Origin of the sequence: Streptomyces sp. NBC_01244 (genome assembly GCF_035987325.1) — a bacterium.
Lineage (GTDB): Bacteria > Actinomycetota > Actinomycetes > Streptomycetales > Streptomycetaceae > Streptomyces.
The window spans coordinates 7711782-7769452 of the sequence record NZ_CP108488.1 but is presented as its reverse complement, the minus strand read 5'-3'; the positions used below and the strand labels follow the sequence as shown (position 1 = coordinate 7769452).

Here is a 57671-nt window from a genome sequence, read left to right as displayed (position 1 = left end):
GGCTGCCTGCCGCATGAGCACCGCCGGCTTCCTCGCCCACTCTGCCCTGAAGGCCGCACGCGACCTCGAACACACCGAAGCCGAGATCGCCACCCACCGAGAGATGGTCAGAGAGCTGTTCGCGCTGCGCCGGGCCCTCGGCCAGATCGGCAACAACCTGAACCAGGTCGCCACCGTCCTGAACTCCGGCGCCGACGCCCCGCACGCCAAGGCGGTCCTCGACGCCGTCCAGCGGACCGCCGAGCGCGTGGACGACTTCACCCAGCGCTACCTAGAGACGGAGACTCCCGCCGGATGATCCCCCGCGTCCACAAGATGGGCAGCCGCACCATCGGCCTGATCCGCTACCTCTACGGCCCCGGCACCCACGAGGAACACACCGACCCGCACCTCGTGGCGGCCTGGGACAGCCTCGTCCCCGACCCCGGACGTGACCCGAAAGCCACTTACGCGGACCTGCAAAGGCTCCTCGACCAGCCCGTCGAAGCCCTGCCCAAGTCGCGGCGTCCCACCGAGCACGTGTGGCACCTGTCCATACGTGCCGCGCCCGAGGACCCGATCCTCAGCGACGAGCAGTGGGGCGACATCGCCCGCCGCATGGTTGCCGCCACCGGCATAGCCCCCGAGGGAGACGCCGCCGCCTGCCGCTGGGCAGCCGTCCGCCACGCCGACGACCACATCCACATCATCGCCACGCCCGTCCGCGAGGACGGCCGCCGGCCCCGCCGCCACAACGAAGCCAAGCGCTCCCAGGCCGAAGCCCGTCTCATCGAAGCCGACTACGGCCTGCGCCGCCTCACCACCGGTGACGGAACCGCAGCCCAGCGCCCCACCAGCGCCGAGCGCCACAAAGCCGACCGCCACCAGCGGGAACGCACCCCAAGGGAGGAACTGCGCGAGAGCGTCCGACGCGCGGCGGCCGGTGCCCGGAGCGAGGAGGAGTTCTTCGGCCGCCTCACCCATGCCGGTCTCCTCGTCAAGCGGCGTGTGGCGCCGTCCGGGGACCTCCTCGGCTACACCGTGGCCCTGCCCGACGACCGCAACAAGAACGGCGAACCAGTCTTCTACTCGGGATCCAAGCTCGCCCCCGACCTCTCCCTGCCCCGCGTCCGCGAACGCTGGACCCCGCCGGCAGAACCCTCCTCCGACGAAGTCGTCTCACCGGAGCAGCCCGCTCTCCCGCCGGTGACCGGCCCGGCGTACGCCCGCCGCCGCGCGACCACGGCGACCTGGCAGGCGCTGCTGCTCATCGAGCACAGTGACGACGGCACGACAGCAGCCCGGATCGCCGCAGCCGGCGAGGTCCTCGACGCGCTCGCCGAGACCTCCGCCGCCCATACCCGACGAGAACTCCGGGATGCAGCATTCGCGTTCGAACGGGCCTCCCGCTCCCACGTCCGCGCCGTACACGGGCACGACCGCGCCCTGCGCCAGGCCGCGCACGACCTCGCCCACAGCGGATCAGCCCTCGGCATCGGAGAGGACGGCGCCACCACCGCCATGCTCATCGACACCGCGTTCTTCCTCGTCACCGCGGCGGCGAACTGGCACGCCAAGAAGAAGCACGCCCAGCAAGCCGAAGCCGCGTACCAAGCCGCCGAACACCTGCGCGCCGCCTACGAGATCGCTGCCGCCCAGCCGATGTCCGTGCTCCACCAGCGAGGCCGCTCCCTGTCACTGCAGCGACGACAGGCAGCCGTCCTACGCCAGGCGCTGCCCGAGATCGCCGAACAAGTTCTGGCCGAGCCGGGCTGGCCCGCCCTGGCGGCCACCCTCGCCGATACCCGGGCCGCAGGCCACAACCCGGCCCGCCTCCTCGCAGAAGCCACGCGGCACCGGGAGCTGGACAGCGCCACCTCCGTCAGCGACGTCCTCGTCTGGCGTCTCCGCCGTCTCGCGCACCTGCCTGCCGATCCCGCAGCATCGCTCCCCCGGCGCGCGGTGACCACACAACCCGCTCCGAAGGCCGCGAGCAACGCCTCCCGCCGCCGCTGACGGCAGAACGTATCCGTCCGTACATAGCCGACGATCCCCGGTCAGCCAAACCGGGGTTTCTCCGGAGCATTGAAAACATCACCACCGGACCCATCCCGTAAGGAACCCCCGCATGCCCGAAACCGAACTGCGCATCGAAGTCATTGCCCTGCTGTTGGACGCGGACTTCAAGCTCCGACCCGACACCAACACCTGGTCCCACAGTGACGGGCGCCCCTTCACCCAGGCCGAACAGACGACCGCCTTCCAGGCCACGCGCGCCGAACTCGAAGCCGTGGCAGCACTGACCGCCCGCAACGCCGCGGCCGCCCTCGAACAGGACAAGGCCGTGCAGGCCCTCACCAAGCTCGTGCTCTCCTACTTCGCCCGGCACCCCGAAGCCCGCATGGTCATGGACGTACTCCCGCACATGACCGAGGAAGACCGCGCCGAGTACGAGCGCCTGTGCGTCATCGCCGCTCCGGATGGCGGCATATACCTCCCCTACGAAGACTGACGGATCCGGAACAGCACCCTGCGGCCGGTGACCGGGTACCTCCCGGTCACCGGTCGCAGGCATTCGCGATGTGAAAGGCCGGCAGGCCTTACCCACTGGCAGTCGCAAAATCAGTGGTGGGCGGCCCCTGCCGGCAGCAACGGAGCCAGGAGGTCAACGGCTTCCTCCCAGCGGAAGCGGTCGGCGCCGCCGCCGGACTTCGGGCGGTGCGGCTCGTAGCTGCCGACCAGAACACCCATCTCGCGCAGCTCGGCGAGGCTGCGCCGGTACGCGCGGTGGGCGGCGAGCGCGGTGTTCACGTAGGGCAGGACGACGGTGGGAATGCCCATGCCGGGAGCCTCGCAGAGGATGCCGAGGGCGAGGTTGTCCGCGAAGCCGGCCGCCCACTTGTTGACCGTGTTGAAGGTGGCCGGGGCTACGGCGATCGCATCGGCGGGTGGGAAGGACCGTGCGTCGCCGGTCGCACGCCAGGCGGACCGCACCGGGTTATCGGTCCGCTCTTCGATCGCGGAGACGTCGAGGAAGGGAAGCCCCTGCGGGGTGGCGACGACGCCGACGTCCCAGCTCCGCTCGTGCGCGGCGTCGATGAGCTTGCCGACGTCGCCCGCGATCCCGGCCGCGCAGACGACGACGTACAGGAAGGGCTTGGGCTGCGGCTCGGTCACGCGGGTACTCCCAGTCGGCGGCTGAAGTGGTGGAGCTCTGGCAGCGTACGCCGACGGTCGCGCGCTGCCATGTCGGCGACCAGGTCCCGGACGGCTGGGCGTCGTACGTCCTGAGCTGCGCAGGTCTCCGCGATCCGCAGCGCCTGGTAGCCGTCGGCGAGGCGGCCCTGCTGTGCGTAGGCACGGGCGGCTTCCACCCATAGGGCGGCTCGGCGCTCGGGAACCGGGATGTGGCGGCGCATGAGCGGACGGGCGATGTCGATGGCGACGCCCGCGTCGCCGAAGGACACGGCCGCGCTGACCTCGTGGAGGGCCACGTTGGTGGGGCTGAAGTTGGCCCAGGCGTCGGGGTGGTCCAGGGCGACGTACTTCGCCACCTCCTTGGCCTCGGCCAGGAACTCTGCGGTGGCGGCGCGGTCCCCGGCTCTGCTGGCAGCCGTGACTCCGCGCAGTAGCAGCAACCCGAGCACGGAGAGGTGGTGGTGGGGCTGCCGGTCGTACGCACCGGCGAGTTGTGAAGCTGTGTGCTTGATCAGTGTGACGGCCTGGCCGGCGTGCTGTTCGCGTACCAGGACGTGCGCGTGGAGGCGAACGCTGGCGGCGAGGACGAGCGGATCACCTGAGCGTTCGGCCTCGGCCATCGCTCGCCCGACGGCGAGCCACGCCGTGCCGGGGTCTCCCTGCTTGAGCAGGAGGCTGGCCGAGGTCTGGTAGGCCGTGGCCAGGAAGCGGGGAAGCTCCTCGGCATGCGGGGAGTCGGCGATGCAGTGGCGAAGATCGGCGATCAGGCCGGGAAGGGTCCGCTCCAACTCCGCGTAGTCGCAAGTGCTCCAGAGGCGCCGGATGGCCGTGGCCCGGTTTCGCAGTTGCCCGGACTCCGGTGCTTCCGCCGTCGGAGTCGTCGGCATCCCCGGCAGGAGCGCCTGGACGAGCGCGGGGTGCGCAGCAGTCGGCGCGACCGAGGCTGTGAGCGCGGTGACGCTGGCGGCAAGGAGGGTACGGCGGCGCAGCATTTCTTCTGTCTCCGGGTCGTGGGGATCGGCTTCCGGGGCGGCCTCCGCCAGACCGAGTCTGGCCGGGGGAATGCGCAGGATGCGGGCGACGTCGCGCAGGACGCGGATGTCGTCCGTTCCGCGTCCGCCCTCCAGTCGGCTGATCTTCGACTGGTGATAACCCAGCTCGCCGGCCACGTCCGCTTGTGAGCGGCCCTGTAAGACCCGAGCCCGGCGGATCAGTTCACCGATCCGGTGCACCTCGCCCTGCGTGTCGACCATCTCCGCCACGGCCCCTTCCGCCGAGACCGATACTGCCTGCTCAACCGAGCCTAGCTGCAAGGAACTTGTCCGCCATGCACAACGTGCATGAACGATGCAGGGACTGCGCGGCACATCGCGCAGCCGCCTCCTGACCCGCTTGCCTGGTGGAACCGCACCCCTCCAGGAGGCTGCTCATGGAAGTGCACGAGGTCACGCTGACCGTCACGAGTACGCCCGAGGGCGCCGCTCGTGCCCGGCACCAGGTGATGAACGAGATCAGGGGCTGGCGCTCGGCCATCGGCACCGACGGCATGTGCGTGGCAGAGGTCGTGGCCGGCGAACTGCTGGCGAACGCCGTTCAGCACACGGGAAACGAAGCTGCTTCCGTAACCGCTCGCCTGCTCGGGAGCCGGCTGCGCTTCGAGGTCCGCGACCGCAGTTCCGTCCTCCCCCACGCACGCCCATCCCGTACGGACGCCGAGGACGGCCGCGGGCTGCTGATCATCGACGCCCTCGCCGACCGGCACGGCGTCGACCACAGCGCCGGCGGCAAGTCCTGCTGGGCCGAGCTCGATCTGTCCGTACCCACCTCGGTCACGCCGTCCATCACGCAACCTCCCTTGCAAAGGAGTTGAACGCATGGCACCCCATCGAGCTCTTGCGACGAGCGCGGAGGTCATCGCCGTACGTCCGGGGAGTCCCCTCTCCGGTTCGGTCAGCGTCGACGGCTCCAAGAACGCCGCCCTGCCGCTGCTGGCCGCCGCAGCAGCCGTGCGCCGGACCATCCAGCTGGAGAACGTCCCCGCCAGCGCCGACGTCCACTGGATGCTCACCTTGATCCAAGGGGCGGGCTGGCACGTCGCCCGGGCCGTGGGACGGCCCGACAGCGTGGTGATCATGCCCCCTGACGTCGTACCCGCGGAACCCGACCTGGCCCCTGCCGCACGCATCCGCGCGTCGTACTACCTGGTGCCCGCGCTCCTCGCCCTGCAGGGGAACGCCCGGCTGCCCTGGCCCGGGGGATGCCGGATCGGGGAGCGCGGCATGGACCTGCACTTCAAGGTGTACGAGGCGTTCGGTGACCGTGTCGCCGTCCATGACGAGGGCTATGACGTCGCGGCCGGTCGACCCGCGACCGGAACGGTTTCCCACGCGCTCCCATTCCGGTCGCGCGGTGCGACGGTCGTCGCCGTCCTGCGTGCGGTCGTCGCGGGCCGTGCGCTGCGCCTCGGTCGGCCGAACCTGTCGCCGGAAGTCCTCACCGTGCTGGACGCCCTGCGCTCGGCGGGATGGGAGGCCCGAGCCGGCGAACAGGTCCTGGACCTGAGCCCGGCAGCGGCTTCACCGGCCGAGATGCCGGCTTGGCGCGTTCCGGGCGACAAGATCGAGGCAGGCACCCTGGCCTGCGCCGTCGCCGCCACCGGTGGGAGCGTGCGCATCGAGGGCGTCCAAGGTCGGGATGTGGTGCCGTTGCAGGCAGCCCTGCAACGGCTGGGCATCCCCACCGCGGTACGGGAGGACGTCCTCCTGGTCGACGGGAGCGCCGTCCGGCCGACGGGCCGTCCCCTTCGCGCCATCGCCACGCTCGCCACCGGCGGCCTGGACGCCGACTTCGAACCTCCCCTGATGGCACTGGCTCTCGGCCAGCCCGGCACACACCTGTTCGCCGACTCCATCAACCCCGGCCGCCACGGGAACCTGCTGCCCCAGCTGGCCCGGCTCGGCGCGAAGATCGAGGAGCTCTCCCCCACCGAATGCCGACTGACCGGCCCGCAACGCCTCACCGGAGCCGGGGTAGAGGCCACCGACATCCGCACCGGCTCCGCGCTCATGGTGGCCGCGCTGACCGCCCGCGGAATCACCACCCTCGGCGGAGTCGACCAGCTCCGCCGCGGCCACGCCGACCTGCCCGGCAAGCTCCTCCACCTCGGCGCCGACATCTGCGAGGTCGCACCATGACCACGGCCCGTTCCCTACGACAAATCATGGCCACCACCGACGTCCACTCCGCCCTCGGCGCCAACGGCCCGCTGCTCGGGCACCTCCACCGGGCACGCACGGACAGCCTGCTGGTGGACTGCGGCGATTTCTTCGAGGGCACCGGGTACTACCGCCTCGGCCGGGGCGCGCTCGAACGGGACATTCTGCTCGCCCTGTACGACGTCGTCGCTCCCGGAAACCACGGCTGGCCGCACTACTTCGAGACTGGCCTCCGCCAGCGGACCGTATGCGCCAACGTCGTCGACGACTCCACCGGCAACGCGCTCTTCCGACGTCTGCGCATCGTGGACATCGCGGGCCGAAGGACGGCCGTCACGGCCGTGATCGGCCTGCAGGCGTTCAACTCGATCCCGGCCGGGCAGCGGTCCGCCCACCGCGTCGCCGACCCCGTCCAGACTCTGCGCGAACTGATGCTCGCGCACCACCACGAGGTCGACTCCTGCGTCCTCCTCAGCCATTCCGGCTTCGAGCAGGACCTCCAGCTCGCCGAGGCGTGCCCCTTCCTCGACGTGGTCTTCGCCGGCCACTGCCACAGTGAACACACCGGACCCGAACGGGTCGGCAGGACCCTCGTGCTCAAGGGCCAGGAACTCGCCGTCGGCTACGCGGTCGCCGAGCGCTCCCCCGAAGGCTGGGTCGGACGGACCGCCCGTTTCCCCGACACCTCGGGATCCGTCCTACCGACCGAGTTGGCCTCCGTCCGTCAACAGATCGCCTCCATCGACGCACAGCTGGCCGAGCCGCTGGGACGTCTCGTCGCGCCCTATCGGAACAAGCCGCTCGACCGCCACGCCCTGCTCCGCGAACTGGCCGACCGGCTGCGCAGCGGACTGGGCAGCGAGGCCGTCGTCCTCAACGAGACCGCCGTGCGCACGACGCTGCTCGGCGAAGTCCTCACCGCCGGAGATCTGCTGGCCATCGAGCCGTTCGACAACAACCTGGTCGAGGCCCAGGTTGCGCCGGCCTTCCGGGACGACCCCGCTGCCCTGCTCACTCACCTCACCGAGCAGGCAGGACCCGTGATTGCCTCCCCCGATCCGCTTCCCGCCGGCCTGGCGAGCGTGCTGACCACCGACTACCTCGCCGACACCTGTCTCGGCAGCCGAGCCCAGCCCTCGGGCCTCAGCCTCGGCTCGGCGATCCGGAGCATCCTGACCAACGGAGACGACCAGTGATCCTCACCGGACCCGAGATCGCCTCCGCCTCGAGGGACGGACGGCTGCGCATCTCCCCCTTCATGCCGACCCAGGTCAACCCGAACAGCTACAACGTCCGCCTGGGCGGGACCCTCCTCACCTACACCAACGAGGTACTCGACGCCCACCGGCCGAACCCCACCCGCCGCACAGAGATCGGCGACGACGGCCACGTCCTGCAGCCCGGCGAGCTGTACCTCGGCCACACCCTGGAGGAGGTGGGATCCGACCTCTTCGTCCCCCTGCTCTTCGGCCGCTCCTCCGTCGGCCGACTGGGGCTGTTCGTCGAGATCACCGCGCCCATCGGTGACATCGGCTTCCACGGCCAGTGGACGCTGATGCTCACCCCGACCCGCCCCGTGCGCGTCTACGCCGGGATGAAGATCGCGCAGATCATGTTCTTCGTCTCCGAGGGCGCCATCGACCTGTACGAGGGCAAGTACCAGGCGGCCTCCGGGCCCCAGCCGTCCACGTACTGGCGTGACCTCGACGCCACGACGGTGACCTCGTGATCCTCACCGGACCAGCCATAGCCGCCGCCCGCGAGGCGGGCCGCATCACCATCGACCCGTACGACCCGGACCGCCTGTCCCCCAACGCGTACGACTGGCGCCTGGGCAGCACGCTCCGCGTCTGCGAGGGCGACCTCGACGCCGCCAGTCCCACCGCCTTCTCCGAGCTCACCCTCCCCGACCACGGCTACGTCCTGGCGCCGGGCCACCTCTACCTCGGCCACACCCTGGAGCGGACCGGCTCCGAGACGTACGCCCAGCTCCTCAACGGCGACCGGACCACCGGATCTCTCGGCATCTGGGTCCACGTCTCCGCGCCGCTCGGGCACCAAGGCCACGCGATCCGCTGGACCTTGGAGATCCGAGCCACCCGCCCCGTACGCGTCCGGCCCGGCATGACCTTCGGCAAGCTCGTCTTCCTCCGCACCCACGGCTCCCCCGCCAGCTACCAGCAGCACGGCCTCAAGTACCGCACCAGCGAGGGCATCGAGACGTCCCGCCTCTACGAAGAGAACCCCGGAGGTCGCCGGTGAACCGCGTCGTCGCCACCGCCCTCGACCTGCCGTTCCCCAGTCCCGGCGGAAGCGTCGAACTGTTCCTCGACCTCTACGCCGGCACCCAGCCCGCAATCCCCGCCCGCGCCTTCATGCTCGCCCCCGACGGCCCCCGATCCCGCACCCCAGCCGGCATCGACCTGCTGCACGCCGCCGGCAAATGCCTCGACGGTCACGCCTTCAGCCGGTACGTCACCAACCTGCGCCTCGCCATGACGGCCGCCATCGACCCGCGCCAGATCAGCGTGCTGCACCTGCACCACCTGGCCTTCGGCGCCACCCCCGCCCTCCTGCGGGCCCTACCCGCCCACCCCCGGATCGCCTTCGTCCACGGCACCGACCTCCTTCACGCCGAGAACCACACCACGCAGCTGCGCGTTCTCCGCGAGACCGCCTCCGCTGCCGACGCGATCGTCGTCCCCACCGGCGCCATGGCCGACCGCCTGCTCAAGCTCGCCCCCAAGACGGACAGGCGCAAGATCGAGAAGATCCCCTGGGGCATCCCCAACCGCCTCCTGACCAGCCCACCGCCCCGGCCCGCCCGACGTCCCACCAGCCACCTGCGGATCCTCTTCGCAGGCCGCCTCAGTTCCGAGAAGGGCCTCGAACCCCTCCTCCAAGCCGTCGCGGCCACACGCTCGGTCGAGCTGAGCATCGCCGCTCCGCGCGCCCAGTTCCTCGACCTCGCCCCGGTCATCCGCCAGCTCGGCGTCCACGTCCGCTACCTCGGCTGGTTCCGCCGCTCTCAACTCTGGAAGACCTTCGCCGACCACGACGTGCTCGCCGTGCCCTCCACCACCCTGGAGGCCATGGGCCTCGTCGCCCTCGAAGCCCAGGCCTGCGGACTCCCCGTCCTCTACCAACCCGTCCCCGGACTCAGCGAAGCCCTCTCCGGCACCGGCCTGGCCACCGACTTCACCAACCCCACCACCGCCGCCCACGACCTCCACCGCCTGCGCACCACCCCCGGCCTCCTGGAGATGCTCCGGGCATCCGGCCGCACCAACGCCGCCCGCTTCCCCCTCAGTGCCACCGCCACGGCCATCACCGACCTCGGCCGGCGGCTTGCCTGACACCACCCGTGGCGCAGCCGACACCACCCCGACCGCATCACTAACCTGGCCAGCGGACCACCCGCGGCCCACGACGATCGGGAGACCATGACCCACCCCACCGACCGGATCGAAGACCTCCTCCAGACCGGCGTACGCGACGAGGTCTACCCCGGCGCAGTGTGGGCGGTCGGGAACGCCGACGGCATCGAGGCCAGCGGAGCCGTCGGCCTCCTCGACCCCGACCACCCGAACGAGCCCATGCGGCTGGACACCGTCTTCGACGTGGCCAGCCTCACCAAGATCCTCGCCGTCTGGTCCACGATCGGCACCCTGGTCGAAGAGGGCAAGCTCCAGCTACACACTCCGCTGGGAACCCTCTGGGACGAAGTCGCAGGCCACCCCCTAGCCCGGGCCACGGCCCACCACCTACTCACGCACACCGCCGGCCTGCCGCTGCGCGCCAACCTGAAGAACCTCTACGGCACCGACCCCCAGGACATCCGCGACGGCGTCCTCCACGAGGCCCTCCACCACCCGCCCGGCGAAGCCGTCGAGTACACCGACCGAGCCGCCCTCGTCCTCGGCTACCTCGCCGAACACCTCTCCGGCCAGACCCTGGACCAACTCGCCACCGACCGCATCTGGCGCCCCCTGGGCATGACGCAGACCCGCTTCGGCCCCCTTCCCGACGCCGAGGCGGCCCGCTGCGCCCCCACCGAGTACGACGAGACCACCGACACCCACCTCAAGGGCACCGCCCACGACTTCTCCGCCCGCCTCCTCGACGGCGTCTGCGGTATCGCCGGCACCTTCTCGGTCCTCGACGACCTAACCCGCTTCCTCCGCCACATGCTCGCCCCCACCCAAGCCGCCTTCGGTCCGGCCTGGATCAAGGAGTCCCTCCGCGTCCAAACTGGCGACCTCACCCCCGCCCGCGGCCTCTTCTGGCACCCCGCCCCCGGCACCGACCCCACCGAGGACATCTGGGTCCACTACGGCTTCACCGGCACCGGCATGTGGATCAGCCCAACCCAGGGCCGTTGGGCCGTCCTCCTCACCAACAAGCTCCGCTTCAACCGAGACCGCGAACCCCTCACCGAGATCCGCAACGCGTACCGTGCCTCCGCCTTCTCGTAGAAGGTCCTCGCCTAGCCCACCGCCAATGCGGTCCGAGCCCTTCATCTTCAACAACCAGTGCCAGACCTTCTACAGAGGCATCTCTCCGGAGACAGCAGTCTCTTCCCCGTCGATATCAGCGTCCTCGACTGATGAAGTGGCCGACGCTCCGACCGCGTTCAAAAGCTCCGTGATGGTGTTTCTGTACCTCTCCGCGAGTTCGGCAAGCAGTCCGATGACGGGCGTCGTACCGGATCCGCCTGCAGCAACATCGACGTCTGTAGAAGTCCCCGCCTCTTCTGTCCGTTGAAGGGCTGCTTTCCTTCTCGGCACGTGGGCCGCATATCGCAGGACGGCCGACTCCTCTTCGGTGAGGAGGTGGCCGAACCTGTTCAGCCACTCTTCCTCGCCCTCCGGACGGCCGTCGGTCGTCAGGTCTACAAGGATGGCCAAGACATTGTGGTGAATCTCGTGCAGCCGCGACAGGACCGTAGGCCGAGTCCATCCTTCATTTCCCGGTTCAGGAAGCGTATCGAGGGCCGCAGCCAGTTTCGCCGCGTACGGGGGCGGCCATCCGGAGGGCCACGAGGAGCGTGCCTGCCAGAGTCGCAGGATCGCGTCCCGTGCTTCAGCGGTGCGGGCTGCGGCGTCCGGGGCGTTCGTCTCGCGCGCTTGGTCGGCTTCCGTCACAAGGCGAGCCGTGTAATGAGCAAGCCAACGGATCAGGATGTTGTTGGTGTGCTCGTCACCGAACTCGGCCAGAATGCGTTCACCGAGCTCTGCGGCGGAGTCAACTGGCGGTGAGGGCTCCAGTGGCGTCGAGGAGATAGATGCGGCTGACGGGGACCCGGTAGCCGTCGCGTCGTTGCCCGGTTCGGCGACGTGCAATCTGAACCTCCATGATCAGACTCATCCCTGTGGTAGCGAGATACCGCAGCAATGCGTCCCGCCTGACGTGGACGCGGTAACCGGATGATACGAACGAGGATGTCGATTCATCCCCCGGGTCTGGGTCGGCCCATTGTTGAGCCTGTGCCACGACGCGTCCGTCGTGCGCTGTCAGCACGAGACGGGTCGCGTCGAGTGCTGTGCGACTCTGAGCCTTGAACGCCTTCCCGGGAAGTGGAAGCTCGCGACGCATTTCGTGGGCATATACGTCGTGTCGGTCAAGGTACTCGCTCGGCTCGTAAGGGTCCAGAATCCATCCGCTGAGGCGAAAGGCGCCAGCGTCGACTTCGAAGTCTTCCTCGTCTTCGTCGGGCAACTTCCAGTCCGTCGGGTTGGAAGCCGCAGCGAGCGCACGCTGCAGATCGGTGGCGTGGCGAGGATCAACGAGGGCCGAAGCCACTCTCACTGTCTCGTAGGCGTCCGGGCCATGGAGTTGCACACTCGCATCCACACGGATCATGTCCGATGCACCGTTGTCACCGGTCAGTCCGAGAGCCCTGTCGAAGTCAGCCAGCGATGTGGTGTCCCACGTGTCCGACCCTACCCGGGACAATAGGAGGTCTGCCTCGGCCGGGACCGGCGCCCCGAGGTCTGCGAGCCAACCTGTCGGGGCTGGGAGATGTTGTAGAAGCCAGTCTTTCCAGGAGTCAGCCTGCTCATGTGTCCAGGTTCCGGCACGGGCGGGACGGTTTTCGTCTGCGAGACGTCCGGCCGTGGCCATCATGGCGTGGTATTCGATGTACAGTCGAAGGCTCTCCTCGCGCGGAATGCTTCCCTGTCTGTGACTGGTGCGTTCCCAGGAGCGTTCGTCTCGCAGCTCTCGCATATCTGTCCACCAGTCGTCATTGCTCAAGCCCCATTGGTCGAGGATGAACCCTTCGGCAGCCTCTGCAATGACGTCGACTTCGACGTCGAATACCCGGGCCAAAGGTGCGTACCAGTAGGGGATGGTGTCCATGGAATCGAAGTCGTAGCGCCCTTTCCAGGAAATTCTGTCGCGTCTCTCGTAGCTGCGTCCGTGGTGCACCAGCCAGCTGGAGGGCTGGTTGGCCAGGCGGAGCATCTCGACCTGAGTGGAATCGGCGCTGGCCGCTGCCGCGACCGCGAGGGCACTGCGGCGTGCGAGTTCACGGATTTGGGCATGAGGAAACGCCCCGTCCGTAGCCAAGCGTGCGAACTCGCGGAAGTAGGCCGCCAGTAGGTCGGGGCGCTCTACTGCGACTCGCTCAAGTGCCGTGAGAAGTGCGGCTGTCGCCGAGAAGCGGTAGAAGTGAAGATTCCTATCCCGGAAGGCTCCCGGCTCATTGTCGTCCAGGCGTCCCATGAGGTCAGCCACCAACGACTTGGCGACAGCGATGGAGGTCGTGGACAGCAGCTCGCGGGTGGAATGCGCCGCGCGCCAGCGCAGTTCCCGCCGAGGGTGGCCGAAAGCGCTCCACAGCAGTAGAGAAACGCCCATTTGCGAGGGTTGCCGTTCGACAGCGATGGTGCCCTGCGGAACACAGTCGTCGAGGAGGCCCAAAAGGGCCGACCCCGCGTCGCCCGTAGGACACAGATGACCCAGGAGCTCTGCGATGCCCCGCCAGCTACGCGCCCGCAGATCCTGCCGTGCCTCTGGCAGGGCAGCCAGGGCGGCCTGCCGGATGGCCGAGTCGCCCCCGAACGCCCGCAGTTGTTCGATCGTGCGCCGCGTGTCATGCCACCAGAACCGCTCGGTGAAGAGTCGACTCACCAGGTCGGGAAGTGCTGCGGCAGCCCACGTCGCTATGGCTGGCTGGGAACTCCAGCGGCGTACGAGGTCCGATAGGACCGTCAACACATCGAGGGCCTCCAGGGCCGGGAGTGATGCGACGGCCGTGAGGGCATCCAGCCGCTGTCCGTAAGGGGTACGTTGGAGGGCAGCTGTGATGAATGCGCGCAGTTCGTCACCGTACACGCGAGCGCCGTCTAGCATTCGCACGTCCTCTGCCAGCGACACCCAGCTGCGAGAAGCGGCATGGGACAGCAAGGCTTGCACCTCGGGAACGTGACGCCGGCTGACGCCCCAGTTCCGGCTGGTGGTGTGGCCAATGCCCGAGTCCCCTCGCACGTCACCCAACTGGATCACCGCTTCGAGCGCCGACCGGACACTGCTTCCGTGTCCCAACTGCTCAGCAGCGTCTACGAGGCGTCGCGTCCTAGCTGGCTGATCCCGTGCGGGAACATGACGTCGCACCCATGCCGCGGCTCTCAGCAGGACTCGGCGGCACTCTTGCCTTTCCGCAGTACCCCTCGCCGCCAACCATTCGGCGACGTCGAGTTGCAGTTGCCAGCGACCTCCGTCGTCTGTGATCAAGTGGTCCAGGGCGAGAACTTGCTGCGCGGGTATCTCTCCGTTGTGGAGTGCGCCGGTCAGTGCGGCAGGCAAGGTGGATGACAGCCCGATGCGATCTTGGTCGTCCCACCTGCTGGCTGCGGCGAGGCCGGTGAAGGGGTTCAGTCGGGCCGCAGCTCCCGCGATCTCCGAGTAAGGAATTTCGGCGGGTTCGCTCACGTGAGGAGCCATCAGTTCCGCAGCTTGGACGAGACGTGCGGCGGTATGAGCCGGATCAAGGTTGGAGACGTCAGCGCGATGGGCGAGGTCTACGTGAACCTTCAGAAGGCGGGCCGCGTCGTCGTTGACCCCGGTCGCCGCTTCTACAGCGTGTTCGAAGAGATGTCTTCCTAGGTCCACGTCTACCTTCGCTCCGAGCTCCGCCAAGCGTGCAAGGAGGTCGAGGCGTTCACTTGCCCGGTAGTCGTGGCTGTTGACGTAGTCGGCTGCCCGTGTGCATAGGTCGGCTGCCGTGCCCTTGAGATGCGAGTGCGGCAGAAGGAGGGCTGCCAGTTCCATCCACAGTTCAGGAGCGCCGTCACGACAGACAGACTCGGCAGCCGCGGCGAGACGATCGACGACTTCATCTGCCACGTCGGTGTCCAGGGCAGCCGCGGCAACGAGGCTCGCCCAGGCTGCATAAGACCTGTCGTACATGAACCACCGTTGTGTGGCGCGCTCCGTACGTCGGGCGATTCCTCGGTCACAAAGCGCAACGACCTCGTCGGCGTCCGCTTCCTTCAAGACCGCGCGTGCAGCCAGCACGGCAGCCTCGGCAATGGGCTTCACGAGCTGCAGCCATTCATCGCGTTCGCGCGCCCGGACGTCCTGGGTGTGGCCCGATTCTTCGGTACGTGGAAGGAGTTCGGCAGGAACGAGTGCGACGACGTCCATGTAGTTGCCGCTGAAAACTGCGTCTGCGGCATGACAGCGCAGAATCGCAGTGCCTTGCTCGGCGGATCCCGCATAGTTCGAAAGTCCGTCGGGCAACGCCGTGGACCACTGTTTGGCCAGGTCAGCGCTCAACTGACGGTCACCATGACGGAGCGCCATATCGAGCAGTCGTGCCTGCCAGGGCTGGGGACTAGCAGGCGGGTCCAACAGCAATGCGGCGAGTACGGCGTCGAGCCACTCCTTGTCCGGTTCACCAGGAAGCGATACGACGGCGAGAAAGACGCGTGCCTGCGCCTCTGCTGGAACCCGGTACTTCTTCAGCAACCCTCGTACGACGGCGGGATCCACATCATTGATGAGGCGTCCCGCCAGCGCCACGGCGGCGTCCAGCACGACATCCACGGGGCGCCACCGCCGCAGTTCCCTGACCGCGGCCCTGACGCCGGCAAGTCGGAAGCATGTCTCCGCCGCTGCGGCGACGTCGTCCGGTGTGACATCCCAGTGCTCGCCCTCCTCTTCCCTCTGATCCATCCATCGACGCAGCCAGCCTCCGGCGCTGTCCAGGTCAGCCCGGGCGGCGTCGTGCCGTTCAGGCGTACGTGAGAGCATTGCAGCCGTCTGGAGGAAGACCGGAGCCAGCCAAGACCCGCCCGGTCTCCGCAGTAGGTGGGCTCTTAGAAGATCCGGGTCCGTATAGAGGGCGACCAGATCCAGATGCGATCCGGTCAGACGCGCAAGGGTGTCGTGACGTGACGCTGTGTCACAACCTCGAACAGCCAGTCGTACGGCGGCTGCTGCATCAGCTGTCTGTGCTGCGGCCCGCACGGCGAGGTCCAGACGTCGACCCTGGACCTCCTCGCGGCGAAAGCCGTCCGTGATGCCGACCGGACTGGCTTCTTCGAGGACAAGCTGCAACAGGGCTTCCAGACGGCCTGATGCTGCCAGATGGTCGGCGACGTGCGTCGCCGCGTCCACATCGGTCGCCCGCTCGGCGAGACACAGATCAGCCAGTCGGCTGTGGGCCGCGATCACTTCAGAGGGGTCCACGGAGTCCCTGACGTGCGTTTCGAAGTCCTCGTCCCGGAACTGGATCGAGTTGTCGACGATCCGGATGCCGGGGGTGAGCCCAGCAGCAAAGTTCCTGACGGCCGACAGGTCGACGTCCAGAGCGGTCGCGAGTGTCTGGAGCCGTACGGGGCGGGAAAGCGCCAGCATCAACGCGAGCCACTGCAGGCCGCCGGCGTCCGCGCCGCCCACCTGCAGAGCGGACTCGATGAGGTCGTCGAAGACCGCTTTGGGCGTCTGCTCTGACTTCGCCAACAGGGTGGTCATATCCCAGGCATGCTCGGCTGCTTGCTGAAGCGTGTAGAACTGGGCTCTGGGATTGCCTTGAGTCCTCTCATGGAAGGTGTGCGCTTCCTCCTTGGAGGCGTCCGGCCTATGCCGGCGCAGATGCGCTGCGGATGTGGGGGCGTCGAAGACTGCGAGAGGAACCTCCTCGGCCACCGTCGTGGCCTCCAACGAGCCAACCCGATGGCTGCGTGCGGTGAGTACCACGGAGACTTGCTCGGGCAGGTCTAGGCGGACGAGTTCCGGCAGAAAAGAGCGATTCTGACATTCTCGAGCCGCTGTCGCGGCATTGTCGGCAGCGTCGACCGCCAGGACCACCACGGCGTTCGGCGGGAGCCCGGCGACGGCCCCATCGAGCGTGCGGCGGAGCCGCCGCCAAAGGTCTTCCTGCCGCTGCGAGGTCGAAATGAGCAGTGGGGTGCCACACAACTGCGCTAGTTCGTTGACCACTTGGGTAACGAATCGCTGCGTTGTGTGCCGTTCTTCGCCCGCACTCAGGTAGTCTCCGCCGCCATAGCAGTCAAAGTGGACGACATGCGACCCCACTGGCAAGTAGTCCTTCATCTGACGGATCGCCGTGGTTTTCCCAGCCCCGGCATCTCCGTGAGCCACCACCAGGCGTCCTGGATGCCTCACCACTGCGTCGGCGACGGAACGGGCACCGGGTGCGGGTAGCGGATCGCGAACTTCCGTGAACCGAGCAGGAGCCGGGTAGAGATCGAGCAGTTCGGGAGCCCCTATTTCCGCAAGGACATCACTTGCCGTCACTCCCTTGCGATTACTGTCCGGCAGGGCCTGCGCACGGACCAGATGGAACAGCTTCAGGGCTGAGTCGTAACCCTTGCCCGGTGTCAGCTCCGCCGCACCGGATCGAACCGCGCGGGCCAGTGCGGCCCTGTCCATGGCACCTGTCTGTGACAGGTCAAGGGCGACTATGAAGGCGCAAAACTCCTGGCTGCTCAGCCGACTACGCACAGCCTCGTACAGAGTCCGGACCGTCACGGCCTGGTCTGTAGAGAGCCCTGCGAGAAGTGCCCGGGTCTGTACCGTCGGCTTCTGACCCTTGACCCACGCCGCCGCAGCCGTAACACAGGAGACCAGTTCGGGGGCGGAAGGCTGATTACTGACCAGCGCGATGCGGGCCCTCGACGCGACGTCGATCCCGTGATCGTCCACAAGCCGGCGATAGGCAGCCGCCAAGTCCGCAATGACGGATCGTGGTGGCGTCGTTGTGCCGTTGGCTCGGCGCCGCACGCTCTTCTTGCAGAGCCTGGCCGTTGTCCAAGCGGTGTCTGGGTGACGAGAGCTGTACTTCAGCTGCGAAAGGACAAGCACCTCTGCCGAACCGGCATCGTCGCCTCCCAGGTATTCGGCGACATCCACCGTTTCGTACTCATCGTCGGGGTCATCGACGTGGACAAGACCTTCGAGGGTGACTCGCCGGAGAGTGGTGCCTGGCCTGATCAGCTTCAGAGCCCGACTTGCCGCCCACCAAAAGTGGAAATCGTCTCCGGCATTCGACTCCGGCGCACCCACCCTGCCCCCCCTCACCACAGCACCTGCCGAGACGACCGATGCGAGGGGCACAGGATAACCCCAAGAATTCCGGACAGATCCCCGACTGTTGGTGGATGCCTAATCGTATCGTCGTTGCACGCCGGACCACGCGGAAACCGGCAGCTTACGCTCAGCACCACGGGCCGTCGGTGCTCCATCGATCAGCTACTGACACCTCACCAGCACCAGCAGGACACGCTCACCGACCACGCCGTGGAGTGCCTCAGCCGGCTCGCCCACACGCACTCCGGAACTTGGCCGACTCGGCTGACCATGCGGCGAGGATGGTGCGGGAAGCGGATGCTGCACGGCGAAGCTGAACTGGCACACCCGAGTAGGCCAGCAGACCTGTTCTCTCCGCGCGAGCGGAGGTGAGCCGCCATTGCCGCATAGGAACAAGGCTGGCCACCAGCGCACAGCATGGGTGTCGACCGAGTTGAACGTGGCTGGTGCGACTGCGATGACGTCGGCCCGCGGATACGACCGCGCATCGCCAGGTGAGCGCTAGGCCGAACAGATCGGGTATCCAGACTGATTCTCGATCACCTGGCTATCGAGGAAATCGAGGCCCTACGGGGCTCCGCCAACTACCATCTTCCAGCCCCGTTCCTGCGCGGCGGTGATGAGCTTGCCAACATCTACTAGCGGGGCCCCCGCCAGTCACCTCGGCCTCTGGGAGCACATGAGCGACACCATCCAAGCCGTCGCCGGTGTGCTCGCGCACCAGCAGACCGCAGACCTCAGCCCGAAATCAACGAGTTGCAACCCAAGCCAGTAGGGCCGCGACGTCTCACCGCCGCCACCCGCGCACGAGCGCATTTGTGCTAGGCAGGCGCCAATGCGCCCAGAGCTCCATGCAGGGCCTCGCCAGTGACAGGTGTTGCCGCAGCCACCTTGCGGAGGTCCTCGCCAGTCAAATACCTATAGCTCTGCGGTGGATGAAACGCGCCGGAGGCTCTGAGGGCGGCCAGAGGGACTGGCACCTCGAAGGTGACTGGCTCTTCCAGTGAGAGACCGCTGGCCCGGGTCGCTCCGCTCATGTACTCGTCGTACTCGCGCAGACTGATGCCAGCGCTCGCACCACTGGCGGTCCAGACTTCACGAGGGGTGGCCACCTGGACTGACGCGATCCGCGCCATGCCCACGATGGCCATGGTCGGCGCGGTCGCGTACAGGAGTACGGGCGTCCCGGGAGGAGCGGCAACGCGCTGACGGCGCACTTCCACCGTCTTCGTTCCGGCCAGGATCGCCGTCGCGAACCGCGGGTGGACGGACAGCAGCATCGCGCGCTCCGGATCGCTCACGTCTTTCGGTGCCCCTCTTCGTAGACGGCCTGGAACAGCGCGTCGCTGATCCTCGACAGCGACATCAGCGACAACCGTAGCCCCAGCCCTTTCGCCAGCGCGGCCAATCGCGAATGCGTCACCTGTACGGGAAACAGCTCCGTGTCCGAGAACCGGAGCGCCATGACCCTGCCCGAATCACCGGCCGTCCCACGCACTTCGGCACGACCATATACGCCCAGGTGTTCGAATTGCGAGAAGAGGATGTCCGGATCGCCGATGACCACCTCGTCGAGCCGCGAGCAACCGATCACCATCTTGCCCTGTTGCCCGGCGATCCCCTCGCTGACGTACCAGAGGATCCGGGCGGGAACGCTCTCTCCGCGATGACCCGGGGACCTGTAGTAGACGTGCTCACGGCTGATGCCGAGCACGTCGTCGCGCGGCACGAGCATCGCCGGGACGTTGAAGAGCTCCGTGGACCAGCGCGGCCTGACGGGAGCGATGAAGGACGGCAGAGCCGTGTCGACGAGCTTCGCCGGCCACCAGACCCTCTCGGCGACGCTCGCGATCTCCGGTGACACGTGGGCGTCCAGACGAGGCGTCACGCTACCGAGTCGAGCCGCGATCTGCCCCGCAGCCGTTGAGACTTCCTCCGCCGACCCGCACACATCGACGAGGAGCGCGGTGAAGCCGTTCTCGTCCTCGACGAAGCCGTCGCCACCCGCCGCAGCCATGGCCGCGCGGGAGAGGGACGGATCGGTGATCCGCACGACTTGGGCCTCCCTCTCCCGGCCGGTCCTCTTCAGCATGAAGAGCAGCTGTCGGGCGATGGTTTCCTCAAGCGGGTGCGACGCGGTCCGAAGGATCGGAACGGTCAGGGTAGGGCCGTCCAACGCCCAGGCATATAGGGCTACAGGGTGTCCTTCGCCGTCCCGGAGCAGTTCCCTGCGCCACAGCACCCCATCTTGGGAAAGACCCTTCAAGCGCTCCGCGAACGCTGCCCCTCCGTCGGCGTCCCGCTCGAAGAAGGCGACGAGCCCGTCTTCACTACCGTGCTCGACTTCCGTAGCGGAAAAGGCCGTGCCCATGAGATCGGCCGGTCGGTACACCTGGGCTTGGCGGAGTTCGTCCACCTGAAGCGTCACCGCTGCCGGAGAGACCACCTTGACGCGCGCGACGGCCCAGACGATGTCGGCCAATCGCACAAACTCGGGCTCTCGGGTCACCAGCACCTGCAGGCCGGCACAGGAGGTCTCGGCCACGTACCGGAGGCGAGCGCGCAGGTCGCCATCGAGCGCGACACCGGGCAGCTCCTTGCCCACGGCCGTGATCAGCTCCTGCTGGCGGGCGACCACTGCGGCGGCGTCGGGCGTCAGGAGACGAAGCCTAGACAGGCCGGCGCGCTGATGGTTCCGCTGCTCCCGATCCTCGACCGCCTGCACGTGGAGGAGGAGCTGTGGCGTGTAGGCGAGTTCGACCAGGTCTGCGAGCCACCCGGCCTCAAGAGCCCGCGACTCCTCGACCGCGTTCTCAGCGCCCGCGCCTCGAAGTCCGGAGAAGACGGTGTGGTCGACGGTCACGACCAGCAGGGCGTCGCTCTGCGCTTCGGCGAACAAATCCTCGTGGCCGTGGTCCAGCCACCAGGTATCGAGGGTCTCCTTGTCACCCCCTCGTCCCAGGCCCTCACCCTTCGGAACGAAGCCGAGACCGCTCCACGTGGCACTGAGCCCGTAGTCCCGCCGGCACCTGGCCCGAATGCCGAGCCGATGCCCTTGGCGACGGCGGAGCTCTGCGATCAAGCGGCTAGCGATCCCCTTGCCCCGACTCTCCTCCGCCACACACAGGTGCACGAGACGAACGTGCTGGCTGCGCTTGGGCAGCCCGAAGAGCGCGTAGCCGACGAGCTCGCCGCCTTCTAACGCGACCAGCAACCCACCATCGTCGGCGTACTTCCGGTACGCGGGCGGCGTGAGCAGCCCCAGCCTCTTGGTGTACCTGTTGCCCAAGGCGATGGCCGCACCGAGCATGTCCGACTGTTCTCCAGTCACCGGCAGAACTTCGATCATCGTGTTCCCCCTCAGCTTCCCTGCGTGTCCAGCCGATCACGCCCCCACCGCATAGTGTCGAACGACGAGGACACCAGGCCACCGTTTGGTCAGATCCGGCTAGGTCGGCGCGAATTGCTCCTCATGCGCACGTCACTGAATGCTGTGGCGACAGTCGAACAGATCCAGCCGGGGCAGACCGTGCCGGACCGCGGGGCGGTTACCGAATCGGCAGCCACTAGTTGTCCGGGAGTGGAGACCAAAGACAGCCGCAGAGGCGTGCCGAGTCCGCGGGACGCGAATGCCAGGAGGGTGATGGTGGCCCAACGCAACCGGGACACCGCTCCAGAACTCGCCTTGCGGCGTGCTCTTCATTCCTTGGGCTTCCGCTACCGCGTGAACATGCCCATCCCCGGGATGCCGCGCCGTCGCGCTGACGTCACCTTCACCAGATGGCGAACCGCAGTCTTCGTCCAAGGATGCTTCTGGCACGCGTGCCAGAAGCATCTGCACGCTCCGAAGCACAACTCCGAATGGTGGCGCCGAAAACTCGAAGGCAATGTCCGCCGCGACGAGGAGACCGACGCCCACCTCGTACACCTGGGCTGGCTGCCGCTGCGCATCTGGGAGCACGAAGGCGTGGACGACGCCGTTGGCAGGGTGACGGCGGCACTGGCGACCCGTGACCACCCCCGGGCCCTACGTCTGGGGGGCCCGGACATGGCCAAGTGACGTGACCTGGTGGGGCCACTGTGATCGGTCCGAACAACACCTCCGCGTCCACCGTGCTTCTGTCGCATCAGGGAACGGGGCGGATCACACTGCAGCCGTGTCCGGTTCGTCTGCAGCCGACGGGTGCACGTGCCTACCGGGGTTGAACGGTGTGAACCAGGCGCCGAACGCCATGGGTGCAATGCCGAGGGCCGAGCCCACCGCGCCCTCGTCGATCCCGTCCATCGAACCGTCGTACAGCCACTCGTGGTCCATGTCCTCGTAGACGTTGTCGGCGAACACTTCTAGGGCGTTCGAGACGCCGTCGTCGAGCAACCCGAACAACTCCAGGGTGACGGTCGTCTGGCTCAAGAGCAGCCTCAGGGCAAGTTCCTCGGCGACGCAACTCAGCTGGTCGAAACTGCCGTTGGTGAAGCGAGTCGTCATGGCGATCACGGTCACCAGGAAGCGGCGGGCGAAACGGGCGTCGTACTGGAGGACATACCTCTCCGGCAGGTCCTCCAGGTGCCACAGCGGGCCGTCGCACTCGCTGACATTGGTGCCCTCCTGCTCCAGGGTGTGCACGTCCTCGAACAGCTCGTCGATCAAGACGTCGGTGGCGTAGATGAGTGCGCCGGCGGCCAGCGTGGCGTCCTCGGGCGCGACTGCGAAGCCGTAGTCGTCGCCATCCTCCTCCCCGGGGTCGTCCTGCACACCGAACATCACTGGTGAAAAGGAACGCAGCTCGTCCGCCAGCACGAGCATCCGGGCGCGCACTTCCTCGGCCTTCGCTTGCGCGTCGTACTCGCCTCCTTCGGCTGCTGCGGGCGGCTCGGCATGACGGGCTTTGCGGGCCGCGGGGTCGTCCGGCGGGCCGTCCGGGCCGTCGGCGGCGGCGAGGCTCTCCTGGGTGAGCTCAGGGTGCAGTTCGACTTCGCACCGCTCGACCGTCCAATCCGCGAGCAGCTCGGAGCGCCGAAGCACTTCGCCCACGACGTCCCGGACGGCGTCCTCCGCGAATTCCAGCGCCTCTGCGTCGACGAACACCTTGAGCAGTGCCCCGCCCGGATACACGCCCACGATCGTGTCGAGGAGTTCGACCTCCATGCCGTCCGGCCCGTCGATGCCGTCGACCGAGGCGAAGCCGCTCTCGATCAGCGCGACGGCCCCGGCACGCTGCAGCGGGTCCATCTTCGGAGTTCCCTCCGAGATGCAGATGTCTACGGTCACTACGTACGTCACGTGTCCGAGCCTGGCAGACGGAACGTAGCCGAGGGGGAGATTCGAATCGGTTCGTCAAGCCGTCGCCCCACGAAGGCGACGGCCACCCCCGCTCCGACTCGCTGCACTACATTGCGTAGCTCTAAGAGACGCGACTGGCTGTAGCGAACTACCCTCTCTAGCTCTGTCTGTTGAGCGGCCTTCACTGTGGCGGGCCGAGCGTGCCGTGGAGACAGCTGCGAGGGCAGGGCTCGCTGTGCGGGTAGCGAAGAACATTGCTGTAGGGCGGGCTGGCGTTGGCTCACGCGCCTGTACTAGGGGCCCCAGCGAAGGGTGCTACGGCGAGACCGCGTTAGCCGAAGGTCGACACATTGCTGCTTAGCGCCCGCGTTGCCTGTGACCGAACGCAGGCAGTCGAAGCAGCGTCACTACAGATTACGAAGCACGGTACGGAAAGCAGCCGGCAGGCTGTCCAGTTGGAGTCCGCTCTTCTCGTGTTGGCGTGCGTGCCGACCCCCCGCGTAACGTACCTCGACACTGTAGCGGCCCCGTCCATCCTGCACCGCACAGACCGATACGGCCTTCGCCGTATTGGTGGCGCCCCCTTCAAAGCATTGGGCGTGACCGTCGTGAGGTGTGACACGGCGCCAAGATCGTTGAGGGTGTGAGCATTGAGCGAGCTGGTTTGCGAGCTCTTGCGCGCTGCTGGGACGAGCAGCTGGATCGGGAGAGAGTCCTCGTTCGACGACACCGCCGAGCCCCTGGGGGACATGCGGGGCGAGATCACGCAGCTTGTCGAACTGAGACTGGAGGATCCGCTCCCTGCGGGCTGCCGGGCGGATGGCTATCGGCCCGCTCGGGTACTGCCCGGATAGGAGGTAGAACAAGGTGGCGGCTAGAGAGTAGACATCTGATGCCACCGAACATTTGCCGGTGCTCAACACCTCGGGAGCCACGGTGGCGAAGGTTCCGTTCGCGGCGGTATAGCCATCGACATCCATCCGCGCGGCAAAGCCAAGGTCTCCCAACAAGACGTTGCTGCCGCTGTCGGCAAAGGCGTTTCCTGGTTTGACGTCGCGATGGAGTAGGCCAGCGGCATGGATGCGCTCGAGCCCGTACCCAAGCTGCTGACCCCAGTGCACTGCTTTCGCGACGTCAGCGCCGAACGGTGCCGCGGCTGACTCTAGGTCGCCGTCCATGACAGGCATGGTGATGTAGCGGATGTCGGTCCCGCTGGCGATGTCAGCGTTATAGACAGGCAGGAGGTACTGGCTCTGCAACTCCTTGAGTACCTGGGCTTCGTCCCACGTTGCCGGCTGACCTTGCAGCGGTTCGAAGAGCTTTAGCGCCGCCTCGGCGCGAAGGTACTCATCGAAGACACGATAGACCTCGCCGCCAGATCCGCCCCCAAGGCGTTCCAGCACCTCGTAGCGATCACTGATGCGGTTCCCGACCTGGCGGTTGCCGATCTGGGCGATGACCGTTCCCGACATGCACGTCACTCTATAGTGCTGGGCATGGAGGTACTCGGGATCAGTGTGGGCTTTCCAACGGCAGGACGCGGTCCGGTAGTTACCTGCGTCATGCTGGAGGGATCGCAGGGCGAGCCGCACCTGCAGGAGGCATGCGACCTTCGAACCGCGGCGTCGGAGGTCATCGATCAGGTTGAAGACTTGGGGCGCAAGCTCAGCAGCAAGCTCTCAGCATTGAACCCTGACGCCGTGGTGGTCTGCGTCGCTGACATCAGCCCTGCTGGTAATCGCAAGGCAGCGCCGCGTCATCGCCTCATGATCGAAGGCGCTCTCGGCTACGTCTGCCGCGATCACAAGATCCACCAGGTGACCTACCGCAGCGGCAAGGAAGTCGGCGAGGTGCTTGGCCTGACCAAGGCAGATGCCCTTGCACGCGGTAAGGCGTTGGACCCTAAGCGATCGGCGGCCGCTGCTGCGGCCCTCGCCGCGTTGCCCGCAGCCTCTACCACAGACCCGAATCCGTCGTAGAAGAGGAACGGGCCAGCGGCCGTTCTCCGAGTACGTGCAACCCGTCCACGCCGCAGTCAGCGGCTCGCGCTGCCACTGCGGTCAGCTGGTGGAGTACGACCGCGTGAACGTGTCGCGCTCCGAGGCCTCTGGCGTGGCGGGCAGCCTGCGCCACCGCCGTGCCGCTGGCAATGTTGACGTCCACGATTAATACGGTCTGCGCGAAGGCAGCCGCCTGCGAGGACAGGCTGACCAAATCGCTGCACGACGACAGGAGCGCCCCAACCAACCGCTCGGCAACGGGGCTGGCAGCGAGGACAGCTTGGGCTCCCGTCCGTCGGGCAACGGTGATCACTTGCTCAGTGGCGTCGTGCAGTGCGCCCGGTTCGGCTAGGCGCTCAATGTTGCTGTGGGCTGTGTCCACTGCACCCAAGAGGTTGCTCATCGGTCCACCCCATAGGATCGCTGACCTTCGGTGCATGCAGTCTTGATGGGGAACGACAGCGCGCCAACACTGATGCCCATTCCGTTACGAACGACACTGCCTGCACGCCCTGGGTACCGCAAGACGAGCAACCCCGCACGTGTCCAGGGGTGCGGCAGTAACCGCCAATCCCTCGCACAACATCGCCGCCAGCGACAGTCTTCCCTGGGGAGAATCTGGGGAGAATGAAGGCCCGTTGGGGAGCGGCTGGGGAGGATCGGCTACACAAAGGGGCAGCACGGTGAAAGGGTCGGAAAGGCCGATCGTCGCAGGTCGGACCGTCTGTTCGGGCGATTTCCGCAGGTCAGCGGCGTGAGGGCGACGACTTCAAGAAGGTTTCCTCATGGGCTGCCATTTTGTTTGCACCCACACTCGTCGGAACCATCTACGGCATGAACTTTGAGTACATGCCTGAGCTGGGCTGGACCTTCGGATACCCCCTTGCGATCTGCCTCATGGGGGTTGTTTGCGTCAGTTTGTACGCGATTTTCAAGCGACGGGACTGGCTCTAAGCCCCTCGCATGACGCTCAGTCATCCTTCGCACTTCGCTTTCGCATCACTCACAGATCGGCCCAGAAGCGCCCTTGGGGGGAATCTGGGGGGAATAGATGCGGGTGATCTCCTCACCCTGCCCCGGCAAGCCTGTGACCAGCCCTTTTTGCGCGTCGGCACGCTCTGGGGGGGGGAATCTGGGGAGAAACGCATGGCAGCCGACGCCCTGCGCCCGCCGCAACGAGCCCGCCCGGCTTCCTGTTCAGCGCTCCCTGTAGAGCCCGCCGACCCTGCGGCGCATCACAGACAGTGACCTCCATGCACTCGCCGTCCCCGACAGGCCCCAGCGTCAGAACGCCCTGACCTGTCGCAAGTGTCGTATGGGCGGCGTGTTGACGCTCTCTACCGGCCTCCGAGCGGACACGGCACCGCGGCGACCGCAGCGGCGCGCCCCCGCGGCGTCTGGACCTGACCGGGCAGAGGGGGGCGCGGGAAGGAAACCGGCCGACTTCGCCTCGCACGGCTCAGGTCAGGGCGAAGTAGCGCAGCCACAGGTATACGGCGGCCACGGCGACGGTGACGGCGGTGACGATCAGGCCGTACTTGGTGAACTGCCAGAAGGTGATGGGGGTGCGGTTGCGTTCGGCGATGCCGAGGACGACGACGTTGGCGGAGGCGCCGATGGCGGTGGCGTTGCCGCCGAGGTCGGCGCCGAGGGCGAGGGCCCACCACATGACGTGGTCGGGGTCGCCGCCCAGATCGGCCACCAGCTCGCTGGTGACGGGGGCCATTGTGGCCACGTACGGGATGTTGTCGACGATCCCGGACAGGACGGCCGAGCCGCCCAGCAGCAGCATGGTGCCGCCGAGTTCGGCGCCTCCGATGGCGTCCGCGAGGGAGCCGGCGAGTTCGCCGATCACGCCGGTCTCGATGAGGGCGCCGACCATCACGAACAGGCCCGCGAAGAAGGCGAGGGTGGGCCACTCCACCTCGCCCAGTACCTCGCCCGTCTCCACCTTGGAGATCGCGACGAGCAGGCCCGCGCCGAGCAGCGCGACGACGCTCGGCTCGTAGTGCAGCACCGGGTGCAGGACGAATCCGGCAACGACGAGCACGAGGACGCCCAACCCTTGTGCGAGCAGCCGCGGGTCCCGGATGGCTTCGCGCTCCCGCAGTTCCATCAGCTCGGCTGCGCGCTTCTCGTCGTAGACGAAGGTGCTCGCGAACATCAGCCGGCACAGCAGCACCAGGATGACTATCAGGACCGCGCACAGGGGGGCGAGGTGGACGAGGAAGTCGTTGAAGGTGAGGCCGGCGCGGCTGGCGATGATGATGTTGGGCGGGTCGCCGACGAGGGTGGCGGTGCCGCCGATGTTGGCGGCGAAGACCTCGGCGATCAGGAACGGCGCGGCGGGCAGCCGCAGCCGGTCGCACACCAGGAGGGTGACGGGTGCGACCAGCAGCACGGTGGTGACGTTGTCCAGCAGGGCGGAAGCGACGGCGGTGATCACGACGAGCATGGTCATCACCCGGAACGGGCGGGCCCTGGCTCTCTTGACGGACCAGATGGCCAGGTACTCGAAGAGGCCGGTCCGCTTCAGTATTCCGACGATCAGCATCATCCCAAGGAGCAGGAAGATGACGTTCCAGTCGATGCCGGTCTCGTCGGAGTGGAAGGCCGCCCTGTCGTCGGTGGCGCCGATGGCCAGCATCAGCGCCGCGCCGCCCAGGGCGGCGGCGACCCGGTGCACCCACTCGGTGATGATCAGGACGTAGGCGCCTGCGAACACGGCGATGGCGGCCCAGCTCTGCCAGCCGCTCACGTCTCGTCCTCCGTCCGGCCGGCCGCGGCGAGGAGGTGCCGCATGAGGCCGGCGGCCGAGACGACCCCGAGGAGCCGGCTCTGGTCACCGCTGCGTTCGACGACCGCGACCAGCGGGACGTGGGTGCGGGCCATGGCGGCCGCGAGTTCCATCGTCCCCGCGTCCGGGCCGACGTAGGGGGGCTTGAAGGTACGCGGGGGCAGCCACTCTGCCACCGTCTTGCCCTCCAGCTGCTCGGCCATCGTCTCGGCGTGCCGTTCGTCGATGACGGGTGCCAGCAGCGGATCCTCCATCACGTACTCGGGCACCAGCTGCCGCACCAGCTGCGATCCGGGCACGGCGGCGTACGGGTGGCCGTCGGTGTCCAGGACGAGCAGCGCGGGCAGGTTGCGTTCGGCCAGCAGGCGGACCGCGTCGATCGCGTCGTCTTCGGTCGTGATGTGCGGGTAGGGCTCGGCGAGATCACGGGCGGGCATGGTGCGTCTCCTGATGGGGTGCACTGCTCAGGGCGGGAACATCGGTCGTACGAACGCCGGTTACGGGGCCTTGGGCCGGGATGCCGGTGAGGTCGTCCACATGGAAGAGGCGGGCGATGGGAACGTCCGTGCTGCTGTGGGCGATGATCGAGAAGGCGATGCAGACGGCTATGAGGGTGTACGCGGCCTCGCCCTGCGGGATACCGGCCTGGAGGACCAGCAGCCCGTACACCACAGAGGCGAAGCCTTTGGGACCGAACCAGGCGGCGACCAGCTTCTCCCGCCGCTCGATCCGGCTGCCCATCAGGGACAACAACAGCGAGGCCGGGCGAATCAGCACGACGGCCAGGACCACCGCCACGTACCCGCCCACCGACAGGTCGCCGAACAGCTGCGGAGTGAGCAGCGCGCCGAACACCAGCAGCGCAGCGAACTTCGCCAGCTCCGCCAGCGCCTCGCCGAGCGGCTCGAACACCACCTTCGCCTCGGGCGATACGGCGGCCAGCACCGCACCGGCGGAGAACGCCGCCAGGTAGGGGTTGGCGTGGGTCAGGTGGCATGCCGCATAGAGGACGATCCCCGTCGCCAGCGGAAGCAACGGCTGGAGCTTCGGCTCCGCGCCCAGCAGCCGCAGCCGCACCAGCGCCGCCACCGCCAGCGGAAGCACGCCGCCGAAGACCAGTCCCAGGCCGAGCTCCAGCGCGATCCTGGCGACGGAGGCGTCGGCCATCCCGGAGGTGGGCCCGGCGGCGGCGATCAGGATCAGTACCACCGGCAGGGCGAGCCCGTCGTTGATCCCGCTCTCCACGTTCAGCAGCTGCCGCAGCTTCGCGGGAACCTCCTTGCGGCCCACGATCGCCGAGGCGAACACCGGGTCCGTCGGCGCCAGCACCGCGCCGACGAGGAACGACGTCGTCCAGTCCAGCCCGACGAGGTAGTGGGTGATGACGGCCATGCCGACCATCGCCAGCGGCATCCCCAGGCCCAGCGCACGGGCCGGGTTCTTCCAGTTCTGCCGCAGCTTCGCGAAGGTGACGTGCATGCCGTCGGTGAACAGCACGGCGAACAGGGCCAGATCGGCGGTGACCGCGACGATCTCGCTGTCCGCCGTGATGTGGATGAGCCCGAGGAACCCGTCGCTGACGAGGGCTCCGCCCAAGAGGAAGAGGAGGGAGGTCGAGAGGACCGTGCGGGCGGCAAGCCCGGAGAGCAGCACCGCGATCAGCAGTGCCACACCGAAGACAGCGACGAGCACCATGGCGTCCAGCCCCGATCTGCGAAGAGAGTTGTCCCCTGTTCGCCGACCAGGCTTCCCGGCACACCGGCGGCCACTTTACACATTCCTTACGCGTTTCTGGCGGGATCCTGACGGCAGTTCGCAGTGCCGCTTCTTGCCGACGGTCAGCAGGAATGCAACACCGGACGGCCGAGGCCGCTGACCTTGCCTGGGTCTGGCGTCGTCAGTCGTCACGTCCGTCCGGAGGTACGACTGCCGCCGTGAGGAGACCGGCGAGCACGGCCCAGGCGGTGGCGGCCGGGCCGGAGGCCACCCACCCCACCCAGCCGAGGACCACAGCCGTGACAGCTCCCGTGGCCAACGCTCGCCGGTCGGAGAGGAAGGACCACTGTCTGCGGCCGCTCCCCGGCACGCGCAGCTCCGCGACGGCCGTCCTGATCACCAGCGCCGCAAGGACGATCGCTATGGCGAGCACGGTGGTGGCCATCGCGGTGACCCTCCTCAGTTCACGTTCGACGTGCCCGAAGTCGCCGGGGTGCGCTGGTAGATGTCGGGGATGCCGTCGGCATCCGCATCGATCGTCTCCGCTTCGTAGAGGCGACGGTAGACGCTGTTGCGACGCCGGAGCAGGACGGCGGCCACGGCGGTGGCGGTCAGGGAGGACAGGAGTACGGCGGCCTTGACGCGCTCGGCGACCTCGGCGCCGGGGAAGGCGAGTTCGCCGATGAGCAGGGCGACGGTGAAGCCGATGCCGGCGAGGACGGACAGTCCGAAGACGTCGGCCCAGGCCAGGTCGGGGTTCAGGCGTGCCCGGGTGAAACGGGCGGCGAGGTAGGTGCCGGCGAAGACTCCCACGATCTTGCCGAGGACCAGGCCCACGACGACCCCGAGCGGTTCGGGACCGGTGAACACCTCGGCGAGAGCCGCACCGGAGATGCCCACACCTGCGGCGCACAGGGCGAACAGCGGTACCGCGACCCCGGCGGAGAAGGGGTGCAGGAGGTGTGAGGTGCGAGCGCCGGGTGAGGCGTCCTCGCCCTTGTCGCGGGTGGTGCGCAGGATCAGGCCCATGGCGACGCCGGCGACGGTGGCGTGGACGCCGCCGTGGTACATCAGCGCCCAGATCGCCAGGCCGAGCGGTACGTACCACCACCACCCGCGTACGCGCAGGCGCTGGAGGACGTAGAAGAGGACCAGCCCGGCGAAGGCGCCGCCGAGGGCGGCGAGGTTCAAGTCGGCGGTGAAGAAGACAGCGATGATGAGGATCGCGCCGAGGTCGTCGACGACGGCGAGCGTGAGGAGGAAGGCGCGCAGGGCGGCCGGCAGGTGGGTGGAGATGACCGCGAGCACGGCCAGGGCGAAGGCGATGTCGGTGGCCATGGGCACGGCCCAGCCGTCGAGGCTGCCGCCGCCCGCCGATGCCGTAAAGGCGTAGAAGGCTGCGGGTACGGCCATGCCGCAGACGGCGGCGATGACGGGGAGCGCGGCGGTGGCCGGCGACCGCAGTTCACCCACGACGAGCTCGCGCTTGAGCTCGATGCCCGCGACAAGGAAGAAGACGGTGAGGAGGCCGTCGGAGATCCAGTGGCCGACGGAAAGGTCCAGGCCCAGGGCGGGTATGCCGAAGTGGGCGTCGCGCAAGGCCTCGTACGCGCCGCTCCAGGGGCTGTTGGCCCACACCAGGGCGACCGCGGCGGCTACCAGCAGGACCAGGCCGCCGACGGTCTCGGTGCGCAGGGCTTCGGCGACGGCGCGGCGCTCGCGCCAGGGCAGGAGTCCGAGGAAGGCCGGACGCCGGGGCGGGACGGCGGTCATGGCGGATGTACCTCCGGGGAGTCGGCGCGGCCGGGGGTGCGAGCCCCGCCGGGTGGTGACACAAGGGCGAGAGGGCCCGTACGCACCAAGGCGCAAGGTGCGTACGAACCCTCTCGAAGGAACCGGGCCGCGGGGGCGGTCAGACGGTGGTCTTCACCGGCTCCAGGTCCTCGTCCTCGGCGGCGTCCGTGTCGAGGCCGGCGTCGCGGCGGCGGACGAACTCGAGGAAGTTGTTCAGCTCCCGCTTGACCACGGGGGCCAGCAGGTACAGGCCGATGATGTTGATGACCGCGAGCATGAACAGCACCGCGTCAGCCATGTCGATCAGGGTCTGCAGGGTGAGCAGCGAACCGGCGACCGCGAACAGCGTGTAGAAGACCTTGAAGGTCAGCTCGCTGGTCTTGCTGCGGCCGAAGAGGTGGGTCCACGCCTTCATGCAGTAGTAGCCCCAGGTCAGCACGGTGGAGATGGCGAACAGCATCACCGCGATGGTGAGGATGTACGGGAACCAGGGCAGGACGGTGCCGAAGGCGTCCGAGGTGATCGTCACGCCGCCGACGCCTTCGCCCTTGCGGGCCTCGCCCCAGCTGGCCGGGTTGGCGATGACGATCGTCAGGGCGGTCATCGTACAGATGACCACGGTGTCGATGAACGGCTCCAGCAGCGCGACCAGGCCCTCGCTGGCGGGGTGCTTGGTCTTGACCGCGGAGTGCGCGATCGGCGCGGAGCCGAGACCGGCCTCGTTGGAGAACGCGGCCCGCTTGAAACCGACGATCAGCGCACCGAGGACACCACCGGCGACACCCTCGGGGTTGAAGGCGCCCTCGATGATCGAGGAGATCGCGGACGGCACCGCGGAGACGTTGACCAGGATGACCACGAGGCAGGCGACGATGTAGATGCCAGCCATCGCCGGCACGAGCTTGCTGGTCACGGAAGCGATGGAGCGGATGCCGCCGAGGAGGACGACGCCGACCAGGGCAGCGATCAGGATGCCGAAGAACAGCGCGCCGGCCGAGGAGCCCATCATGCCGCTCTCGCCGCCGGTGACGGAGACGAGCTGGGCGTAGGACTGGTTGACCTGGAAGAGGTTGCCGCCGAAGAGGCCGAAGAAGAGGATCATCGCGGAGGCGAGGACACCCAGCACCTTGCCCAGCTTCAGGCCCTTGGCTCCGAAGCGGTCGGCCAGGCCCTTGGGCAGGTAGTGCATCGGGCCACCGGAGACCGTGCCGTCGGCGTGCACCTCGCGGTACTTCACACCGAGGGTGACCTCGACGAACTTCGTGGCCATGCCCAGCAGGCCGCAGAGGATCATCCAGAACGTGGCACCCGGACCGCCGATGGATACGGCGACGGCGACACCGGCGATGTTGCCCAGACCCACGGTGCCGGAGACGGCCGCGGTCAGAGCCTGGAAGTGGTTGACCTCACCGGCCGACCCCTCCTCGTCGTACTTGCCGCGCACCACGTTCACCGCGAGGCGGAACTTGCGTATCTGCACCAGGCCGAACCAGCCCGAGAAGACCAGACCGGCGACCACGAGCCAGGCCACGATGAGCGGCAGCTTGGTGCCCCCGACAGGGACGGAATAGAAGACGACCTCACCGAGCCACTTGGCAATGGGCTCGAAGAATCCGCTGACGGCTTCGTCGACGGAGCTGGTGAATGAGTCGAGTGACATCAGGCAAAACCTCGATGGCGCAGGACCGGCGCAGTGCGGTGCGACGGTGTGAGTGCGGGCTTTGGGCGAACGCCGTTGTTCCGATCGGCGACCCGTGGCGTCCGGTCCGCGGAATCGGACCGTGGAGACGTCGTGGTCGTGCTGTGGTGCGGCCGGTGCGTGCCGGCACTCCGGTCTTCGGCGAGGGGTGGGCCGAACCGGAGTTGCGTATTCCTAGCACGGTCTTTACGGGATCTTTAGTGACGCACATCACCCCGCAGCCCTGTTTGTCGCATTTCACCTGGTTAGGTAACCCGATCGTTATCCGGATCTGAGGTTCTGCTGAGCGAACACTCCGCGTGGGCCGCGTGTCGGCCGTTCGGGCGGGCGAGCAGGTGGTGGCGTGGATCTGTGGCGCGGGTGATGGCGCTCTCCACCGCGGCCACCCGGTCGGCGAGCAGGCCGAGAGCGGCCACCGCCCGGCTCAGCGGGTCATCGGCCGAACCGCCGAGGGCCCGGGCCCGGACGTAGGCGGCAGCTGTCCCGGTCCAGCGGGCCGCCTGGGCCTCGGTGAGGGTGCCGCGAAGGACGCCGAGCTTGAGGAGGCTGGCCTCGGCTCCGGTGGTGAGGGTCTGGGCCTCCGCCCTGTAATGGTCGTCGATCACGGCCGCCAGCTCGGCGTCGTTCATGGCCGGCGAGATCCGGGCCGCGATCTTGTTCATGTTGCGGTAGGAGCCCTGGAGCTGGAAGGGCGGTTCCGTGCGGCTCTCCTCGCTCTGGGCCGCGGAAGCGATGTACGCCTCGTTGACCGCGAGGACCGCCTCTCGGGCGGTGAGCAGGTGGCGTAGCACCGCGAGGATCCGGTCCAGTTCGGCCGGGGCGTACGGGTGGGCGAGCCGGTCGCGCCGGGCGGTGGGGTCGCCGTCGGCGATCCGTACGAGCAGCTCCGCATCGGCGCGGTCGCGTGCGGCCAGCGCGGCGAGGACCGGGTTGGCGGTCAGGGCGTTCTCGATGAAGCTGAGCGCGAAGGCGTCCTCCTTGCCGGTCAGGACGTCGCCGAGGTTCCAGACGTCGGCGCGGTTGGCGAGCATGTCGGGGATCCGGAAGCGCTGCCCTGACTCGGTGTACGGGTTGCCGGCCATGCAGACGGCGAAGCGCTTGCCGCGCAGGTCGTGCCCGTTCAGGGTGCGGGTCGCGTCGCACAGCGGGATGAATTTCTGGAGCAGCTCGGGCGAGGTGTGCTGGATGTCGTCGAGGTGGAGCAGCACGTTGTTGCCGGCGGCGAGTGCGAAGGCGATCTTCTCCAGTTCGCGGCGGGCCGCCGTGTCCGGGGCCTCGGCCGGGTCCAGCGAGGTGGTGTGGTGGCCGAGGGCCGGACCGTCCACCTTGACCAGCAGCATCCCGAGGCGTTCGGCGACGTACTCCATCAGCGTGGTCTTGCCGTAGCCGGGTGGTGAGACGAGCAGGAGGAGGCCGCTGCTGTCGGTGCGCTTGGCGTCCCCGGCCGCGCCGAGCTGCTTGGCGAGGTTGTCGCCGATGAGGGGGAGGTAGACCTCGTCGACGAGACGGTTGCGTACGAAGGAGGACATGGCCCGGGGCCGGTACGTGTCGATGCGCAGCTGCGTGCGCTCGGATGAGAGGAGGGCGCTGCGGCGCTGCTGGTAGGCGCGGAAGCCAGGGACGGCGTGAGCGGCGAAGTCCGTGGTGCGGGAGAGGAATTCGTCCAGCCGCAGGACCAGGGAGCGTCCGCTGATCCTCGGGTGGGCGCCGAGCAGTCCGGTGACGGTGGCTGCGGTTTCGCCAGCGACGTCGTAGCGCTCAAGGTCGCGACACAGTTCGACGGTCGCGGCCTCGGCGATGTCGCCCGCTTCGATGTCCTCTCCGCAGGCCGCCGCGTAGGAGGTGAGCCATCCCTCGACGAGGTGTCGGCGTACGGGCAGGTCCGGGAGGGCGGCGAGGTCCTCGTCGTAGGCGGACGTGCCGACGCTGCGCCGGAACTTGTCGAGGAGGGTACGGGCCGAGGCGGACACCGCGAATCCGGTGGGGCCGGAGGTCAGCTCCTCGAAGAGGTACTCGGCGGCGCGTGCGGGATCGGGATCGGCCTGCCCGTCCGCGAACCGCGTGATCTCGGTGGCGAGTTCGGCGCGCAGGCCGTCGATGGCGGACGCGAGCCCGAAGGTGTCGCGGGCCCGGGCGAGGGACGCGGCGCGGCGGGTGAAGGAGTCACGGAAGCCGTCCGTCGTGCCGTGGGCCCAGAAGAGCGTGGCCGCCGCTCGCTCGCGAGGCGGGTAGCGAAGAAGTCCGGCGCTTTCGTACAGCCGGAGCAGCGCGCCCAGGATCGCGGTGGTGTCGTGGTCGTGGACTCCCCGCTCGTAGCCTTCGTCGTACGCGGCTTCGGCGGCCTGCCGTGCGAGAGCCGGCAGGTCCGCGGCGGCAAGGGCTTCGGGGCCGTGCTCGGCCAGCAGCCGTGCGGCCAGGTACTCCGCCCGGTACACCTCGGGTGACTCGGACGGCAGCAGCCGGTTCCAGTAGGGGCGGGTCGCGGCGAACTCCGGGTCGGTGACCGGACGGCGGTAGTCGGTGCCGGTCAGGGCGAAGGCCAGGCCGTCCTGGTGCGGTACGAGGGTCAGCTCGGGGGCCTGGCGGGTGACGGCGAAGCGATGGCTGCCCAGGCGGATGGTGTCGCCGCCGTCGAACAGCTCCCGGCGGTCGCGCAGGGCACGTCCAGCCTCCTGTCGGGCGGCCAGCATGCGGCCCTCCAGCTCCTCCGCCCGTACCGAATCACCGAGCCGGCGCAGCTCGTCGGCGGTGCGGCGGACCTTGGCCACCATCGGGTCGGAGGCGAAGTAGGTGCTTATGTCGTCGAGGCTCTCCAGTCCCGAGGCCCGACGGGCGACCGTCTCCAGGACCCGGCGTGCGGAGTCGGCGAGGGCCTCAGCCCTGCGTGCGCGGGCGTCCCGAAGGGTCTGCTCGCGCACGGAGAACACGTCGTGGATCTCGGTCCGCTTCTCGCTGACTTCGGCGAGGAAGCCGTCGTGCTCGGCGAAGCGCGACTCCAGGTTCTCCAGCTGGAGCAGCAGACGGGCACGCTGCGCCTCGCACTGCTCGGGCGTACCGGCGGCGGCGAGGGCGCCGGTGACGGCCTGGCCGAGCAACGCGAACTCGGCAGCGAACTCGGCTCGCCCCTCCTGGTCGAGGAGTTCGCGACGGCGGGCAGCCAGCGTCGCGCGGGCGCGGTTCAGGCTGCCGAGGACCTCGGCGATCCGCTCCAGGATGGTGGTGCGGACGGTCGCGTCGCCGATGTCCAGTCCTGCGACTACCTCGACGAGGGTCTGCAGCCCGAAGGCCAGCTCCTCCAGCCGCTCGGCGAGCGGTGTGGCCCCGGCCACGGTGGTGATCGACTCCGCGTCGGCGGTGAGCTGCTCGGCCTGGGCGTGGTGGTCGGTGAAGGCGTCCTCGCGGTGCAGGAAGGCCACGGCGCGCTGGGCGGCGGAAGCGATGTCGCCCTCCAGGTCGCCGGCCAGGACCTCGATGCCCGAGGTGTCCGCGTACCGCATCTCCTTGAGGGTGAGCAGGTGTCCCTGTGCGCGGCGCAGTTCGGTGATGCGCTCGATCCACTCCTCGGCGCCGGCCGGGGACTCACCGCGGATGCGCCGGACCAGCGCCGCGATCCGCCGGGCCGTTTCGGCGAGCGCGTCGGCCGCCTGCCGGGTGAGGGTCCGGACGGTCTCGAACTCCTCCAGCACCTGGGCGGCGGTGGACCGCACCTCCTCCAGCGGGACGCGCAGGTCACCGGCCTCCGCGTCGCCCAGCCAGTGGTGGAGGTCGGCGGCCCGGACGCAGGCGGCGACCAGGGTCTCGTAGACCGCCCCGGTGGAGGCGATACCGGTCTCCGTGGCCTGCCGGGCGATGGACAGGCAGTCGGCGATGCCCCGCACCAGGTCGGCGTTCCCGATCCGGCCGAGCGGGCCGTCTCCGGTTGCCACCGGGTGGGTGTCGGCAACGTACGGGGTGCGCCAGATCTGCACCGGGTGCGTCCGGGCCGGCTCGGCGCCCTCGGCGCGCAGGACGACGAGGGTGCCGTCGTCGAAGAGGGCGTGGCCGTGGCCGGAGATCGGAGTGGCGACCTCCTTGCGTATCAAGTTGTAGGGCAGCAGGACGCCACGCCCCTGGGCCCGGGCGTGGAAGACGTACAGCACGTCCTCGCCGTTGGGAGAACGTACCGCCCGCTCGTACTCCAGGTCAGTGGTGTCCGTTTCGAAGGTCTTCACGGTGCCCGAGGCGAGGCAGTAGCCGCCGGGGAAGACGATGCCCTGGTCCTCGGGCAGCCGCCGGCAGGACTGGCCGATTCCGTCGAGGCGGACCACGGTGTTCGTGACGGAGTTGAAGACCAGGTGGCGCCTGGTCTCCTCCTTGTACGGGCGGATACGCAGCAGGACCAGCGGGCCCACGGTCGCATACGCGATGTCGGCGTCGGCGAGCGACTGGAGCGGCTCGTCGACCGGCTCGCGGTGGATGCCCTCGTCGGCATCGGTGTCGTTCTCCGTCTTGACGGTGAGTGCCCCGCCGACCGTGGAAACGAAGAGCCGGCCGCCGAGGGAGACGTGCGGGTGCCGGCCCAGGATGTGGTCCTCGCGCGTCGTCTGCGTCCACTCGACGTCGTGCGCACGGGGGAACACGTGGTCGCGCTCGCCCCGGGCGTCCAGGAAGCGCGCCTCGCCGGACGGGGTGAGGGACCAGCGCAGGACGCGGATGTCCTCGGCCTGCTCACCGGTCTGGAAGACGGCCAGCAGCTTGCCGTCCACACGGCGCAGCTGCAGGAGCCGCGCGCCCTGGAAGTAGCGGTGGAGAGCGCCGAATTCCCGTACGAAGCCCGGATCGTCGAGCAGACAGGGCGCCGCGTCCTGGGGAAGCGGGTTCAGGTCGCGGTCGTACAGGGCGAAGACCTCGGACACGGCCCGCTCCGCACCCGGGGCCGCGGATCTGCCGTAGCCGAAGAGCAGCACGTCCCCGACGGCGACGATATCGCGGGGCACCACCGGCATGCCCTCGGTGCGCAGGCGCTCGGAAGCCGCGAGGGAGAGCTCCGTCGACCCGAACTCGGCGACCCGCGCTGCGTTCAGGACCTCGGCCCGCCGGGCCAGCTCGCCGGCCTGCGCCGCCAGCCGGTCCCGCAGCACCTCGTACGTCCCCGCGTCCAACCCCGTAGCCATCTGCTCCAGCTCCCTCATGTACAGGATGGTGTGCGGTTGCGGAGCCGCCACCCCCTCCTCGGCGGCTCCGCAACCCTTGACCGCACCCCCGTGGCGGTCAGTTCTTGGTGGCGCCGTTGATGACGGTGCCGTTCTGCCCGGCGAGTTCGGATACCGGCAGGTCGGCCAGCCCCAGTTGGCGTGCCTTGGCCATCAGCTCGTCCAGCTGCCCCGATCCGGCGGGCATGAGCTTCATCAGCAGGGCGGACACGGTCAGGTTCTGCACGTCGGAGGTAGAGACCGAGCCCAGCACCTTCGTCAGGTCCCCGGTGAACGACGCGGTGCCGTCGAGCCAGGGTCCGGCCAGCGTCCGGGCGGTCTGGGAGTTGTCCATGAACCCGTCCACGGCCCGGCCCATCGACATCGCCCCGACGATCCGCTCGAAGAACGCCGACTCCCCACCGACGATGTTGATGTCGGCGCTCTCCAGCCCCTTCGCCAGTACGGTGGCCTGCGCCTCGGCGACCTGCCGCTGCATGTCCAGCCCTGCGAGCCGGATCTCCCTCTCGGCCTCCAGCCGCAGCCGGTACTCCTCGTGGGTGCGCGAGGCCTCGTCGAGGGCGGCCAGCGCCGCCGCCTTCTCGGTCAGGCCCTCGGCCTCCGCCTTCAGCTTCTCGCCGATGGCGGTCGCCTCGGCCAGCGCCATCTCACGGGCACCGTCGGCTTCCGCCTTCAGCCGCGCCGTCGTGGCCCCGGCCTCGGCCCGGCCGGCCTTCTCGATGGCGTCCGCTTCCTTCTCCCGTACGGCGACCGCGGCCAGCCCCTCTGCCGCGGCCTCCGCCTGGATGCCCTCGGCGAGACGGATCTTGGCGCGGGCGTCGAGGTCCGCGGTCTTGTTGCGGGCCTCGGCGAGGGTGAGCTCTTCCGCCGCCCGGTGCACGGCCGCCTGCTCGGCCGCCTCCGCTGCCTTGATGTCCTTGACCAGCTTCTCCTGCGCCTCGGCCTCGGCGCCGATGACGATCGCCTGCCGGGTCCGCTCGGCCTCCTCCACCGTGCGCAGCCGCTTGATGGACTCCTCCTGCTCGGCGACCGTACGGTCCACCGCGATCCGCTCACGCACCACCTCGGCGATGTCCCGCTTCTCGATCTCGACCTCCTTGTCGGCGGCGATCCGGGTCAGGGCGGTCTCCCGCTCCCGGGCGATGACCTCCAGCAGGCGGTCCTTCTCGATGCGCTCGTTCTCGATGGCGATGACCCGCTCGCGGTTCTTCTGCGCGACGGCCACCTCACGGGCCTGGTTCTCGCGCTGGATGCCGAGCTGCTCCTCCGTCTTGAGGAATGCGCTCTGCGCCCGCAGCCGCTCCTCCTCCATCACCCGGGCGGTCTCCGCCTCCTCCCGCGCCCGCACCGTCTCGATCTCGCGGCGCTGCTTGATCTCCGCGTCGGCCTGGCGGCGCTCCAGTTCCAGGATGGCCTCGCGGGCGTCGACGTTCTGGCGGGTGAGCTCCTTCTGCTCGTGCTGGCGGAACTCGTTGGTGCGCACGCTCTCGACGGCCGTCAGTTCCGTGATCTTGCGGATGCCCTGGGCGTCGAGGATGTTGCCGGCGTCCAGCTGGGACAGCGGAGTCTGCTCCAGGTAATCGATCGCCGCGTCCTCCAGGCTGTAGCCGTTCAGATCGGTGCCGATGATGTGGATGATCCGGTCCCGCAGTTCGTTGCGCATGGTGTAGAGGTCGGTGAAGTCGAGCTGCTTACCGACCGTCTTGAGCGCCTCGGAGAACTTGGCGTTGAACAGCTCCTGCAGGGTCGCCTTGTCCGAGGCCCGCTGGGTGCCGATGGCCTGGGCAACCTTGATGACGTCCTCGACGGTCTTGTTGACGCGGACGAAGAACGAGATGCGGATGTCGGCCCGGATGTTGTCCTTGCAGATCAGACCGTCCCGGCCGGTCCGGGATATCTCGATCGTCTTCACCGAGATGTCCATGATCTCGGCCTTGTGCAGCACGGGCAGCACGACCTGACCGGTGAAGGTCACATCGACCTTCCGCATCTTCGAGACGATCATGGCCTTGCCCTGCTCGACCTTGCGGAACAGCCGCGTCAGCACGATCAGCGTGGCGACGACGAGGACGAGAACGACGATGACGAGCGTGCCAAGGCCCAATGAGATGGCATCCATGAGGATCCCCACGTGAGAAGTCGAAGCCGAGAAGGGGCGGCCGAGAAGGGGCAGCCGAGAAGGGGCAGCGGTCAGCTGCGTGGGTCGAGCGCCTCATCGAAGGGCGCTGCCCAGAAGAATTCGCCCGCGTCGTCGTACGCATAGAGCAGCGCGGTACTGCCGAGCGTGAGCGGATCGCTGCCGTGCTGGCGGACCTGGACGAGCGCGGTGGAGCCGTCCGAGGCCGCGACCTCGGCCTGGCCGAAGCCCGCGTCCACCCGCCCGGTGCGGACGACGCAGGTCTGACCGACGAAGTCGAGCCGGGACGGCCCGGGTTCGTCGGGAAAGAGCTTGGCCAGCGGCCTTACGAGCAGCCTCGTCGCATGCCAGGAAGCGAACGGCGAGGCGAACAGCAGCGCGGCTCCCAGGGCATTGACCAGTGCGCCGGGCCATCCCGTACGAGCCAGCAGTACAGAGCCGGAAAGGCTCAGGAACCAGGCCACGGCGATCAGCAGCGAAGCCGACACCGCGACGGGCACACAGCCGATGCCCCAAGCGGCGCTGCCCACAGGGGCATCGAAGCCGTCGTGCTCGGAGATCCCGCAGAGCACCAGCAGCCAGAAACCGAGGACGACGACCAGGCCGGCGGTGAACACCACGGTGGGGAAGCCCAGAGCGGCACCGATGAACTCGTCCACGCGTCCGCCCCTCCTGGATGCCGTCACCCTCGGCCGCACGCTCCGAGCGGCCGCGGCTCATCCTGCCCCGCGTGCACACCCGTTCACATTGCCGGTGACCGGCAATCTTTACGGTGCCTTAACGTCGCTCCGCTCCCGGCCATCGCCGTCCGGCCAGCCCAGCAACCGGGCGCCGATGGCAGCGGTCTGCAGCGTGTACCGGTGGGCGGGGTCCGTCGGATCGACGCCCGCAAGGGTGTGAATGCGTTCGAGCCGGTACGTCAGGGCGCGCACGCTCAGGGACAGGCGGCGGGCGGCCTCGGTGGCCACACATCCGGTGTCGAAGTACGCGGTGAGGGTGTCGATCATCGGCGCCGCTCCCCCGCGGGCCTGGCGCAGCGGCCCCAGCACGCTCTCCACGAGGTCCGCCATCGCCTCCCGGTCGCGCGTCAGGACGGGGTAGACCAGGAGGTCGGCCGCCCGGAGCACGGGGCCCTCCAGGTCCATGCGCTCGGCGAGATCGAGGGCACCCAGCGCTTCCTCGTACGAGTGGACGACGCCCCCGGCGCCCGGGTGGGCCCGCCCGATCGCGACCCGGCCGCCGTCGGTCGCGGCGTGCGCCTGCTTGGCGAAGTAGGCGAGGATCTCGGGCTGGTCGCCGGGCGCGACACAGATCAGCCGGCCGTCCTTGGTGGTGAGCAGGATCTGCCGGTTCCCGAACCGGGCCAAAACCGCCGTCTCGATGCCGCGTGCCACGGGATAGCCGTCCCCGTACGGTTCCGGGCCCTGGGCCACGGCCACCGCGTGGGCCTGCGACAGCCGCAGCCCGAACCGCGCGGCCCGTTCCGCGAGCCGCCCGAGGTCGCTCCGCCCGTACAGCAGGTCGTCGATGAACTCGCGGCGGGCGGCCTCCTCCTGACGGATCGCTTGCCCCTGGGCGCGCTCGTACCCCTCCGCGAAGGCGTCCACCGCCTGCTCGACCACCCCGAGGAGGTGCCCGAACGCGACGCCCGCCATCGGCCCCGGCAGCTCCCTTGCCGCGGACAGGTGGGCGCGCACCAGCCCGCGCAGCCCGTGCCCCGCTTCCGCTGCCCGCTCCCCCTGGACCCGGCGGTCCGCCAGCTCGTCCCGCGTGAGCCGGCGACCCGTCGCACCGCTGCTCAGCAGGATCTCGGCGTACCCCGTCAGAAACTCCTCCGGTATCTCCCGGCTCTCCACGAACCCTCCCCCGTTAGCGACGCGCGTTCCCGTACGCGTTCTTGACACGGGCATCAGGGTGCCATGCCAAAGCGCTGGCGCTGAGGTGGCGGTCAGCCCTGCCGAGCGGCCAGCCACAGGCCTGCAGCGACGGCCAGGATCAGCGCGCCGAGGGCGAGCACCGGCGTGCCGGGGCCGGGCATGGCATACAACACGGCACCGGCAACGGTCAGGACGGCGCCGAAGGCGAAGAGCGGAGACGCGGGCCGGGGCCGGGGACGGCGGGACATGCTGACTCCTGGCAGGGAGGAAGGGTCGCCGTCCCAGACTCGCAGACCGGCCCCGGGCCGCATACCCAAGACCCAGGCGGTCTCACAGTCGGTGCGGTGACGGCCGCCGGGTTCCCTGGCGCGGTCTTGAGACGCAGGCGGTGGAGGCGTTCGCCGCGCCCGACTGATCAGGCCTGCCCCACACCGTCGAGGACAGCGCGGCGGCCACTGAGCAGATCGGCCAGGCCCCGCCGGGTGGCGGCCAGCACGACCCGGTCCTCCGGTTTCAGGACGTAGCCGGGGTGCAGCTCCCAGACGAGCCCCGCCGGCTGCCCACCGCGCCCGCGCTGCCCGTCCTGGTCGCCGCTGCGGGCGGCCGCCAGGTCCGGGCGCCGGTCCTCTGGGGCCGCGGTATCCAGGGCGATCACCCGCCAGGCGCCGGGACGGAAGGACTCCGCGACGGTCCTGCCCTCCAGCTGAGGATGGCCGGCCACCTCGATGGCCGCGAAGAGCAGCACCCGGCGCTCGACCGGTATGGCACCCAGGATCTGTCGTCCCATCATCGCTCCGGCGAAGGCGGGTGCGGCAAGGTGGGTGACGCTGCGGCTGCGGGTGAGCGCGCCCGGGTGGGCGGCACGCAGGGTGCGGTAGACGGCGGTCGCGAAGTCGTCGTCATACAGGCGCAGGGCTACACGCACCTCGGGCTTGAGCGAGCGCGCGTAGAGGGCCGCCTCCAGGTTGGTGGTGTCGGCGCTGGTCAGGGCCAGCAGTGCGTGCGCGCGATGGGCGCGGGCGGCTTCCAGCACCCCTTCGTCGGTCACGTCCCCCAGCACCACCGGTACGCGCAGGCGCCGGGCGAGGGCGAGACCGCGGGCCTCGGGGTCGGATTCCACGCAGACCACCGGGATGTCCAGCTCCCTCAGCCGGGCCAGCACCCTGGTGCCGATCTTGCCGAGGCCCAGCAGCACCACGTGCCCCGACAGGCCGCGCGGCGGTCTGCGCAGCGCCGTCGCCGTACGGAACGCCCCGAACGCCTCCAAGGCCGCCGCGACCAGGACGGGCAGCAGGAGCAGCCCCACCAAGCCGGCCAGGATCTGCAACAGCTGCCGCTCCGGGGGCTCCTCCACCGCGGGATCGTTGATCGCGAAGATGTCGAGCAGGGTCATGTAGGCAGCGTGCAGCGGGTGATCGCCCGTGGTCACCCAGGAGGCGACCGCGAGCGCGCCGACCGCCGCGACGATCCCGGCCAGCGACCAGCGCAGCCGCCGCGAGAACAGTGAGGCCACCGGCAGCGCCGCGCCCAGCCGGAACGTTCTCCGCGCCGGGCCGGCGAGGGTGTGGGAGACGGCCTCCAGCGCCACGATCCCCCGGCCGGTGGCGGCGGCCACCGCACGGTCGTCGGGCAGCAGCTGCGGTCCGCCCTCCCCGCTGCGCTCCGATCCCTCACTTCCCGCCGGGTCATGGGTCGTCGCCGACAGCAGCGCGAGCGTGCACAGCCCGGCGTCGGCCACCTCGCCACGCCCCGGAGGCGTACGCTCCACCGCCCGCAGCAACAGTCCGTCCGCCTGGACCACTTTGCTCGTCCCCGCCACGGCGGTGGCCGCGAGGGCCGGCGCCGCGGTATCCGCGTCGGACAGCACGGTCGTCGAGGAATCCAGCTCCCGCAGATCGATCCCCGGCTCGGCGACGATCGCCGCCTGGTCGAGCAGTTCCTCCAAGTGCTGGCCGAGCCTGCGGTTGTACAGCCGAATCACCAGCCGCAGCCGAGGATTGAGCCGCCGCGCCACGAGCGCCGCGCGCACGTTCGTCTCGTCGTCCTCGTACACCAGCGCCAGGGCCGCCGCCCCGGCCACCCCGGCCGCGGCCAGCGCCGCCTCATCCGGCTCCGCCGCCTCCACGACCCGCAACTCCCCCAGCGGCGACCGCGCCTGCGGCACCGTGCGCGGCGGCCGGGAGAGCGACACCCGACCGAGCAGCCCGGCCCGAACCGGCCGCCCCATCTCCAACGGCTGCTCACGTGCCGCCGGCACCACCAGTGTCACTTTCTCCAGGTAGACATCCCTCAGCTCCCCCGCCAGCCGGTGGGCGAGTCCGTCGTCGCCACACACCATCATCTGCCCGTACCTGTCCGGCAGTTCACCCCGTGAAGTGTTCGATTGCACGTCCCCAGCATGCCCTGCGCCTACCCGTTACAGAGTCGCTGCTGCGGCCGACTATCCGCAGCAGGCGGATCCACAACTCCTGCTGCCCGTCGGCCGTCACGAGGACCCCGCTATCGGCGTCGGGTCACCACTGGGCGATGAGCGGCACGTCCGGTTCGTGCTGCCGCCAGGCCTCGGCGAGGCGGCCGAGGCGGGCGGCGGCGGCGATACCGCGCAAGGTTGCGATCTTGTCTTCGGTGACGTCGAACGTCACGGCGCCCAGGACCTGGTCGCCGAGGACGAAGAGGATGGCGGGGGCACCGTTGACGACCGCGTAGTGGAGGGCCGGAGCGCCGCCTGCGAGCCGCCGCTTCGCGGGTGTGGGCTTGAAACCGCCCCGCATGACGGCGGCGACGCGCTGCGGAGTGTCGTACCGCAGCAGCTTCTCGGCCAGGCCGGCGCCGTCGGAGAGCGCGATCACGTCGTCGGTGAGCAGCGCCACCAGCCGTTCGGTGCGGCCCGAGGTGGCAGCAGTCAGGAACTCCTCGACGATCCTGCGGGCGGACGCCGGGTCGACTTCGCGGCCGCCCCGGCGGCGCGTGGCGGTAATGCGGGTCCGGGCGCGGTGGAGGTGTTGCTGGCTCGCGGACTCGGTGATGTCGAGGATCTCGGCGATCTCGGCGTGGCCGTAGGAGAACGCTTCGCGCAGGATGTAGACGGCCCGCTCAATGGGTGACAGGCGCTCCATGACGGTCAGCACGGCCAGGGAGACCGATTCGCGCTGCTCGAAGGTGTCGGCCGGGCCGAGCATCGGGTCGCCGTCGAGGAGCAGTTCGGGGAACCAGGCACCGGCGGTGCGTTCGCGGCGGGCTTGTGCCGAGCGGAGCCGGTCGAGGCACAGGTTGGTGACGACCTTGGTCAGCCACGCTTCCGGCACCTTGATCTGCTGCCGGTCGGCTGCCTGCCAGTGCAAGAACGCGTCCTGCACGGCGTCTTGGGCGTCGGCGGCCGAGCCCAGCAGCCGGTACGCCAGCGAGGCCAGCCGGTTCCGGCTGGCCTCGAACCGACTGGTGTCGAAGCGATCAACGGCAGTGCTGTCCATGCGTGTCACCTTAGGCGGCTACGCAACTACCTTGTGGGCGGGGACTTCCGGCGCGTACGGGGCGGGGTTCTCCGTGGACACGGCCGGTGCGGCGGCCAGGTGGCGCCGGTGCTTGGGCATGCAGAACGTCGGGTGCGAGTTGGCCCACAGCGAGACCTTGAGGATGCCCTCCTTGATCCGCGCGGCCCCCCGGCCACCCATGAACTTCGGCTTCACCTGCGCTTCGTGGTCGACCAGCTGCATGATTCCGTCCCGCCGCCCGAGGCTGATGTGGTTGCCCGGGTAGTCGAGCTTGACGTGTCCGATCTTGCTGCCGGTCAGACGTCCCACGATGGCCTTCATGGCCTGCATGCCGGTGTAGCCGGCTGAAGCGCAGGACATCGGCAGCGGCCCGCCGTTCTCACCGATCGTGAAGACGCTGTCGCCGGCTGCGTAGACGTTCGGGTGCGAGAGAGAGCGCATGGTGCGGTCGACGAGGATCCGGCCGTTCTCGGTGACCTCCAGCCCGGCCGCGGCGGCGATGGGGTTGACCGCGAACCCGGCCGTCCACACCGTCGCGTCGGACGCCAAGGTGGTGCTGTCACCGCACAGCACTCGCGCTGCCTCGACGGCTTCGACGTTGGTGTGCTCCAGGACGGTGATGCCCAGCCGGTCGCAGGCCTGGCGCAGGTGGCTGCGGGCTCCGGCGGAGAGCTGGGCGCCGAGCTCGCCGCGGGCGACCAGCGCCACCGACAGGCCGGGCCGGGATTCGGCGATCTCGGTGGCGGTCTCGATGCCGGTCAGCCCGTCGCCGACTACCACCACGTTCCCGCTTTCCCGCAGGCTGTCCAGGCGATCACGTAGGCGCAGCGCCGAGGGCCGGGCGGCGACGTCGAAGGCGTGCTCGGCCACGCCGGGGACGCCGCGGTCGTCACCGTGGCTGCCGAGCGCGTAGAGAAGGGTGTCGTAGCCGAGCTCGTCGGTGCCCCCGTCGGTGTCGGCCACGGCGACGACCTGGCGCTCAGGGTCGAGGGCGGTGACCCGGGCCAGGTGCAGCCGTATCCCGGTGCCCGCGAAGATGTCGGCGAGCTTCTGGGTCTCGATCTCCTGGCCGGCTGCGACCTGGTGCAACCGCAGGCGCTCGACGAAGTCCGGCACGGCGTTGACGACCGTGATCTCGGTGTCCGCCGGGGACAGCCGGCGGGCCAGGTTCCCGGCCACGTAGGTCCCGGCATAGCCGGCGCCGAGGACGACGATGCGGTGCTTCATGTGATGCTCCTGTCGGTTCGCTTGGCTCTCGGTGACTTGAGCGGAGCAGCTCCCCGATTCCTGACAGGAACTTTGTGTGACGTGGGTCACAGAATGGAAGGGGTGCCGCCCAACGATGCTCGCGACGCCGAGGCTGCGCCGATGCAGGCCCCCACGCACCCGGCCACCAGGACAGCCGGGCGCGATCCGCCGACCCGGAGACCCCGCCCGAACAGACCACGCCCGCCACCGCCCCGGCCCCGCGCCACGCTCGGCTGTTCGGCACGGGCGGCCGGCATCACCAGGGTGACCCGCTCCTCCTCGTACACCCTCTGCAGTTCGGCAGCGAGCCGATGGGCCGGCCCGTCGTCACCGCACACGACCATCCGCCGTGCCGTTTCCGACTGTTGAGGCTGCGCTGACATCGAAGACACCGCCACAGAATTGCCGTGCCGGGCGGACGATCCCCCCACCCCGTTACAGCCGACCTGCTCAGCAGTCCCGGCAGTAGATCCGTTCGGGTGGAATCGGAGGACGGTACCGTGCCGGACGTCTCTGCGCGGCAAGGCATGAAGGGTGACAGCCCAGGAGACCGAGGACTGGAACAGCGGCGCGTATGCGGCGGCGATCCACGCACGGCGGGGCGATCTCTCCCTGCGCGACGCGGACGGCTGGCGCCTTCCCCTGGACGTGAGCCGGTGGTGCGCCCGGGCCGATGCCGCCGACCGGGCGGTGCTGCGGCGCTGCAGGGGCCGCGTACTGGACATCGGCTGCGGCGCGGGCCGGATGGTGGAGGCGCTGTCCCGGCGCGGGTATGCGGCACTGGGGATCGATGTGTGCCCCTCGGCCGTCCGGACGACGACGGGCCGTGGTGGCGTCGCGCTGCGTCGTTCGGTCTTCGACCCGCTTCCCGACGAGGGCGGATGGGGAACCGCCCTGCTCATCGACGGGAACATCGGCATCGGCGGCGACCCTCTCAGGCTCCTGCGCCGGATCAGGCATCTGGTGCAGGGCCGGGGGTTGCTCCTGGTAGAGACCGCTCCCGGTGATGTGGACGAGCGCCGCCTCGTACGGATCCACCAAGGGCAGCGGCCGGTGAGCGCCACCTTCGCCTGGGCGGCCGTCGGAACAGCGGCACTGGACCGGCATGCCCAGGCGTCGGGATGGCACGCCGTCGAGCGTTGGTCGGCCGCCGAAGGCCGTCACTTCGTGGCCTTGCGAGCCGCCGCTTCCTGAGCGCGCCGGGCCCGCAGCGCAGCCCGCGATCCGCGCCACATCCGTACGAGAAGGACCGCTGCCGAGGCGGCGAACAGGCCGGCGGTGATCAGCAGCCAGCGGCCGAGGAAGACGTCCGCGGGGAGGCCGGTGCCGGCGGTGTAGTGACCGACCTGGCGGAACACGAGCGGCCACCAGACCAGCAGCAGGACGCCGGAGACGAAGGCCGGCACACGGACGTAGTTGACGCCCGGCACGGCGGTACCGGGCCCGGTACCCGCTTCCCGCCGGAACAGCGCCTGCACCGCCTGGTCGGCCAGGGCGTACAGCGGGAGCAGTACGAGGTCGTGGAGGAGGGCGGCCCCGACGAACCACACGGCCACCCCCAGGGTGTCCCCCTTGAGCAGCCGGAGGCCGGCGTACCCGGCGAGGGCGAAGGACACCAGGACGAGGAGCAGGTGGAACGGCGAGGCGCCGTAGCCGCGGCGGAACCGTGTCGCGCTGCTCATGCCGGCTCTCCGAAGGTGAGGCGGGTGACCCACTTGGTATTCAACACGCCGGGCGCTCCGGGCACGATCACGCGGGCCGGGTAGCCGTGGTCGTGGGACAGGACGGCACCGTTGACGCGCAGGGCGAGCAGTGAGCGCTGGTCACGTACCTGGTTGTCGCGCAGGGCGGCGGAGCTGAAGGAGCCGCCGCGTTGGACCGACTCCACCAGGACCTGCGGGGCATCCGTCTTCCATCCCACCAGGGCGGCGAGGTCGACGAGTCGGACTCCGCTCCACAGCTGGTCCCGGGTGGACCAGCCCTCCACGCAGGCGATGGGCAGGGCCGACTCGTGCTGGGCCATGGCGAGGAGCTGCTCGCGCGTCAGGACGACCTGGCGGCCGGGGCCCCGTACGGTCAGCCGCCAGCCGGGCCCGATGTCGCTCGGCCGGATGCCGACCGACGCGGCGGTCTTGTTGATCTGGAAGCCGTTCGGGCCCGACCCCGGGTCCTGGCCGTGCGGGGCGAGCAGCGCGGTCCGGCGCCACCAGCCGCCCACGCTCTGGCCCGCCGTCACGGCGAACAGCGCCAGCGATCCGAGGCCGACCATGCCCAGCGCGCCCCGGCGGGAGATCGTCGGCGCGGCCGGCCGGGGCGCGACCAGCCCGGCGGCCTCCTCCGTGTCGGCCGCGGGCTGCGTGGTTCCGGCCCGTACGGCGCGGATGGCGCGTGGCAGCCGGAAGGCCACGTGCACGACGAAGGCGCCGATGAACACCCAGGCCCCGTAGAAGTGCAGGGTGTAGAAGGAGCCGGGGAAGATGTAGTGCAGCTGGATGTTGAGGATGCCGGTGACGAACTCGAAGCCCGCGCCACCCACCAGCAGGAGCAGGGACAGCCGCTCGATGCCGTGGCTGACCGACCGCACCGGTGGCCACGCGAACAGCTTCGGAATCACCGACCACAGCTTCGCCAGCAGCACGGGAACGAGCACGACGCCCAGGACGATGTGCACGCCCTGGGTCACCCGGTAGAGCCAGTACGGCGAGGTGGGCCAGGAGAAGAGGTAGAAGCCGAGCCACCCCTTGTCGGGCGTCTGGTCGTTGACCGCTGCGAGGTCCGGGTTGTAGGCGGCGTACGACAGCAGGCCCGTCACGAACAGGACCGTCACTCCGAAGAGCAGGACCAGACCGAGCACGGCCGTCAGCCACGGCCCCCGCAGTGGACTGCGCCAGAACTCCGGACGCGCGGGGCCCGGCGGCGGGCCCCAGGCCCGGGCGGCTTCCAGGGCCGATCGGACCCGATCGCGCAGCTTCGGACCGGCGTCGTCGGGATCCGGTGGCCGCGCGCGTGGGCTGTCTCCGGACCGTTCCCGCTCGCTGCCGCTCGCGTCCACGAGGACACCTCCGCACATCCGCCTGTGGCGGACCTATCGGGGCATGGGTAACAGAAGAGAACATGCCTCACCGAAGTACGGCTGATCCCGTGACACGCCAGCCCGGGTGGACGGCCCCGCCCTAACCCCGCGCCCGGAGGAAGAGATCGAGCCCCTCACCGGTGAACCCGGACTCATCGCGTGGCGTGCATCCAGCTCGCGGCTGCCAGACGCGCCCCTGATGAGTCCTTGGCGCCGGACCAAAGTGGCACGTGCCGCGCGCGGAGGCTCCATCGTCATCAATGCGCTGTAAAGACTGTCGGTCACCGGCAGTGAGCTGCGACGTTCAGGACGGGCAGGATCAGTGCACGGGGAAAGCCGGCACCGCCCGGATGCCGAACCGCGGAAGCGGGGGGGAAGGCATCCGGGTCAGTGACGGGTATCCCTGTCAGGCGGTCTTGAGGGCGGCCGCGCCGAAGGAGACGTCGAAGCGGTCGCACCAGATGGTGATGCTGCTGTCGTCGAAGACCCGCCAACCGGCCTCGCCCTCCTTGTCGGAACGACAGCTCCCGAGACCGGCGTCACCCGGGACCCGAATTGACCAACGGCGTCCCGCCCGGCTGACGTGCGGCCGGTCAGCCTGTGAAGGGTTCCAGGGCGAAGCGCCCGATCGCCACGAAGACGGTCAGGGCGAGGTAGGCCCCGTCCCCGAGGGCGGCCTTGGGCTCGCCACGGCGGATCCGCAGGATCATGGCACCGGTCATGATCAGCGCCAGGCCGGTGGCCGCCAGCGGTACGAGTACCGGGGCGATGCCGAGCACGGCGGGCAGGACCAGGCCCACGGCGCCGAGGACCTCGAGTGCTCCGATGGCCTTGAGGGTGCCGGGCTCGAAGTCGAGGACCCAGCGCGCGGCCTCGGCCATCCCGGCCATCTTCTCCCGCGGGACGAACAGCTTCCCGAAGCCGGAGAACAGGAAGACGGCGGCCAGCAGGCCGGTGATGATCCACAGTGCGGTGTTCATGAGTCTCGTCCTTGGCAGAAGGTCCGTGGGTGGCGGCCGCGGGCGGACCCGATGTCGGGTCCGCCCGAGAGCATGAGGGGAACGTCCGCGTCAGCCGAACTGTCCGGGCTGGTACTCGCCGCCGGGCGTCCGGGTGATCACGTTCAGCCGGTTGAAGGCGTTGATCACGCAGATCAGGGCCACCAGGGCCATGAGCTGGTCCTCGTCGTAGTGCTTCGCCGCGTTCGCCCACGCCTCATCGGTGACGCCGCTGGAGTCGGCGAGGCGGGTGCCCTGCTCGGTGAGTTCCAGTGCCGCCCGCTCCGCCTCGGTGTAGACGGTTGTCTCCCGCCACGCCCCGACCAAGTTGATCCGCACCGCGCTCTCGCCGGCGGCCGCGGCGTCCTTGGTGTGCATGTCGAGGCAGCCGCCGCAGCCGTTGATCTGGCTGGCGCGGATCTTCACCAGCTCCTGCACCGCCTTCGGCAGCGCCGAGTCGGTGATGGCCTTGTTCGACGAGATGATGTACCTGGCCCACTTCGACCCGACCTCGTTGCGCATGGGGTTGATCCGGGTTTCCATCTCGGTCTCCTTCGTCCTCGGCTGCTTTCACCACTACGACGAAGGACCCCGCCAAGACGTAACAACCCCATGCGCCGGGCGTCCCGACGTGCGCTACTCGGGTCGAGCGGGCAGACCCATGGCGTCGAGGCGCTTGCGGTCGCTCACGGTCAGGAGCTCGACGATCCGGCCCTCCACCACGGTGCACGCCACCACGCCGAGCACCTTGCCGTTCGCACCCCAGGCCACGAACCCGGGCAGGCCGTTGACCAGGACCGGGAGCACCGAGGTCATCGCCCGGGCGCCGCGCAGGATCGGTTCTGCCACCTCGGCCGCCCCGACCGTGGTCATCACGCCCTGCGGGTGGTACGTACGCCAGGTCACCTGCGGATCGAGCAGCCGTACGAGCCCGTCGAAGTCCCCGCCTCGCGCCGCGGCAAGAAACGCGTCGACCACCGCGCGCTGCCGCCGCGGCTCCTCCTCCGGCACCGATGTGCCCTGCACCTTCCGGCGGGCCCGGCTGGCGAGCATCTTGGTCGCGTCGGTGGACCGCCCGATGATCTCGCCTATCTCGGCGAACGGCACCGCGAACATGTCATGCAGTACGAACGCCAGCCGCTCGGTGGGCGTGAGGGTATCGAGCACCACCAGCAGTGCCAGCCCGACCGATTCTGCGAGCACCGCATCGTCCTCGGGTGCCGCCCCGCCGTCCACGGTCACCACCAGCTCCGGCAGCCGGTCCTCGTACGACAGCTCGGGCCGGGTCTTGCGCGAGCGCAGCACGTCGATGCAGACCCGGCCGACCACGGTGGTCAGCCAGCCGGCCAGGTTGTCTATCGCCGCCGCGTCCTGTCTCGCCAGCCGGATCCACGCCTCCTGCACCGCGTCCTCGGCATCCACCCGCGACCCGAGCATCCGGTGGGCGACCGCCACCAGGCGCTCACGCTGCTCTTCGAAGGCTCCCGCCAGTACTTCGTGCGGACCTGTTCCGGTCATGTCGTTACCTTCCTCGAGCCAATCCCGTCATGATCATGACGGGACCGAAGGCGTCGAGGTAACCGTTTCGGCGTGCAGCCTGACGGAAGCACAGCCACGACGGCCGGTGATCAAAGGCAATACCGCTTGCCCCAGCCCACGTCCAAGGATCCCGTGACGCGCGTCAGCATGGCTGCCGGGAGTGCGGGCGCCGTAGTAGACGAAGTCGCCGCGCCCGCCTTTGTGGTGGACGAGGGCACGGCGCTGCTCGGGGTCGAGGTCGGCGAGCTCGCCCGCAAGGAGGAGCGAACCGGCTGACCTGTTCCGAAAGGGACACCTACTCGGGCGGGAGGAACCGCAGGCCCGCCGGGCGGTCAGCCCGCGGGCTGCTGCATCCAGATGTCCGGGCCGGGGTCGCCGCCTTCGGCGCGGAGCGCGAGGCGGTCGACGTAGTGCTGCCAGCCCTCCGCGTGGGCCGCACAGGCCTCGGGGGACGGCAGGCCGCTCTGGACCAGGCGGAGCAGGGTGCCTTCGGCGGAGGGTTCGAGGGTGATCTCCACGGTGGTGGAGCCGGTCGGCACTGGCATGCCGCCCTCCTCCCAGCCCCAGGTGAACACAAGCCTCTTGGGCGGGTCAACGGTGAGGAAGCGGCCGGAGGCGACGTTCTCTCCGGTGACCCGGGTGCGGTAAGCGCCGCCGGGCTCGAAGGAGAACGTGCCGTCGGCGCCCATCCAGGACAGCCACTTCTCACGATCGGTGAAGAAGCCGAAGACGGTTTCCGGGCGGGCCGCGATGTGCCGCTCGACGATGACGGTGTCCGTGGGGGTCGCGGGTGTGACGGGGGTTGTCATGAGGGGTTCTCGCTCCGTTCGGCCTCTTCGGCAAGCCGGGCCAGCGTGTCGAGCTTCGCGCTCCACATGCTCTGGAGATAGTCGGCGAGCGGGCCCAGCGCCTCCCGGTCCGCCCGGTAGAAGCGCTTCGTACCGTCCTTCCGGAGGGTAACCAAGCCGGTGTCCCGCAGCACCACCATCAGCTGGGACCTGACCGAGACCCCCGCCGGGACCCGGGTGGCCTTCGCCCACTCCGGCTTCCCCGAGGGCGAGGCCGAGATCCCGATGATCAGCGAGACCTGGGGCCTGCTGATGACCCGCCTGAAGGACTACGCCGAGACCGGCAAGCCGAACCCCTTCTTCACCGTCTGAGAACCCCCGATGAAGGTCGATGCACTGACCGAGGCCGTGATCGCCGCCCCGTGCGACCGGGTCGCCGCCTACGCCGCCGACCCCACACATGCACCGCAGTGGTACGCCAACATCTCCTCCGCCACCTGGCTGACCCCTCCGCCGGTGGCGGTCGGCTCCCGGGTCGCCTTCGTCGCCCGCTTCCTCGGCCGACGGCTCGCCTACACGTACGAGATCACCGCGTACGAGCCCGGGCGCCGGCTGGTGATGCGTACGGCCGAAGGCCCCTTCCCCATGGAGACCACCTACACCTGGGAGCCGTACGGCGAGGGTTCGGACCACACCCGCATGACGCTTCGCAACCGGGGCGAGCCCCGCGGATTCGCCGCACTGGGTGCGACCGTGATGGCGGCGGCCATGCGCCGCGCACAGCACAAGGACCTGGCCGAGCTCAAGGCGCTGCTGGAGCGGTGAGTACGGACGTCACTCAGGCGGCAGGGTGCCCGCGAAGGCCAGCGCCGTCTTGATCCAATGCTCCAGGACCGCATCCTCGGCGAGGGTGGGGCCGCTGACCGTGACCCAGCCGCGCATCGGTCGGCCGGTGAAGTCCATGGGGCGGGCTTCCGGGCGGGCGACGGCCTGCGCGGTGTGGTCCGAGCCCACGCGGGCGATGAGCTCGTCGCCGACCACGCCCACGGTCATGTTGCCGTCGAGCAGGAAGGAGAGGCCGCCGAACATGCGCTTCTCGGTGAGGCCGGTCCGCTCGCCGAGCTGTTCCCGGATCCGCTCGGCCAGTCCTTCGTCGTACGCCATGGGATCCACTCTCCCGCGGTGGGCCGTCGTGCGCTCGCCGGAAGAACCGACCTCGAAACCCAGCGGCTACGCGGCTCACACCTCGGCGGTTCTCACCGACTGCCGGAGAGCCTGAATGATGTCGGCGGGCTCGGTACGACGCCGGTAATCGCCGTCGACCTGGCCGAGCACGATCTTGCGGTCGGGGGTGATGACGTAGGTGGCTGGGGCGGGCAGTTCCCAGCTGCGTCGCTCGCCCCCGTTGAACGCGAGCGGATCGCTGCCGACCTGCAGATAGGTCCGGCCCTGGGCCTGCGCGGTGAGCCGGGCAGCGGACTCCTCCCGCTGCTGGGTGGTGCGTACGACGTCCCGGGGTAAGTCCGCGACCGCCGCCACGGGGGCGGCCGCGGCGGCGACGAGGCCGGCTTCGACGAGCAGGAGCAGGGAGAGGGGCGGAGAGCACCACTTCATGGGCGAACCCCGACGGCACCATGGCCGTGGAGTCGTTCGCGGGGCCGGTCCGCTTCCGTGAGGGCGGCCAGTGGGTCCCCGTCGATGTGACGCTCGTGAAGGACGCCGACGGTTCGGTGCGGTCCAAGGCCCACCCTCACGGGCTCAGGCTCGCCGGCCGCACAGGCGCTGCTGGCGGAGACCTGATCACCCTGGGCAGCGGCGAGCAAGCGGTGTCCCTGGGCTGGAAGGGAACGTTGCCCGAGCCTGTACTCCAGGGCGCCAAGGCCACGTACGAGAACGTCCTGCCCGCCACCGACCTGGTCGTCGAGGCCGGCTGCTCGTGCATGAGAGTGATCGTCGCGGCCACCTCGGGATCGCGCAGGCCACGCAGCCAGGAGGCCCCCGCGTCGTCGTGGGAGGTGAGCCACTGCCGGACGATGTGTACCAGCAGTACGTCGACGCGCCAGTCGATGAGGGTCTGGGACCCGGGGCCACGTTCGAGGAGGCCCTGGCGAGATCGGCGACCGGTCGGGCTGCACATCAGGGAACTCCGACTGAATGCCTACGAACTCTTCTCGCGTCAACGAGACGGCTCATGCCCGGGATCACTCCGCTATCGGTCCAGTGTGAACGGGGCTTCGCCGTGGGGCCGCCCGTTGACCTGGATCTGTACGTGGTGGAGGCCCGGGTGGTAGCGGCGGGTGGTGATGGCTTTGAAGGAGTGCCGGCGGGTGCCGTTCCATCGCTCGCCGGGGGCCAGTGCCCGGGTGGCGAGTTTGAAGACCTTGGGGGTGCGGGTTCCGTTGGCCTTCATGTGGTGGATCACGTAGTCGATGACCACATGCGCGGTCCGGTCGCCGGTGTTGGTGACCGCACAGTCGAACTCCAGGTGGTCCCCGATCCGAATGGCGGGGGTACGCACATGCGGTCCCTCCACGGAGACCGGGACGGCCGGGTCGTGGCCGAGGAGGGCGAGGGCGTCCGGGTCGCCGGCCTTGACGAGGGTGCGCAGGCCGTGCCGGACCAGGCCGGTAGTCGTGGGAGCCGGGTCGTCGAGCCAGCGTGCTGCCGTGGCGACGGCGACTGACGGGTGGTCACGGCTGATGTCGTTGAGGTGGTTGGCCACCGACCGCCGGACGTACTCGGACTCGTCGCGGTAGAGCGCGTCGAGCACCGGCAGCGCCGGCGCGGGGTCGGCGATCAGGGCGCGAAGCTGAGGCGCCCAAGGCAGCCGGGGCCGCGTTCCCTCACTGGCGAGCCGGCGTACGTGCGGGTCGGCGTGACTCGTCCATTGCCCGATCGTCCGCAGTGCGCGGTGCAGGTCCGTGCGGAGGAAGGGGCGGATCGCGGTCTCCGCGGTCAGACGCGGGGTGAGTTCGGCAAGGAGGCCGAGGGCGGGTTCGAAGACGCTCAGTCCTCGCTCGGCCACGGCCTCGGTGACGGGGAAGATCATCCACCCGGTGAAACCGGGGTCCTTCATCGCGTCCCGGACGACCTCCGCGAAGGCCGGGTAGTCGTCGGGAAGGTCTGCGAGCAGCGCCTCCTTGACGGCGGTGACGCGCCCGCTGAACGTCAGGCCCGCGAGGAGGGCGCCGCACCGGCGGAGCTGCCCGGCGGATGTCCCGCCGTTCGCCGCGTCGAGGCAGTCGGCCAGATCCCTGACGATGTCCGCGCTGAGTAGTTCGTCCGCCGTCGGCACGGCAATCCCCTCCGCTTCGTTCGGGTGACTACGGCCGGGTGCTGTGCAGCACCTGAGCGTGCCGCATCTCGTGGACCGTACCGATCCTGCTGAAGAACCCCTGCGCGGCGGGGTCGCCCGGCATCTCCTTCGCGGCGCGTGCGGCGACCTCCGCGGAAGACCACACGATGAAGTCCAGCATCGTGCCGTCCTCGAACCGGGCCAGATGGGCCCCCAGGAAGCTGTCTCCGTACCGCTCCCTCAACAGGGCGACGAGCTGTTCGCGGTGCGCTGTCAGTTCCGCGGCATCGGCCGTTTCAAACCGGACGTATTCGATGGTCACGCTCATGGCGATACCCCTCCATCGGACTCACGGATTCAGATGTTTAAATCCGTGAGTTGAAGCTATCACGGTTTTGACGTATTGAATCCGGTAGTCCGGTAAGTTGGGGGCATGACGATCCGGAACCTTCGCGAGATGCCGTGGATCGGCGAGGACCCGGTCCTGGACCTCGCCAACACGGTCATCTGCGGCGCAGGGCCCACGCACGCCGACATCGACCTCTTCGCGGACGCCGACCTCACCGCGAGCTGGCGGGCCCGGGCGACGGAACGCCGACTGGCTCTCCTGCCTCTGGAAGACCTCACGGTGCTGCGTGACCTGATAAGAGCCGCGCTGGACGCCTCTGCCGGGCAACGCGCCCTGCCGGAGAGCGTGCGGACCGAACTGAACGCACTCGCCTCCGCCGCCCCCGTGACCTTCCTCGTCACCGCCGACGGGCGGCTCGATCAGCGCGAGACAGGCGGCCCCGCCCA

At 69.2% G+C, this 57671-nt stretch carries 51 protein-coding genes and 2 pseudogenes (2 of these 53 cut by a window edge); 18 read left to right on the top strand and 35 right to left on the bottom strand.

Annotated features, from left to right (window positions below; genetic code table 11):
• From OG247_RS34550 to OG247_RS34540, 3 genes are all read left to right on the top strand, one after another.
• Positions 1-298, top strand: partial view of a plasmid mobilization protein gene (locus OG247_RS34550; protein WP_327255895.1) — the 3' portion only. Its footprint begins 59 nt before the window's first position; only the last 298 of its 357 coding nucleotides appear in the window; its start codon lies off the left edge, out of view; its stop codon occupies positions 296-298.
• A complete protein-coding gene (locus OG247_RS34545; RefSeq protein WP_327255894.1) occupies positions 295-1995 on the top strand; it encodes a relaxase/mobilization nuclease domain-containing protein in 1701 nt (566 codons plus the stop codon). The genes OG247_RS34550 and OG247_RS34545 overlap by 4 nt, the downstream gene beginning before the upstream one ends.
• A gap of 112 nt (positions 1996-2107) precedes the next feature.
• The gene (locus OG247_RS34540) at positions 2108-2491 is read left to right on the top strand and encodes a hypothetical protein (RefSeq protein ID WP_327255893.1); all 384 of its coding nucleotides are present in this window, start codon (positions 2108-2110) and stop codon (positions 2489-2491) included.
• Positions 2492-2601: 110 nt separating this feature from the next.
• Here OG247_RS34540 and OG247_RS34535 read toward each other — a convergent pair whose 3' ends face one another.
• Together OG247_RS34535 and OG247_RS34530 are read right to left on the bottom strand one after the other, a co-directional pair.
• Positions 2602-3156 carry a flavoprotein gene (locus tag OG247_RS34535; protein WP_327255892.1) on the bottom strand — a complete coding sequence of 185 codons (555 nt, stop codon included), beginning with the start codon at positions 3154-3156 and terminating at the stop codon, positions 2602-2604.
• Positions 3153-4430 carry a helix-turn-helix domain-containing protein gene (locus OG247_RS34530; protein WP_327255891.1) on the bottom strand — a complete coding sequence of 426 codons (1278 nt, stop codon included), beginning with the start codon at positions 4428-4430 and terminating at the stop codon, positions 3153-3155. The genes OG247_RS34535 and OG247_RS34530 overlap by 4 nt, the downstream gene beginning before the upstream one ends.
• A gap of 176 nt (positions 4431-4606) precedes the next feature.
• Here OG247_RS34530 and OG247_RS34525 point away from each other — a divergent pair, with 176 nt between their 5' ends.
• The 7 genes from OG247_RS34525 to OG247_RS34495 all read left to right on the top strand — a co-directional run bounded on the left by OG247_RS34525 (position 4607) and on the right by OG247_RS34495 (position 10867).
• On the top strand, positions 4607-5047 hold the full coding sequence (locus OG247_RS34525; protein WP_327255890.1) for an ATP-binding protein: 441 nt from the start codon (positions 4607-4609) through the stop codon (positions 5045-5047).
• 4 nt (positions 5048-5051) lie between these two features.
• Complete coding sequence (locus OG247_RS34520; RefSeq protein ID WP_327255889.1) at positions 5052-6371, top strand: UDP-N-acetylglucosamine 1-carboxyvinyltransferase; 1320 nt, start codon at positions 5052-5054, stop codon at positions 6369-6371.
• A complete protein-coding gene (locus OG247_RS34515) occupies positions 6368-7588 on the top strand; it encodes a metallophosphoesterase (protein ID WP_327255888.1) in 1221 nt (406 codons plus the stop codon). The genes OG247_RS34520 and OG247_RS34515 overlap by 4 nt, the downstream gene beginning before the upstream one ends.
• The gene (dcd, locus tag OG247_RS34510; RefSeq protein WP_327255887.1) at positions 7585-8121 is read left to right on the top strand and encodes a dCTP deaminase; all 537 of its coding nucleotides are present in this window, start codon (positions 7585-7587) and stop codon (positions 8119-8121) included. The genes OG247_RS34515 and dcd overlap by 4 nt, the downstream gene beginning before the upstream one ends.
• Positions 8118-8654 carry a dCTP deaminase gene (locus tag OG247_RS34505; protein ID WP_327255886.1) on the top strand — a complete coding sequence of 179 codons (537 nt, stop codon included), beginning with the start codon at positions 8118-8120 and terminating at the stop codon, positions 8652-8654. The genes dcd and OG247_RS34505 overlap by 4 nt, the downstream gene beginning before the upstream one ends.
• Complete coding sequence (locus OG247_RS34500) at positions 8651-9748, top strand: glycosyltransferase family 4 protein (RefSeq protein ID WP_327255885.1); 1098 nt, start codon at positions 8651-8653, stop codon at positions 9746-9748. Before OG247_RS34505 ends, OG247_RS34500 begins: the two co-directional genes overlap by 4 nt.
• 87 nt (positions 9749-9835) lie before the next feature.
• Positions 9836-10867, top strand: coding sequence for a serine hydrolase domain-containing protein (locus OG247_RS34495; protein ID WP_327255884.1), 1032 nt, complete (start codon positions 9836-9838; stop codon positions 10865-10867).
• A 69-nt stretch (positions 10868-10936) separates the two neighbouring features.
• On the opposite strand, the gene OG247_RS34490 is transcribed toward OG247_RS34495, so the two are convergent.
• The 4 genes from OG247_RS34490 to OG247_RS34475 all read right to left on the bottom strand — a co-directional run bounded on the left by OG247_RS34490 (position 10937) and on the right by OG247_RS34475 (position 21300).
• Positions 10937-11299, bottom strand: a complete 363-nt coding sequence (locus OG247_RS34490; RefSeq protein ID WP_327255883.1) for a hypothetical protein — start codon at positions 11297-11299, stop codon at positions 10937-10939.
• Between the two features lie 337 nt (positions 11300-11636).
• Positions 11637-17927, bottom strand: coding sequence for an ATP-binding protein (locus OG247_RS34485; RefSeq protein ID WP_327255882.1), 6291 nt, complete (start codon positions 17925-17927; stop codon positions 11637-11639).
• Positions 17928-18772: 845 nt separating this feature from the next.
• Positions 18773-19252 carry an ASCH domain-containing protein gene (locus OG247_RS34480; RefSeq protein WP_327255881.1) on the bottom strand — a complete coding sequence of 160 codons (480 nt, stop codon included), beginning with the start codon at positions 19250-19252 and terminating at the stop codon, positions 18773-18775.
• Positions 19249-21300, bottom strand: a complete 2052-nt coding sequence (locus OG247_RS34475; protein WP_327255880.1) for a GNAT family N-acetyltransferase — start codon at positions 21298-21300, stop codon at positions 19249-19251. The genes OG247_RS34480 and OG247_RS34475 overlap by 4 nt, the downstream gene beginning before the upstream one ends.
• A gap of 123 nt (positions 21301-21423) precedes the next feature.
• Between OG247_RS34475 and OG247_RS34470 the strand changes: the two genes are divergently transcribed.
• On the top strand, positions 21424-22011 hold the full coding sequence (locus OG247_RS34470; protein WP_327255878.1) for a very short patch repair endonuclease: 588 nt from the start codon (positions 21424-21426) through the stop codon (positions 22009-22011).
• Between the two features lie 84 nt (positions 22012-22095).
• On the opposite strand, the gene OG247_RS34465 is transcribed toward OG247_RS34470, so the two are convergent.
• Positions 22096-23232: a hypothetical protein gene (locus tag OG247_RS34465; RefSeq protein WP_327255876.1), complete on the bottom strand. Its 1137-nt coding sequence runs from the start codon at positions 23230-23232 to the stop codon at positions 22096-22098.
• Between the two features lie 407 nt (positions 23233-23639).
• Positions 23640-24704, bottom strand: a complete 1065-nt coding sequence (locus OG247_RS34460; RefSeq protein ID WP_327255874.1) for a serine/threonine-protein kinase — start codon at positions 24702-24704, stop codon at positions 23640-23642.
• 24 nt (positions 24705-24728) lie between these two features.
• On the opposite strand from OG247_RS34460, the gene OG247_RS34455 reads away from it, so the two are divergent.
• Together OG247_RS34455 and OG247_RS34450 are read left to right on the top strand one after the other, a co-directional pair.
• The gene (locus OG247_RS34455) at positions 24729-25211 is read left to right on the top strand and encodes a hypothetical protein (RefSeq protein WP_327255872.1); all 483 of its coding nucleotides are present in this window, start codon (positions 24729-24731) and stop codon (positions 25209-25211) included.
• 792 nt (positions 25212-26003) lie between these two features.
• Positions 26004-26186: pseudogene (locus tag OG247_RS34450) on the top strand (CorA family divalent cation transporter); the annotation flags it as partial.
• Positions 26187-26691: 505 nt separating this feature from the next.
• Here OG247_RS34450 and OG247_RS34445 read toward each other — a convergent pair.
• The 14 genes from OG247_RS34445 to OG247_RS34380 all read right to left on the bottom strand — a co-directional run bounded on the left by OG247_RS34445 (position 26692) and on the right by OG247_RS34380 (position 47162).
• A complete protein-coding gene (locus OG247_RS34445) occupies positions 26692-27990 on the bottom strand; it encodes an ArsB/NhaD family transporter (protein ID WP_327255870.1) in 1299 nt (432 codons plus the stop codon).
• Positions 27987-28466: a CBS domain-containing protein gene (locus OG247_RS34440; RefSeq protein WP_327255869.1), complete on the bottom strand. Its 480-nt coding sequence runs from the start codon at positions 28464-28466 to the stop codon at positions 27987-27989. Before OG247_RS34440 ends, OG247_RS34445 begins: the two co-directional genes overlap by 4 nt.
• Positions 28453-29724 carry a cation:proton antiporter gene (locus OG247_RS34435; protein WP_327255868.1) on the bottom strand — a complete coding sequence of 424 codons (1272 nt, stop codon included), beginning with the start codon at positions 29722-29724 and terminating at the stop codon, positions 28453-28455. The genes OG247_RS34440 and OG247_RS34435 overlap by 14 nt, the downstream gene beginning before the upstream one ends.
• Before the next feature lie 202 nt (positions 29725-29926).
• A complete protein-coding gene (locus tag OG247_RS34430; RefSeq protein ID WP_327255867.1) occupies positions 29927-30190 on the bottom strand; it encodes a hypothetical protein in 264 nt (87 codons plus the stop codon).
• Positions 30191-30204: 14 nt separating this feature from the next.
• Entirely contained in the window at positions 30205-31518 is a 1314-nt protein-coding gene (gene nhaA / locus OG247_RS34425) for a Na+/H+ antiporter NhaA (protein WP_327255866.1), read from the bottom strand.
• 139 nt (positions 31519-31657) lie between these two features.
• Complete coding sequence (locus OG247_RS34420; protein WP_327255865.1) at positions 31658-33199, bottom strand: alanine/glycine:cation symporter family protein; 1542 nt, start codon at positions 33197-33199, stop codon at positions 31658-31660.
• A gap of 284 nt (positions 33200-33483) precedes the next feature.
• A complete protein-coding gene (locus OG247_RS34415; RefSeq protein WP_327255864.1) occupies positions 33484-38391 on the bottom strand; it encodes a DNA repair ATPase in 4908 nt (1635 codons plus the stop codon).
• A 97-nt stretch (positions 38392-38488) separates the two neighbouring features.
• A complete protein-coding gene (locus OG247_RS34410) occupies positions 38489-40549 on the bottom strand; it encodes a flotillin family protein (protein ID WP_327255863.1) in 2061 nt (686 codons plus the stop codon).
• 71 nt (positions 40550-40620) lie between these two features.
• A complete protein-coding gene (locus OG247_RS34405) occupies positions 40621-41226 on the bottom strand; it encodes a hypothetical protein (RefSeq protein ID WP_327255862.1) in 606 nt (201 codons plus the stop codon).
• Between the two features lie 108 nt (positions 41227-41334).
• Entirely contained in the window at positions 41335-42423 is a 1089-nt protein-coding gene (locus OG247_RS34400; protein ID WP_327255861.1) for a PucR family transcriptional regulator, read from the bottom strand.
• 92 nt (positions 42424-42515) lie between these two features.
• Positions 42516-42692, bottom strand: coding sequence for a hypothetical protein (locus OG247_RS34395; protein WP_327255860.1), 177 nt, complete (start codon positions 42690-42692; stop codon positions 42516-42518).
• Between the two features lie 167 nt (positions 42693-42859).
• Positions 42860-44785, bottom strand: a complete 1926-nt coding sequence (locus OG247_RS34390; RefSeq protein WP_327257736.1) for an NAD-binding protein — start codon at positions 44783-44785, stop codon at positions 42860-42862.
• 172 nt (positions 44786-44957) lie between these two features.
• A complete protein-coding gene (locus OG247_RS34385; protein WP_327255859.1) occupies positions 44958-45914 on the bottom strand; it encodes a sigma-70 family RNA polymerase sigma factor in 957 nt (318 codons plus the stop codon).
• An 18-nt stretch (positions 45915-45932) separates the two neighbouring features.
• Positions 45933-47162: an NAD(P)/FAD-dependent oxidoreductase gene (locus OG247_RS34380; RefSeq protein ID WP_327255858.1), complete on the bottom strand. Its 1230-nt coding sequence runs from the start codon at positions 47160-47162 to the stop codon at positions 45933-45935.
• Between the two features lie 555 nt (positions 47163-47717).
• On the opposite strand from OG247_RS34380, the gene OG247_RS34375 reads away from it, so the two are divergent.
• Entirely contained in the window at positions 47718-48377 is a 660-nt protein-coding gene (locus OG247_RS34375; RefSeq protein WP_327255857.1) for a class I SAM-dependent methyltransferase, read from the top strand.
• On the opposite strand, the gene OG247_RS34370 is transcribed toward OG247_RS34375, so the two are convergent.
• The 6 genes and pseudogenes from OG247_RS34370 to OG247_RS34350 all read right to left on the bottom strand — a co-directional run bounded on the left by OG247_RS34370 (position 48344) and on the right by OG247_RS34350 (position 52772).
• Positions 48344-48865 (bottom strand): hypothetical protein, encoded by a 522-nt coding sequence (locus OG247_RS34370; RefSeq protein WP_327255856.1) that lies wholly within the window; start codon positions 48863-48865, stop codon positions 48344-48346. The genes OG247_RS34375 and OG247_RS34370 overlap by 34 nt on opposite strands.
• Positions 48862-50127: a molybdopterin-dependent oxidoreductase gene (locus OG247_RS34365; RefSeq protein ID WP_327257735.1), complete on the bottom strand. Its 1266-nt coding sequence runs from the start codon at positions 50125-50127 to the stop codon at positions 48862-48864. Before OG247_RS34365 ends, OG247_RS34370 begins: the two co-directional genes overlap by 4 nt.
• 535 nt (positions 50128-50662) lie before the next feature.
• Positions 50663-50767: pseudogene (locus OG247_RS44950) on the bottom strand (DM13 domain-containing protein); the annotation flags it as partial.
• 82 nt (positions 50768-50849) lie between these two features.
• On the bottom strand, positions 50850-51236 hold the full coding sequence (locus OG247_RS34360) for a DoxX family protein (protein ID WP_327255855.1): 387 nt from the start codon (positions 51234-51236) through the stop codon (positions 50850-50852).
• 90 nt (positions 51237-51326) lie between these two features.
• The gene (locus OG247_RS34355) at positions 51327-51797 is read right to left on the bottom strand and encodes a carboxymuconolactone decarboxylase family protein (RefSeq protein WP_327255854.1); all 471 of its coding nucleotides are present in this window, start codon (positions 51795-51797) and stop codon (positions 51327-51329) included.
• A gap of 93 nt (positions 51798-51890) precedes the next feature.
• Positions 51891-52772, bottom strand: a complete 882-nt coding sequence (locus OG247_RS34350; RefSeq protein WP_327255853.1) for a sigma-70 family RNA polymerase sigma factor — start codon at positions 52770-52772, stop codon at positions 51891-51893.
• 153 nt (positions 52773-52925) lie between these two features.
• On the opposite strand from OG247_RS34350, the gene OG247_RS34345 reads away from it, so the two are divergent.
• On the top strand, positions 52926-53069 hold the full coding sequence (locus OG247_RS34345) for a hypothetical protein (protein WP_327255852.1): 144 nt from the start codon (positions 52926-52928) through the stop codon (positions 53067-53069).
• Between the two features lie 56 nt (positions 53070-53125).
• Here OG247_RS34345 and OG247_RS34340 read toward each other — a convergent pair whose 3' ends face one another.
• On the bottom strand, positions 53126-53602 hold the full coding sequence (locus OG247_RS34340; protein WP_327255851.1) for an SRPBCC family protein: 477 nt from the start codon (positions 53600-53602) through the stop codon (positions 53126-53128).
• Entirely contained in the window at positions 53599-53757 is a 159-nt protein-coding gene (locus OG247_RS34335) for a hypothetical protein (protein WP_327255850.1), read from the bottom strand. Before OG247_RS34335 ends, OG247_RS34340 begins: the two co-directional genes overlap by 4 nt.
• Positions 53758-53761: 4 nt before the next feature.
• Here OG247_RS34335 and OG247_RS34330 point away from each other — a divergent pair, with 4 nt between their 5' ends.
• Together OG247_RS34330 and OG247_RS34325 are read left to right on the top strand one after the other, a co-directional pair.
• Positions 53762-53953 carry an SRPBCC domain-containing protein gene (locus tag OG247_RS34330; RefSeq protein WP_327255849.1) on the top strand — a complete coding sequence of 64 codons (192 nt, stop codon included), beginning with the start codon at positions 53762-53764 and terminating at the stop codon, positions 53951-53953.
• A gap of 9 nt (positions 53954-53962) precedes the next feature.
• Positions 53963-54406 (top strand): SRPBCC family protein, encoded by a 444-nt coding sequence (locus tag OG247_RS34325; RefSeq protein ID WP_327255848.1) that lies wholly within the window; start codon positions 53963-53965, stop codon positions 54404-54406.
• Between the two features lie 9 nt (positions 54407-54415).
• Here the strand turns inward: OG247_RS34325 and OG247_RS34320 are convergent, their stop codons facing one another.
• From OG247_RS34320 to OG247_RS34300, 5 genes are all read right to left on the bottom strand, one after another.
• Entirely contained in the window at positions 54416-54745 is a 330-nt protein-coding gene (locus tag OG247_RS34320) for a TfoX/Sxy family protein (protein ID WP_327255847.1), read from the bottom strand.
• Between the two features lie 75 nt (positions 54746-54820).
• Positions 54821-55195, bottom strand: a complete 375-nt coding sequence (locus tag OG247_RS34315; protein ID WP_327255846.1) for a hypothetical protein — start codon at positions 55193-55195, stop codon at positions 54821-54823.
• Positions 55196-55331: 136 nt separating this feature from the next.
• On the bottom strand, positions 55332-55718 hold the full coding sequence (locus OG247_RS34310; protein ID WP_327255845.1) for a hypothetical protein: 387 nt from the start codon (positions 55716-55718) through the stop codon (positions 55332-55334).
• 72 nt (positions 55719-55790) lie between these two features.
• Positions 55791-56876 carry a DNA alkylation repair protein gene (locus tag OG247_RS34305; protein WP_327255844.1) on the bottom strand — a complete coding sequence of 362 codons (1086 nt, stop codon included), beginning with the start codon at positions 56874-56876 and terminating at the stop codon, positions 55791-55793.
• Between the two features lie 28 nt (positions 56877-56904).
• Positions 56905-57204, bottom strand: coding sequence for a hypothetical protein (locus OG247_RS34300; RefSeq protein ID WP_327255843.1), 300 nt, complete (start codon positions 57202-57204; stop codon positions 56905-56907).
• A gap of 105 nt (positions 57205-57309) precedes the next feature.
• Between OG247_RS34300 and OG247_RS34295 the strand changes: the two genes are divergently transcribed.
• A protein-coding gene (locus tag OG247_RS34295) for an ABATE domain-containing protein (RefSeq protein WP_327255842.1) crosses the window boundary here: on the top strand, positions 57310-57671 show its 5' portion. It continues 184 nt past the right edge of the window; the window shows 362 of its 546 coding nt (coding positions 1-362); the start codon lies at positions 57310-57312; the stop codon falls past the right edge of the window.

Excerpts from the sequence above, each read along its gene's own strand:
- OG247_RS34545 (WP_327255894.1), top strand. The coding sequence starts at position 295 with ATGATCCCCCGCGTCCACAAGATGGGCAGCCGCACCATCGGCCTGATC.
- OG247_RS34540 (WP_327255893.1), top strand. The coding sequence starts at position 2,108 with ATGCCCGAAACCGAACTGCGCATCGAAGTCATTGCCCTGCTGTTGGAC.
- OG247_RS34530 (WP_327255891.1), bottom strand. The coding sequence starts at position 4,430 with ATGGTCGACACGCAGGGCGAGGTGCACCGGATCGGTGAACTGATCCGC.
- OG247_RS34525 (WP_327255890.1), top strand. The coding sequence starts at position 4,607 with ATGGAAGTGCACGAGGTCACGCTGACCGTCACGAGTACGCCCGAGGGC.
- OG247_RS34520 (WP_327255889.1), top strand. The coding sequence starts at position 5,052 with ATGGCACCCCATCGAGCTCTTGCGACGAGCGCGGAGGTCATCGCCGTA.
- OG247_RS34515 (WP_327255888.1), top strand. The coding sequence starts at position 6,368 with ATGACCACGGCCCGTTCCCTACGACAAATCATGGCCACCACCGACGTC.
- OG247_RS34495 (WP_327255884.1), top strand. The coding sequence starts at position 9,836 with ATGACCCACCCCACCGACCGGATCGAAGACCTCCTCCAGACCGGCGTA.
- OG247_RS34475 (WP_327255880.1), bottom strand. The coding sequence starts at position 21,300 with ATGATCGAAGTTCTGCCGGTGACTGGAGAACAGTCGGACATGCTCGGT.
- OG247_RS34470 (WP_327255878.1), top strand. The coding sequence starts at position 21,424 with ATGCGCACGTCACTGAATGCTGTGGCGACAGTCGAACAGATCCAGCCG.
- OG247_RS34460 (WP_327255874.1), bottom strand. The coding sequence starts at position 24,704 with ATGTCGGGAACGGTCATCGCCCAGATCGGCAACCGCCAGGTCGGGAAC.
- OG247_RS34455 (WP_327255872.1), top strand. The coding sequence starts at position 24,729 with ATGGAGGTACTCGGGATCAGTGTGGGCTTTCCAACGGCAGGACGCGGT.
- OG247_RS34440 (WP_327255869.1), bottom strand. The coding sequence starts at position 28,466 with ATGCCCGCCCGTGATCTCGCCGAGCCCTACCCGCACATCACGACCGAA.
- OG247_RS34435 (WP_327255868.1), bottom strand. The coding sequence starts at position 29,724 with ATGGTGCTCGTCGCTGTCTTCGGTGTGGCACTGCTGATCGCGGTGCTG.
- OG247_RS34430 (WP_327255867.1), bottom strand. The coding sequence starts at position 30,190 with ATGGCCACCACCGTGCTCGCCATAGCGATCGTCCTTGCGGCGCTGGTG.
- nhaA (WP_327255866.1), bottom strand. The coding sequence starts at position 31,518 with ATGACCGCCGTCCCGCCCCGGCGTCCGGCCTTCCTCGGACTCCTGCCC.
- OG247_RS34420 (WP_327255865.1), bottom strand. The coding sequence starts at position 33,199 with ATGTCACTCGACTCATTCACCAGCTCCGTCGACGAAGCCGTCAGCGGA.
- OG247_RS34415 (WP_327255864.1), bottom strand. The coding sequence starts at position 38,391 with ATGGCTACGGGGTTGGACGCGGGGACGTACGAGGTGCTGCGGGACCGG.
- OG247_RS34410 (WP_327255863.1), bottom strand. The coding sequence starts at position 40,549 with ATGGATGCCATCTCATTGGGCCTTGGCACGCTCGTCATCGTCGTTCTC.
- OG247_RS34395 (WP_327255860.1), bottom strand. The coding sequence starts at position 42,692 with ATGTCCCGCCGTCCCCGGCCCCGGCCCGCGTCTCCGCTCTTCGCCTTC.
- OG247_RS34390 (WP_327257736.1), bottom strand. The coding sequence starts at position 44,785 with ATGATGGTGTGTGGCGACGACGGACTCGCCCACCGGCTGGCGGGGGAG.
- OG247_RS34385 (WP_327255859.1), bottom strand. The coding sequence starts at position 45,914 with ATGGACAGCACTGCCGTTGATCGCTTCGACACCAGTCGGTTCGAGGCC.
- OG247_RS34380 (WP_327255858.1), bottom strand. The coding sequence starts at position 47,162 with ATGAAGCACCGCATCGTCGTCCTCGGCGCCGGCTATGCCGGGACCTAC.
- OG247_RS34370 (WP_327255856.1), bottom strand. The coding sequence starts at position 48,865 with ATGAGCAGCGCGACACGGTTCCGCCGCGGCTACGGCGCCTCGCCGTTC.
- OG247_RS34360 (WP_327255855.1), bottom strand. The coding sequence starts at position 51,236 with ATGAACACCGCACTGTGGATCATCACCGGCCTGCTGGCCGCCGTCTTC.
- OG247_RS34355 (WP_327255854.1), bottom strand. The coding sequence starts at position 51,797 with ATGGAAACCCGGATCAACCCCATGCGCAACGAGGTCGGGTCGAAGTGG.
- OG247_RS34350 (WP_327255853.1), bottom strand. The coding sequence starts at position 52,772 with ATGACCGGAACAGGTCCGCACGAAGTACTGGCGGGAGCCTTCGAAGAG.
- OG247_RS34340 (WP_327255851.1), bottom strand. The coding sequence starts at position 53,602 with ATGACAACCCCCGTCACACCCGCGACCCCCACGGACACCGTCATCGTC.
- OG247_RS34325 (WP_327255848.1), top strand. The coding sequence starts at position 53,963 with ATGAAGGTCGATGCACTGACCGAGGCCGTGATCGCCGCCCCGTGCGAC.
- OG247_RS34320 (WP_327255847.1), bottom strand. The coding sequence starts at position 54,745 with ATGGCGTACGACGAAGGACTGGCCGAGCGGATCCGGGAACAGCTCGGC.
- OG247_RS34315 (WP_327255846.1), bottom strand. The coding sequence starts at position 55,195 with ATGAAGTGGTGCTCTCCGCCCCTCTCCCTGCTCCTGCTCGTCGAAGCC.
- OG247_RS34310 (WP_327255845.1), bottom strand. The coding sequence starts at position 55,718 with ATGTGCAGCCCGACCGGTCGCCGATCTCGCCAGGGCCTCCTCGAACGT.
- OG247_RS34300 (WP_327255843.1), bottom strand. The coding sequence starts at position 57,204 with ATGAGCGTGACCATCGAATACGTCCGGTTTGAAACGGCCGATGCCGCG.